The sequence below is a fragment of the Ruminococcus sp. HUN007 genome, from assembly GCF_000712055.1.
GTDB lineage: Bacteria > Bacillota > Clostridia > Oscillospirales > Ruminococcaceae > HUN007.
Genome location: NZ_JOOA01000001.1, coordinates 346029 through 403699 on the forward strand (window position 1 = coordinate 346029; position 57671 = coordinate 403699).

53 protein-coding genes (2 of these 53 cut by a window edge) are annotated in these 57671 nt (G+C 39.5%); 13 read left to right on the forward strand and 40 right to left on the reverse strand.

Features of this window, described 5'->3' with window-relative positions:
- The 10 genes from CC97_RS21485 to CC97_RS01560 form a co-directional block, all read right to left on the reverse strand.
- Nucleotides 1–377: the start of a GNAT family N-acetyltransferase gene (locus CC97_RS21485; RefSeq protein WP_347493443.1), read on the reverse strand. Its footprint begins 730 nt before the window's first position; 377 of the gene's 1107 nt are visible here — the first part of the coding sequence; it begins with the start codon at nucleotides 375–377; the stop codon falls past the left edge of the window.
- Between the two features lie 137 nt (nucleotides 378–514).
- Nucleotides 515–769, reverse strand: a complete 255-nt coding sequence (locus CC97_RS20765) for a hypothetical protein (protein ID WP_242848091.1) — start codon at nucleotides 767–769, stop codon at nucleotides 515–517.
- 121 nt (nucleotides 770–890) lie between these two features.
- Nucleotides 891–2084: a DUF4173 domain-containing protein gene (locus CC97_RS01520; protein WP_044973420.1), complete on the reverse strand. Its 1194-nt coding sequence runs from the start codon at nucleotides 2082–2084 to the stop codon at nucleotides 891–893.
- A 450-nt stretch (nucleotides 2085–2534) separates the two neighbouring features.
- Nucleotides 2535–6035, reverse strand: a complete 3501-nt coding sequence (locus CC97_RS18415; RefSeq protein WP_049962606.1) for a dockerin type I domain-containing protein — start codon at nucleotides 6033–6035, stop codon at nucleotides 2535–2537.
- Nucleotides 6036–6089: 54 nt separating this feature from the next.
- The gene (locus CC97_RS01530; RefSeq protein ID WP_242848092.1) at nucleotides 6090–7001 is read right to left on the reverse strand and encodes a calcium/sodium antiporter; all 912 of its coding nucleotides are present in this window, start codon (nucleotides 6999–7001) and stop codon (nucleotides 6090–6092) included.
- Nucleotides 7002–7242: 241 nt separating this feature from the next.
- Nucleotides 7243–7599 (reverse strand): hypothetical protein, encoded by a 357-nt coding sequence (locus CC97_RS01535; protein ID WP_044973421.1) that lies wholly within the window; start codon nucleotides 7597–7599, stop codon nucleotides 7243–7245.
- A gap of 262 nt (nucleotides 7600–7861) precedes the next feature.
- The gene (locus CC97_RS01540) at nucleotides 7862–8821 is read right to left on the reverse strand and encodes a hypothetical protein (protein WP_044973422.1); all 960 of its coding nucleotides are present in this window, start codon (nucleotides 8819–8821) and stop codon (nucleotides 7862–7864) included.
- The gene (locus CC97_RS18425; protein ID WP_049962609.1) at nucleotides 8818–9270 is read right to left on the reverse strand and encodes a helix-turn-helix domain-containing protein; all 453 of its coding nucleotides are present in this window, start codon (nucleotides 9268–9270) and stop codon (nucleotides 8818–8820) included. Before CC97_RS18425 ends, CC97_RS01540 begins: the two co-directional genes overlap by 4 nt.
- Nucleotides 9271–9413: 143 nt before the next feature.
- Nucleotides 9414–11723, reverse strand: a complete 2310-nt coding sequence (locus CC97_RS01555; RefSeq protein WP_044973423.1) for a leucine-rich repeat protein — start codon at nucleotides 11721–11723, stop codon at nucleotides 9414–9416.
- A 248-nt stretch (nucleotides 11724–11971) separates the two neighbouring features.
- Nucleotides 11972–13192 carry an ATP-binding protein gene (locus CC97_RS01560; RefSeq protein WP_044973424.1) on the reverse strand — a complete coding sequence of 407 codons (1221 nt, stop codon included), beginning with the start codon at nucleotides 13190–13192 and terminating at the stop codon, nucleotides 11972–11974.
- A gap of 397 nt (nucleotides 13193–13589) precedes the next feature.
- Here CC97_RS01560 and CC97_RS18430 point away from each other — a divergent pair, with 397 nt between their 5' ends.
- Nucleotides 13590–14297, forward strand: a complete 708-nt coding sequence (locus CC97_RS18430) for a LytTR family DNA-binding domain-containing protein (RefSeq protein WP_049962610.1) — start codon at nucleotides 13590–13592, stop codon at nucleotides 14295–14297.
- Nucleotides 14298–14461: 164 nt separating this feature from the next.
- Here the strand turns inward: CC97_RS18430 and CC97_RS01570 are convergent, their stop codons facing one another.
- A complete protein-coding gene (locus CC97_RS01570; protein WP_044973425.1) occupies nucleotides 14462–15145 on the reverse strand; it encodes a DNA alkylation repair protein in 684 nt (227 codons plus the stop codon).
- A 130-nt stretch (nucleotides 15146–15275) separates the two neighbouring features.
- Between CC97_RS01570 and CC97_RS01575 the strand changes: the two genes are divergently transcribed.
- Genes CC97_RS01575 through CC97_RS01615 form a run of 9 tightly spaced genes read left to right on the forward strand, consistent with a single transcriptional unit; the run spans nucleotide 15276 to nucleotide 25925 of the window.
- Nucleotides 15276–16841, forward strand: a complete 1566-nt coding sequence (locus tag CC97_RS01575) for an AMP-binding protein (RefSeq protein ID WP_044973426.1) — start codon at nucleotides 15276–15278, stop codon at nucleotides 16839–16841.
- Nucleotides 16834–17064 (forward strand): phosphopantetheine-binding protein, encoded by a 231-nt coding sequence (locus CC97_RS01580; protein WP_044973427.1) that lies wholly within the window; start codon nucleotides 16834–16836, stop codon nucleotides 17062–17064. Before CC97_RS01575 ends, CC97_RS01580 begins: the two co-directional genes overlap by 8 nt.
- Nucleotides 17061–18152 carry a GNAT family N-acetyltransferase gene (locus tag CC97_RS01585; protein WP_044973428.1) on the forward strand — a complete coding sequence of 364 codons (1092 nt, stop codon included), beginning with the start codon at nucleotides 17061–17063 and terminating at the stop codon, nucleotides 18150–18152. The genes CC97_RS01580 and CC97_RS01585 overlap by 4 nt, the downstream gene beginning before the upstream one ends.
- The gene (locus tag CC97_RS01590; RefSeq protein WP_197021801.1) at nucleotides 18130–19158 is read left to right on the forward strand and encodes a GNAT family N-acetyltransferase; all 1029 of its coding nucleotides are present in this window, start codon (nucleotides 18130–18132) and stop codon (nucleotides 19156–19158) included. The genes CC97_RS01585 and CC97_RS01590 overlap by 23 nt, the downstream gene beginning before the upstream one ends.
- A gap of 50 nt (nucleotides 19159–19208) precedes the next feature.
- The gene (locus CC97_RS01595) at nucleotides 19209–20573 is read left to right on the forward strand and encodes a radical SAM protein (protein ID WP_044973430.1); all 1365 of its coding nucleotides are present in this window, start codon (nucleotides 19209–19211) and stop codon (nucleotides 20571–20573) included.
- Nucleotides 20573–21907, forward strand: coding sequence for a radical SAM protein (locus CC97_RS01600; RefSeq protein ID WP_044973431.1), 1335 nt, complete (start codon nucleotides 20573–20575; stop codon nucleotides 21905–21907). The genes CC97_RS01595 and CC97_RS01600 overlap by 1 nt, the downstream gene beginning before the upstream one ends.
- A gap of 1 nt (nucleotide 21908) precedes the next feature.
- Nucleotides 21909–23231, forward strand: coding sequence for a B12-binding domain-containing radical SAM protein (locus CC97_RS01605; protein WP_044973432.1), 1323 nt, complete (start codon nucleotides 21909–21911; stop codon nucleotides 23229–23231).
- 4 nt (nucleotides 23232–23235) lie between these two features.
- Nucleotides 23236–24588, forward strand: a complete 1353-nt coding sequence (locus CC97_RS01610) for a B12-binding domain-containing radical SAM protein (RefSeq protein WP_044973433.1) — start codon at nucleotides 23236–23238, stop codon at nucleotides 24586–24588.
- 17 nt (nucleotides 24589–24605) lie between these two features.
- Nucleotides 24606–25925 (forward strand): radical SAM protein, encoded by a 1320-nt coding sequence (locus CC97_RS01615; RefSeq protein ID WP_044973434.1) that lies wholly within the window; start codon nucleotides 24606–24608, stop codon nucleotides 25923–25925.
- Between the two features lie 82 nt (nucleotides 25926–26007).
- Here the strand turns inward: CC97_RS01615 and CC97_RS01620 are convergent, their stop codons facing one another.
- From CC97_RS01620 to CC97_RS01630, 3 genes are all read right to left on the reverse strand, one after another.
- Nucleotides 26008–27834 (reverse strand): leucine-rich repeat protein, encoded by a 1827-nt coding sequence (locus CC97_RS01620; RefSeq protein WP_049962611.1) that lies wholly within the window; start codon nucleotides 27832–27834, stop codon nucleotides 26008–26010.
- Nucleotides 27835–28041: 207 nt separating this feature from the next.
- Nucleotides 28042–29646 (reverse strand): hypothetical protein, encoded by a 1605-nt coding sequence (locus CC97_RS01625; protein WP_044973435.1) that lies wholly within the window; start codon nucleotides 29644–29646, stop codon nucleotides 28042–28044.
- 12 nt (nucleotides 29647–29658) lie between these two features.
- Nucleotides 29659–30225: a sigma-70 family RNA polymerase sigma factor gene (locus CC97_RS01630; RefSeq protein WP_044973436.1), complete on the reverse strand. Its 567-nt coding sequence runs from the start codon at nucleotides 30223–30225 to the stop codon at nucleotides 29659–29661.
- A gap of 351 nt (nucleotides 30226–30576) precedes the next feature.
- On the opposite strand from CC97_RS01630, the gene CC97_RS01635 reads away from it, so the two are divergent.
- Nucleotides 30577–31155: a hypothetical protein gene (locus CC97_RS01635; RefSeq protein WP_156036734.1), complete on the forward strand. Its 579-nt coding sequence runs from the start codon at nucleotides 30577–30579 to the stop codon at nucleotides 31153–31155.
- Nucleotides 31156–31395: 240 nt separating this feature from the next.
- Here CC97_RS01635 and CC97_RS01640 read toward each other — a convergent pair whose 3' ends face one another.
- The 11 genes from CC97_RS01640 to CC97_RS01685 all read right to left on the reverse strand — a co-directional run bounded on the left by CC97_RS01640 (nucleotide 31396) and on the right by CC97_RS01685 (nucleotide 38148).
- A complete protein-coding gene (locus tag CC97_RS01640) occupies nucleotides 31396–32568 on the reverse strand; it encodes a hypothetical protein (RefSeq protein ID WP_044973438.1) in 1173 nt (390 codons plus the stop codon).
- A gap of 15 nt (nucleotides 32569–32583) precedes the next feature.
- Nucleotides 32584–33135 carry a sigma-70 family RNA polymerase sigma factor gene (locus CC97_RS01645; RefSeq protein ID WP_044973439.1) on the reverse strand — a complete coding sequence of 184 codons (552 nt, stop codon included), beginning with the start codon at nucleotides 33133–33135 and terminating at the stop codon, nucleotides 32584–32586.
- Between the two features lie 289 nt (nucleotides 33136–33424).
- Nucleotides 33425–33832, reverse strand: coding sequence for a hypothetical protein (locus CC97_RS01650; protein WP_044973440.1), 408 nt, complete (start codon nucleotides 33830–33832; stop codon nucleotides 33425–33427).
- On the reverse strand, nucleotides 33825–34454 hold the full coding sequence (locus tag CC97_RS01655) for a hypothetical protein (protein ID WP_044973441.1): 630 nt from the start codon (nucleotides 34452–34454) through the stop codon (nucleotides 33825–33827). The genes CC97_RS01650 and CC97_RS01655 overlap by 8 nt, the downstream gene beginning before the upstream one ends.
- 146 nt (nucleotides 34455–34600) lie before the next feature.
- On the reverse strand, nucleotides 34601–34942 hold the full coding sequence (locus tag CC97_RS01660; protein WP_044973442.1) for a hypothetical protein: 342 nt from the start codon (nucleotides 34940–34942) through the stop codon (nucleotides 34601–34603).
- Nucleotides 34943–34960: 18 nt separating this feature from the next.
- Complete coding sequence (locus tag CC97_RS01665) at nucleotides 34961–35383, reverse strand: hypothetical protein (RefSeq protein ID WP_044973443.1); 423 nt, start codon at nucleotides 35381–35383, stop codon at nucleotides 34961–34963.
- Nucleotides 35376–35504 (reverse strand): hypothetical protein, encoded by a 129-nt coding sequence (locus CC97_RS21245; protein ID WP_278245305.1) that lies wholly within the window; start codon nucleotides 35502–35504, stop codon nucleotides 35376–35378. Before CC97_RS21245 ends, CC97_RS01665 begins: the two co-directional genes overlap by 8 nt.
- 37 nt (nucleotides 35505–35541) lie before the next feature.
- The gene (locus CC97_RS01670; RefSeq protein WP_044973444.1) at nucleotides 35542–36114 is read right to left on the reverse strand and encodes a hypothetical protein; all 573 of its coding nucleotides are present in this window, start codon (nucleotides 36112–36114) and stop codon (nucleotides 35542–35544) included.
- Nucleotides 36115–36336: 222 nt separating this feature from the next.
- Nucleotides 36337–36768, reverse strand: coding sequence for a helix-turn-helix domain-containing protein (locus CC97_RS01675; RefSeq protein ID WP_044973445.1), 432 nt, complete (start codon nucleotides 36766–36768; stop codon nucleotides 36337–36339).
- Between the two features lie 13 nt (nucleotides 36769–36781).
- Nucleotides 36782–37432 (reverse strand): ABC-2 transporter permease, encoded by a 651-nt coding sequence (locus CC97_RS01680; RefSeq protein WP_044973446.1) that lies wholly within the window; start codon nucleotides 37430–37432, stop codon nucleotides 36782–36784.
- A complete protein-coding gene (locus CC97_RS01685) occupies nucleotides 37429–38148 on the reverse strand; it encodes an ABC transporter ATP-binding protein (RefSeq protein ID WP_044973447.1) in 720 nt (239 codons plus the stop codon). Before CC97_RS01685 ends, CC97_RS01680 begins: the two co-directional genes overlap by 4 nt.
- Nucleotides 38149–38824: 676 nt before the next feature.
- Between CC97_RS01685 and CC97_RS01690 the strand changes: the two genes are divergently transcribed.
- Complete coding sequence (locus CC97_RS01690; protein WP_044973448.1) at nucleotides 38825–39202, forward strand: hypothetical protein; 378 nt, start codon at nucleotides 38825–38827, stop codon at nucleotides 39200–39202.
- A 58-nt stretch (nucleotides 39203–39260) separates the two neighbouring features.
- Nucleotides 39261–40160 (forward strand): hypothetical protein, encoded by a 900-nt coding sequence (locus CC97_RS01695; protein ID WP_044973449.1) that lies wholly within the window; start codon nucleotides 39261–39263, stop codon nucleotides 40158–40160.
- Between the two features lie 349 nt (nucleotides 40161–40509).
- Here CC97_RS01695 and CC97_RS01705 read toward each other — a convergent pair whose 3' ends face one another.
- The 15 genes from CC97_RS01705 to CC97_RS01775 form a co-directional block, all read right to left on the reverse strand.
- Complete coding sequence (locus CC97_RS01705) at nucleotides 40510–40950, reverse strand: hypothetical protein (RefSeq protein ID WP_044973451.1); 441 nt, start codon at nucleotides 40948–40950, stop codon at nucleotides 40510–40512.
- A gap of 213 nt (nucleotides 40951–41163) precedes the next feature.
- Entirely contained in the window at nucleotides 41164–42384 is a 1221-nt protein-coding gene (locus CC97_RS01710) for a hypothetical protein (protein ID WP_044973452.1), read from the reverse strand.
- A 699-nt stretch (nucleotides 42385–43083) separates the two neighbouring features.
- Nucleotides 43084–43338 carry a hypothetical protein gene (locus CC97_RS01720; protein WP_044973454.1) on the reverse strand — a complete coding sequence of 85 codons (255 nt, stop codon included), beginning with the start codon at nucleotides 43336–43338 and terminating at the stop codon, nucleotides 43084–43086.
- 53 nt (nucleotides 43339–43391) lie between these two features.
- On the reverse strand, nucleotides 43392–43667 hold the full coding sequence (locus tag CC97_RS01725) for a hypothetical protein (protein ID WP_044973455.1): 276 nt from the start codon (nucleotides 43665–43667) through the stop codon (nucleotides 43392–43394).
- A 51-nt stretch (nucleotides 43668–43718) separates the two neighbouring features.
- Nucleotides 43719–45566 (reverse strand): AAA domain-containing protein, encoded by a 1848-nt coding sequence (locus CC97_RS01730; RefSeq protein ID WP_049962612.1) that lies wholly within the window; start codon nucleotides 45564–45566, stop codon nucleotides 43719–43721.
- Nucleotides 45567–45618: 52 nt separating this feature from the next.
- Nucleotides 45619–48321, reverse strand: coding sequence for a DUF4011 domain-containing protein (locus tag CC97_RS01735; RefSeq protein WP_044973456.1), 2703 nt, complete (start codon nucleotides 48319–48321; stop codon nucleotides 45619–45621).
- 265 nt (nucleotides 48322–48586) lie between these two features.
- Nucleotides 48587–49912 (reverse strand): type I restriction enzyme endonuclease domain-containing protein, encoded by a 1326-nt coding sequence (locus CC97_RS20770; RefSeq protein ID WP_242848093.1) that lies wholly within the window; start codon nucleotides 49910–49912, stop codon nucleotides 48587–48589.
- 64 nt (nucleotides 49913–49976) lie between these two features.
- Nucleotides 49977–51728, reverse strand: a complete 1752-nt coding sequence (locus CC97_RS20775) for an HsdR family type I site-specific deoxyribonuclease (protein ID WP_242848094.1) — start codon at nucleotides 51726–51728, stop codon at nucleotides 49977–49979.
- A 17-nt stretch (nucleotides 51729–51745) separates the two neighbouring features.
- Entirely contained in the window at nucleotides 51746–52366 is a 621-nt protein-coding gene (locus CC97_RS20780; RefSeq protein WP_347493461.1) for a hypothetical protein, read from the reverse strand.
- Nucleotides 52338–52643: a hypothetical protein gene (locus tag CC97_RS20785; protein ID WP_242848095.1), complete on the reverse strand. Its 306-nt coding sequence runs from the start codon at nucleotides 52641–52643 to the stop codon at nucleotides 52338–52340. The genes CC97_RS20780 and CC97_RS20785 overlap by 29 nt, the downstream gene beginning before the upstream one ends.
- Before the next feature lie 682 nt (nucleotides 52644–53325).
- Nucleotides 53326–53850, reverse strand: a complete 525-nt coding sequence (locus CC97_RS01755) for a restriction endonuclease subunit S (RefSeq protein WP_044973458.1) — start codon at nucleotides 53848–53850, stop codon at nucleotides 53326–53328.
- 9 nt (nucleotides 53851–53859) lie between these two features.
- A complete protein-coding gene (gene xerA, locus CC97_RS01760; RefSeq protein ID WP_044973459.1) occupies nucleotides 53860–54852 on the reverse strand; it encodes a site-specific tyrosine recombinase/integron integrase in 993 nt (330 codons plus the stop codon).
- A gap of 73 nt (nucleotides 54853–54925) precedes the next feature.
- On the reverse strand, nucleotides 54926–56092 hold the full coding sequence (locus tag CC97_RS19425) for a restriction endonuclease subunit S (RefSeq protein WP_081849939.1): 1167 nt from the start codon (nucleotides 56090–56092) through the stop codon (nucleotides 54926–54928).
- Nucleotides 56076–57644, reverse strand: a complete 1569-nt coding sequence (locus tag CC97_RS01770; RefSeq protein ID WP_044973460.1) for a class I SAM-dependent DNA methyltransferase — start codon at nucleotides 57642–57644, stop codon at nucleotides 56076–56078. Before CC97_RS01770 ends, CC97_RS19425 begins: the two co-directional genes overlap by 17 nt.
- Before the next feature lie 11 nt (nucleotides 57645–57655).
- On the reverse strand, nucleotides 57656–57671 hold the end of the coding sequence (locus CC97_RS01775; protein ID WP_044973461.1) for a DUF262 domain-containing protein. The gene runs 1727 nt beyond the window's last position; the window shows 16 of its 1743 coding nt (coding positions 1728–1743); its start codon lies off the right edge, out of view; its stop codon occupies nucleotides 57656–57658.

The following is a 57671-nucleotide window of genomic DNA, read 5'->3' on the forward strand; positions in this document are numbered from 1 at the left end:
TCAAAGTCATTTTCAAATCCGCTCTTTATGGTCGCATCGATACAGTAATCCGTCATGAGTCCGACTGCCATGACTTTTTTAACATGCTTTACCTGCAGATATCTTAAAAGCCCTGTCGTTCTGTAAAAAGCACTGTTTACGTTCTTGTCAAACACCTTTTCACTGAGTTTCGGTGAAAACTCCTTAAATATTTCAAAATCATCGTCACCTACTGAAAAGCCGGTACCGGGGCCGTCATCATGACGGACAAAAATAACTTCCACGTTATTTTTACGTGCTTCACTGATCAGAGTACCTGTGTTTTTCTTAAACTCATCAAAAGCGTACAGTCTGTCATCTGTGATACCATTCTGAATATCAACTACCAGTAAAACCATTTGTTTCTCCTCCTGTTTCAGTCCTTGTGTAGTCAGGAAAAACACTTCTGTGTATTCCATTTGTTTACATTATACCACAAAGTGCATTATCACGCAAGCAAAACAGAAGGACAGACCGTAATTGTTATCGGAAAATATCAGCGCTTTTCAAGATTATGGCGTATGATCAGGGATGATATATTCATTTTATCATAGATATCGAATCCTGCTTTTGAACTCAGTATCCAGTCAAAATTACCGTTGTCACTGTAAATATAATAATCGTCTTCTTTAGTCCATCCGCGTTCATTTTGAATTATTTCCGTGATCATATCTCTGTATTCCGGAGAAGAGATCTCAGCTGCTGAATCAGCTGACAGACCTGCCATTTCTTCAATATCACTGTATTTCATCGAATCGCTCATATAAGTCATATTATACTTAACGATAAGTGAATCAAACCGGCCGAAACATAAAAACGCAAACATTACTGTAAAAGCCGCTGCTGTCAGTTTTACAAAACGGAATCCGGAATTAAACTGTTTTATTATAACGAGAACAAAAAACAAGTGCTGTCAGTATCATAAACCAGCTCGTTTCAAGACGCAGTCTGGTAAGGCCGTATACGTTCATATACATCACCATTTTGCTCAGGGCAGCTGCAGTTATAAGAAGCGTGAACACAGAGATTATTATGGTGTATACCTTAAGTCCTGTGCTTTTGTTCTTTCCTGAATTCTTTGCTGTGAAATTCATCAGAAAGATAACACCGGCATTTATAAGTTCAATGGTAAACAGTTCAAAAAATCCTTTGCGGGCGTATTCCGAATAGCTGTATTCAGCAGGCAATGTACCTGAAAATGCTGAAAGGAAGTAAGAAGCCTGTGAAATAAAGAAAATTATATACAGAATACATATTGGAGTTACAGTGCTGTAAACTATAATGTTATTCATTCCGCGGAAATTGCAGCAAACCGCCTCACACCGGTCTTCATCAGCTTTCAGGAAGAAATCACTGTGCGTATGTGAATAAAAAAGTCCGAAAAGATACATAGCGCCGAAAAGAGTAAATATGCTCTCTGCAATAAGCTGAGTATAATCGCCGCTGGTCAGCCTGTCCGCTATAGAGCCAAGTATCCGTTCAACCCCGTCGTCAGCTGACATCAGCAGAGATCCGGTAACTATGGTAAGAGGTGTCGCAAGAATCAGTCCTGCTGTAACATAGAGGATGTTTTTAAATTTGTTTTTACTGCTGCTGAAACTTGCCGGAAAAATCTTTCCCAGACAGCTGAACGGATTGTTCAGCGTACCCTGTTTTATATCAAACAGTGCGTAGTCACGAAACAGTTCTGTCTGTCCTGTCGTGCAGTGCACAAGATAAGATCCGCCGATCATAAGAAATACAATATCAAGTCCCCTGGCCGTCGGATCCGCCGTCAGTGAAAATACTAAGCTGAAAGCGTACAGAACACCTGTCCAGATCTTGTGTCCTGTCTGAAAAGTACATCCGTTCTTCTTAAGAAGATGCAGGGTAAAGCTGATCACAGCAATATAGAAAAGAGTTGTTACATACCCCGTTGTATGCCATAAAACAAAATGAGCAAACATAGCTGCCGCTATCCATACGACAAGTGCAGTCTTTCTGTCAGCCGCGCTGAAAACTGCCTTCGGTTTCAGTGAAAAGGATCCAGCCGGATCAGGTGCAGTTAAATTCATATCTTCATTCATAATCTTTCTCTCCTGTCATATTGAACGTACCGGATGATCGGTCCGGTATTCAGGAAAACAGTGACCGGTAGGCTAAGGCACAGAGTCCTGATTCTGCCCGGTTACTGAATACCTGCTTCGAAACAGCTGTTTTATGTTATCTGTATTATATCATGAAGAAAACTGCTTGTCAATATAAAATTATTGTTTTCCGATAAATTATTTTTATTTCACGGATATTAATTATTGTTTTGATATTTCAGGCAGCATTTATCTTACTGATCTTGCAACACTCAAGCAGTATCTTTCAAAGAAAATCACAAAGTTCTGATCATTAATACACCATAAACAAGCAGCATATCCGGATCACGTCCTGTGTAATCCGGATATGCTGCTCTTTTTGTATACGGAACTGTATCAGAAAAGCATGCTGATCAAAGATCAGCATGCCCTCACTTTCAGTATTAACTTTTATGCCGGTGTTTGTGTCGGCGCTGCTGCTGCAGGCTGTGCTGACGCCGGAGCCTGTGTCGGCGCTGTTGCTGCAGGCTGCGCTGACGCCGGAGCCTGTGTCGGCGCTGTTGCTGCAGGCTGCGCTGACGCCGGAGCCTGTGTCGGCGCTGTTGCTGCAGGCTGCGCTGACGCCGGAGCCTGTGTCGGCGCTGTTGCTGCAGGCTGCGCTGACGCCGGAGTCTGGGTCGGCGCTGCTGTTGCCGGGGTCTGTGCTGGTGACGGATTCAGAATAAGGCCTGCAAGGAGTACGAAGTCGTATGTGCTGAATGATCCGTCTTCGTTTACGTCACATGTATCCCTGTACTTTTCAGAACCGATGAGTACTTTTTTCAGGTAAAGCAGATCTTCGGTATTTATCTTTCCGTCTGCATTAACATCACCTTTAAGCTTCGAAAGATCGATCTCTTCCTTTTCCTTCGGAGCAAGAAGTCCTGTCATTATTTTCAGATCGTCATAATTAAGTTCACTGTCATAACGTGTGACATTGGCATTCTTTTTTCCCTGTTCAGACGGAACATAGTCTGATATATTCGCAATGTACCTGTGTAACATTAATGCATCAAGTATATCAAATTTATTATCACAGTTAAAATCTCCGTACACCGGAACAAAATCCGAAGGAACATGTTCTTTCGCAGGAAGTGTGGTTTTACCGGCCAGAAAATCTTCAAGTACATGCAGATTATCACTGCCTCTATCATCGGATTTTCCCCAGAATACATCGATATTCTCAAGGCCCTGTTTTGACGGATGATAATCTGATACGCCGTAAATATACTTAAAGTACATTGAAAGATCGGTAATATCAACTTTATTGTCGCAGTTAAAGTCGCCTGAAAGGTGTTCATTATCGACCGTTGTAAGCTCGTCCGAATTCAGTTTGTTCTTTCCTGCAAAGAATTCTGCAAGCATCTGAAGGTCATCAATGTCGACCTCTGTCGAATCTTTCTTATATACATTAGCATTTGCAAGTCCCTGCTTTGAAGGCTGGTAATCTGATGTTTTTGTTATGTATTTGTAAAGCATTGAAAGATCGGCTATATTTACTGCATTGTCGCAGTTAAAGTCACCGGCAAGGTGTTCTGAATCCACCGTTGTCAGCTTGTCCGAATTCAGTTCATTTCTTTTTCCAAGGAATTCTGCAAGCACCTGAAGGTCATCAATGTCGACCTCTGTCGAATCTTTCTTATATACATTAGCATTTGCAAGTCCCTGCTTTGAAGGCTGGTAATCTGATGTTTTTGTTATGTATTTGTAAAGCATTGAAAGATCGGCTATATTTACTGCATTGTCGCAGTTAAAATCGCCCGCAAGGTGTTCTGAATCCACCGTTGCCAGCTTGTCTGAATTCAGTTCATTCTTTGCGGCAAAGAATTCTGCAAGCACCTGAAGATCATTAATGTCGACCTCCGTTGTATCTTTCTTATAAACATTAGCATTTGCAAGTCCCTGCTTTGAAGGCTGGTAATCTGATGTTTTTGTTATGTATTTGTAAAGCATTGAAAGATCAGCTATATTTACTGCATTGTCGCAGTTAAAGTCGCCCGCAAGGTGTTCTGAATCCACTGTTGTCAGCTTGTCTGCCGGAAGAGCAGTTTTTCCGCCTGCACACTCAGCAATAGCTGCTACGTCGTTCAGATCCAGTTCTGTTGATTCAGGTTTAAATACATTTGCATTTTTAAGTGCCTGTCCGGACGGCTTATAGTCAGTTGCTCCGTTAATATAGCTGTTGAGCAGTACTGCATCTGCCACACTGACGACATTATCACAGTTGAAATCGCCGGCTGTAACTGCATCTTCGAGTACGGAAGCATATGAAACCTGCACTTTTTCTCTGGTCCATAAATCTCTGAGGCCGGCCAGATTCTCTATTATTACCTGCAGATCATCATAATTCAGTTCGCTTCCCAGATAAAATGCATCCGCATTTATAATACCTTCCGGCGTAAGAGGATTCGCCTCTTTGTCTTTAAAATACTTATTCAGTGCGTCGACGTCATCAAAATCCACATCTCCGTCGCAGTCTGCATCTCCGTATATCGGCGCCGGTTTACTGTTATCTATCTCTCTGGTCCATAAAGGCCTGAATCCGGCAAGGTTTTCAACTATTACCTGACAGTCCTCTTTTGTCAGTTCATTTCCCGGATAAAATGCATCTGCATTTATAATTCCTTCCGGTGTAAGCGGATTTGCCTCTTTGTCTTTAAAATATGCGAGCAGTGCACTTACGTCATCGAAATCCACATCTCCGTCACAGTCTGCATCTCCGTATATTACTGCCGGTTTAGTGTTATCTATGTCTCTGGTCCATAATTTTCTGAGATCAGCAAGGCTTTCTACTATAGCCTGCCCGTCTTCATATGTCAGTTCTATTCCCGGATAAAATGCATCTGCATTTATGATTCCTTCCCGTGTAAGCGGATTTGCCTCTTTGTCTTTAAAATATGCAAGCAGTGCGCTTACGTCATCAAAATCCACATCTCCGTCACAATCGGCATCTCCGTATATTACTGCCGGCTGACTGTTATCTTTATCTCTGGTCCATAAATCTCTGAATCCGGCAAGATTTTCAACTATTACCTGGCAGTCATCGTACGTAAGTTCTATTCCCGGATAAAATGCATCTGCGTTTACTAATCCTTCCGGTGTAAGAGGCGGAGGTAAATATCTTTCAAATATATTACGCAGTAATTGTTCAGCCTCATCATCCGTCAGTTCATCTTCCGGAAATGCTTTCCTGACACGTTCCGGATCTTCCTTTGTAAACGTAAAATTTATTTCGCCACTCAGATGACTAAGCAATGCATCAACATCCGAAAAATCGACATCTCCGTCGCAGTCGGCATCTCCGTATATTACTGCAGGTTTGCCGTTATCTATTTCTCTGGTCCATAAATCACGAAATCCGCCCAGATGTTCCGCTACAGCCTGTGCATCCTCGTATGTCAGTTCTATTCCCGGATAAAATACATCTGCATTTATAATTCCTTCCCGTGTAAGCGGATTTGCTTTGCTGTCTTTAAGATACTTTACTATCGCTTCAACATCATCATTATCAACATCTCCGTCGCAGTCAGCATCTCCGTATATTACTGCCGGTGCACTTTTAACTATTTCTCTGGTCCATAATTCGCGGCATCCGGCAAGATTTTCAATTATTGCCTGAACATCATCATAGTTCAGATCTATTCCCGGATAATAAACATCTGCGTTTTTTAATCCCTGTTCCGAAGCCTTTACTGATTCAGGATCAGAAAGATATTTCGTCAGTTCACTGACATCAGTGATATCTACAGTACCGTCGCAGTTGAAATCACCGTAAAGAGAAGCTTCGACAGCTTTTACAGTACTGTCATTAACTGCGCCGTACCATCCTGCTGACAGGGAACCTCCTGCCAGGCACAGTGCTGAAATTCCGGCAGCTGTACGTCTGGAAGCTTTTTTTAAATCTGAACTCATACTCATAACCTCCGTTATTTACTGTTCATTATTTCATATCGTCCGGTATTATCATCAGAAAGCAAACTCACGGGCAATGGCAAATGCCATATATCCGATGTACAGCACTGTAAGCGCTCCGCCTTCCGCTCTTGTTATCTTTTTGCCTGTTATGCAGAAGATATAGGCAATGAAACTTATTGCAGCGAGAATACCGCAGTCTGTAAGAGTCTGAACTACATCTGTATGTCCTACCGTGATCGGCGAAATAGCACCTGATATTCCGAGAATACAGAGAATATTGAATATATTCGAACCGATAACGTTACCCATTGCCATATCATTTTCGCCGCGTCTTGCCGCTGTAACAGATGTAACAAGCTCAGGGAGCGAAGTTCCGACAGCGCAGATGGTCAGACCGATAAGTGCATCGCTCATTCCTGCAGCTGCTCCTATTGCGGAGGCACTGTTTACAACAAGATTACCGCCGAAAACAATTGCTGCTGATCCGCCGACTATGGAAAGAGCACATTTCCACCAGACAAACTCTGTTTTTTCCTCCTTCTTTTCGTCCTGATCCTTCATGGCACTTCTTACTGTCCATATCATATAGCCGATAAGCAAGAGAATAAGAATAAATGCTTCCGGTCTGGTAAGTGTTCCTGAACCGGAACCAAAAAGAAGCATAAGGCAGAAAATTACAGTTGATGCCAGAGTGACCGGATAGTCACGGAACAGAAGTTCCTTCGTAACTACCGACGGAATAATAAGTGAGCATATGCCAAGCACTACAAGCAGATTGAACAAATTCGAACCGACAACATTGCTTATCGCCATGGAATTGGCGCCTTTAAGCGCAGCTGAAATACTTATGGCAAGTTCCGGGGCACTTGTACCGATGGAAACTATCGTAAGACCGACAATAAGCGACGGAATACCAAATTTCCGAGCAAGCGATGAAGCTCCGCTGACAAAAAAAATCCGCACCTTTGATAAGCAGTATAAAACCTGCAATAAGAAGAACTATCTGTAAAATAACAGTCATCTGTAAACTCCCTCTTTTTTCAAAAATATAATCACAAATAACAGTATAACCTATTCCGGTAAAAAAAGCAAGAATTTTTCTGCCTTAACACACTTATCTCAGGAGACTCTGATCAAAGGCATCCCGAAGGATGCCATCAGATCTTTATCCCCTTTTTTCAACGTAACTGCCTGCAGATGATATTCAATTCAAAGGCTTATACTCGACCCATTCCCCGTCAACAATTGTTTCATATTTTCCCCATTCAGGATTACCGGTTTCACGCCCTTTTACACGAACCGGAATAAAAGCATCGTGCTGACAGTACGGCAGTGGATCATCAATGTCTATCCAGCCTCTCTCATCTATTTCATCATCCCAGTCTTCATATACATCTTCTATATCGTCATAGTATTGATCAAATGAACATTGGATAGCATCAACGCTGCAATACTGAAAGAGAAATACACCATCTCTTTTAGTTTGATAAAGCATTATCTTGTAAATATAATCTTTTTTATTACACTTAAAAGGATTCTTCAGATAAGCATATTTTCTCACGATAATCCCTCCGATTTTGCAAGATGTATTTATCAAATCATATCATAAATAACGCAATTATTCAACCATTTCACATCAAATCATCGATGATTTTACCGAAAAATTCAGTTATACAACTATCCGATTTCAAAAATTGTTGCTGCCTTCGGCAGCATTATAGATAGCATTTTTCATCACAAGTGATGAAAAATACCTTTTCAAGAAGACGCAAATAACCTTCCGTCAGACGAAACCTCTGATGACGGAAGGTTATATTTTTTTATTAATTAAGCACCATACTCATCCGTTCATCGAAAACGCTGTCCGGTACGAAGTAAAGCGATACTGAAAAGTTCATCTCTGACTCCGGAATATCTATAATTATTTTGGTACATTCATCGGTGATAAGTGTTTTCCAGTCGTCCGGAACTACATATCCGCCGTCAACCTTCTCGATCTGCGGATGGAACGGATAATATGTGTAGTATTCGCTTTCAAGGACGTTGCTTCCGCTCTTAATTTCACCGCCGGCATACAGCAGTCCTTCGCCTTTGATTATCGGGATAACGTAGGTACTGCCTTTTTTCACTGATACTATTCTGTCAATCGGGTAATTCACGTCTTCTACGGTTATCTCGTCACCGGCAGAAAAATCTCCGCTTAAAACTCTGTTCACTTTTATCTTATAAGCCACAGTTGACTGCTTATAATTCATTACGCCGTCCGGTTCAAATTTATCAAAAGCATAGGAATACTCGTAGTTATTCACCCACATATCGAGAATTTCACCCTCGACCACAGAAGAATCATTACGGGTGATATCTTCATGGAATACATCAATGTCAAAAGCCAGATAACTCGCCTCTGCTGTCTGTTCATATCCATCAATATCCGGCATTTCATTATTCTTAACCAGTTTGCTGTAAAGCATCGGTGCACCGGAACGTTCTTCTGTTTCAGATGTTCCCGTATCTGTTGCGGTACTCTCCGAAGATATTTCAGTCGTGATATCCGGATAAACATGAATCTCTTCAGTATGAAGATCTTTTCTGAACAGTCCAGCTTTTTCTGCTCCAAACAGCCCAGCACCGACTATAGCAAGGCACAGAGCCGATGAAACGGTACGAACTTTTCTGTTTTTCGCTTTTCTGAAATCTGCCGAAACTGCTTTGAAATTATCAGATTCTGCTATGTAATCACGGTCGATACCAGATAAAGCATCACGTAAATCATTCTTTTTCATCTGATCATCCCCTCAAGGTGTTTTCTGAATTTCTTTCGTGTACGCATAAGAACAGTCCTGACATTCCCTTCTTTTATGCCGTAGTTTTCAGCAATTACGCTGATATCCTCGAAATAGTAATACCGCCTGATAAATACGCTTCTGTCGCGGCTGTTCAGTGTTGACAGAAATTCATTCAGATCTTTAAGAAGATCCCTGCTGTCAGTGTCCGAAACAAGCTTAAACAATTCATTTATTACCGCATCTTCGACACTCATGATCTCATCCGGCGATACCGAAAATATATCAGCCATTTTCAGAATAGTATTACGATCCGGCTGGCAGATATCCCTCTCCCATTTGGATACCATCGTTCTGGTAACATACAGCCTGTCTGCAAGCTGCTCCTGCGTTAATCCTGCTTTTATCCTTAATTCTGCAATTTTCTGACCGGTCAGCATATCTGTCATCACCTCATCTCTCTGATTACATTATAACCGATGAATGCACAACAGTAAAGAAACCATTTGTGACACACAGGAATACCAATATAAAAGAACAAAGGCAGAAGTTTAATCAAAGCCTCTGCCTTTTTATAATATGTGATGAAAAATTATCTTATAGCAAATTCCGACAGTTTAACTTCTTCGTTTCCTTTCATGATACTGTGAATTCCAGTACATCCATTGAAAGCATATTTTCCTACTTCAGAAATGCCTGCCGGAAGTCTGATCTCAGAAAGACCGGAACAATTATAAAAAGCAAAATTTTCAATTACCTTCAGACTTTCGGGAAAAACAACATTCTTTATTCTGCACTTTTCAAATGCATTACCGGTAATTACAGTTACTCCGTCAGGAATAACAACTTCATCAGCATCTTTGCTTCCTTCAACAACTATGCCGTTTACAACTACTACGGGATGTTTCTTCAGCTGCTCTGTTATCCATGCATTATTTTTTAAAGCGCCGTTATATATGCTTGTGATACTCTTCGGCAGACTTATGTCTTTCAAAACTTTGCATCCGTCAAACACACTATATCCAAGATGCTCGGTACCATCCGGAATAACTATTTCTGCCAAAGCAGAACAGTATCTGAATGCATATGATTTTATGCGCTTTAAGCCGGAGTTAAGCTCTATTTTTTTCATGCCTGTATTACCTTCAAAAGCATTTTCACCTATCTCGGTAACTCCTTCAGGAATACGTACTTCCTCTATACTTGTGCAGGCGGATAAAACACGGAATTCCACGATATCAAGTTTTTCAGGGAAAATATATTCCTTCAGACTGCTGCATCCGTAGAACGCACATTTTCCAATCGTATTCAGACTTTCCGGCGTATTGATTTCGATAAGAGCCGAACAGCCACTGAAAGCATAATCACATATTTCCGTAATATTTTTTCCGAGGTGAACAGATGTTATTTTCTTAAAACGTTCTTTATCATCGGCTTTTGTTCCTCTTTTATCAGGAGAAAACGCATAGGTTCCAATAGCAGTCACAGGCTTGTTTCCTATCATATCAGGAACTGTAACTACTGTATCATCGCCCTTGTATTTACTTATGGTAATGTTTCCGCCGACAGTTTTACAGCTGAAGATCGCTTTCCAGTCTTTTTCGGTCATCTCCGCAAGACCGGTTTTCTTTTCGAAGATCTCAGTACGAATTTCCTCAAGCTGCTCATCAGAAAAATATTTATTTCTGTAATCCAGAACAAGTGCTGTTATTTCTTCGTTTCCGGATGCATATTTCAGATATTTTTCGGTCTCATCGTATTTAAATTTATCAAGTTTGTCTTTGTATTCCAGAAGCATCGGAACGACATCGAAATACTTTTTCTCAAATACAGTTGTCAGAAGTTTATTTACATTTTTCTTTTCGATAAACTGATCTGTTTTAACAAGAGAGCAAATTCTTTCTGCATCATCAGCTTTAATAAAAGTGTTGACCATTTTAGGAAATTCGCTTTTTATATATTCCTTAGCCTCACTGTTTCCTGAAATGAGAAAATAGTCAGTCAGATATCTGTATTTAAGATATTTGTCGCACTCGACAGTAAAATCATTTGTAATAAGCATGTTCAGAATGGTATCAAGATCTCTGTCAGGATCTTTCAGATCTGACAGTTCTATCTCCAGACCTTTAAAGCACACAGACTTCATGTTTTTACAGTAGAAAAACATGCTTGGCTGCAAAGTTTTAAGTCCATCCGGAAGCACCACTCTTGTAAGAAGGCTGCATCCGTTGAAAGCAACAACCCCTATTTTATTTACTTCCCCGGGAATAAACGCTTCAGAAAGATTTTTGCTGACACCATACAGAACACCATTTTCCACATCGTAATCATCTGTATTTATCTCTTCGTCACTTCCATATCTTTCTGCTGTTTTCAGATCAATATAAATTGCAGGTCTGATACCACATGCGCTGCTCATCATTGTACTGTCTGTGTAGCCGTATTTATTAACAACAGCTATATCCCTGTCATAAAATGTCGAACCTGCAGAACGGAGCCACCAGTCAACACCGCGCTTTTTATCATTCACCGAAATCAGGGTTTCAGCTTCTTTTTTTGTCAATAATGTTACTTTGTCTTTCTTAACAGTTTTTATTAAATTCTTTTCTTCTTCGCTGAAAGCGTTTTCGTAAAATTCTTCATTAAGCCATTTTCTTGCTTCACTGACTTCCCACTTTCTGTCTTTGCCTTTTGAAAAAGATGCGTAATCAACCAGATGATAAGAAAGAGCAAAAATGTGATCATCGGTCTTTTCAATAATTCTCCACACAAGTTTTCCCGGATCCGGCAAACCTATCAGAAAATTCACAGTTGAATTAATATGGTACTTTCCGAACCAAAACATGTCTCCCACATTAAGTGTGACTACATCACGAAATTTTAAATGTCTGATTTTTCTCATAATTTACAATCCCCTTATAAGAAATAATTATTGCCATGCACATCCGCTAAATACATTAGTTCCGTGCATATCGGCTAATAGCAAAATAGATTTTTTTATAGTAAATATGCCTCCAGTTATTTCATCATAATATGCACATCTTAAACTGATTTCCGAATGTGCACATTTCATCGAAAAATAGATTTATCGTTTAAAAATATTATAGCACTGAATGAATATTCCTAAAGCACGTAATCTTCGTCATAAGATCATTCATAAAGTATCACCGAAACAGTGAATACACTGCCATCCGGTCTGAAGGAGCAGGTGCCGTCATATTTTTTTGAAATGATCTCTACAGAGCCGGTTCCGATGCCTTCGCCGACGTGCTTGGTGGATTTGAAAAGCCCGTTTTCGGTTCTTGTCGGCGCTGTGACAAAGCTGTTTTTTATGATGACCGAAAGGCTGTGTTTTCCCTGACTCGTTGTTTTATATGTGGAAGTCAGGTCGATAAATCTGCCGTCTTCGACCTCCGTACATGCATCAGCTGCATTTTCAAGAAGATTTCCGAACAATACGGCAAGGTCTTTCCTGTCGGCAAAAATATCTTCCGGAATATCGGCTTTCACGGAAAATGCGATATTGTTTTTATACGCCCTTTCAGAATAAAACGCCAGCACGATATTTACAGTTTCATTCTCGCAGAAGACCAGCGGCTGATCAAGGCAATTCTCCTCAGTGTATGTATCTATAAGTTCGTCAAGTGCGGAAATATCTCCGCTTTGGCGTATCTGTCTGAGCAGTGCTGTGTGGTGACGCAGATCGTGCCTTGTACGGCGCATATTTTCAAGGCGTTCATTCAGACTGTCATACTGCAGTCTTTGTATGGAAAGAACATGATTTTCCGTAAGCAGTGCAGTGTTCCTTTTGTAGAGTTCAGCAGTCTGGATGATAATACGGTAAATGATCACCGTACCAACGTCAATAATAAGCAGATACAGATTATTGATCAGGCTCATAAAGCTCTCAAACCCCTGAAGATGTGAAGCATAGAAAAACTGTGCCTCTATTAAATAAAAGACTGCAGGAACTATCCAGAGATACCGCCAGAGATAATTTCCGATATTTTCGTGATCTGCCGTATCATTTTCTGCTGCGTCATGTGAACAGATATTCCGGAATACAAACAGATAAATAAGCGGCAGCTCGACTAACAGTATCAGCATCATAAAAAGAGGATAGGTAAAGTGATACTGAAGTTTCGCACATTCCGGGAAAAACAGGTTTTCGAGAAACTTTCCGCAGTAAACTGAAAAATCCCCGAGATTACTTAAAACAAGAACGGTAAAAATCAGCTTTCCGATATGTTCTTTCAGCGCAATGAAAATAAACAGGATATAGAAAACAGCTATTATCATATCACATAACGAACTGTATGATTCAGATACCATATAAAACTGTATCTCGCGGAGAATCGTCTGAACAACCAAAATGATTCCGGAAAATGCAAATGTGACTTTTTTCCCGAAACGCCAGTGCCCTCTGAAAGTATACAATACCAGCGGGATGAACGGAAACGAAGTTACTAATGACCACAGAACAGTTTCCCATATATGATACGGATATTGATTCACAGTAATATGCAATCCCCTTTGTATTTTGATTTAAGCCGGCATACAGCCAGCAAACATAGTTTGCAGATATGCAAAGTAACATTAATATTTTATCATAGAAATCAAGCTTCGGCAAGTGGAAATTCATGCATTAAACAGAATAATTCGTGCATGGAATTTTCACAGTAAAAAAAATATGGTATAATTAAAAGGAAACGCATAAAAGGTTTTTGCGGTTACTACAATAGTAAAGATACAAAAAGGAGTTTCCCTTATGCTTATAGCGATATGCGATGACAGCAAAAAAGATGCCGAAATGATAAAATTTTCGCTTATGGACATTACCGATGAAATTGAAATCTTTTGGTTCAGTACAGGAGCCGAACTTATAGACAGCATAAAAAGCGGCACATTTTACACTCTGATCTTTCAGGACGTTTATCTTGAAAATGAGATTGGTGTGGATATAGCAAAAACCGTGAAGGAACTGTCTCCGGACACACAGATCATTTTTGTCACGACAAGTCTTGATCACGCAATAGACGCTTTCAGAGTACAGGCAATCGACTATCTTGTGAAGCCATGCTCTGAAGCAGAAGTAGTAAAGGCGTTCAGCCGCGTGACCATGCGGATAAACAAACCTTCATCCTCATCCGTTGTGCTGAATTCAGGAAAAAATATTCGTATATTCTATCCGGAAAATGTCATCAAAATTGAAAGTGACCGCCATTATACCAATATATACTGTAAGAACAAAAAAACAGAACGTTTACTCATCAAGTTTTCAAGAGTGGCGGAGTCGTTTGATAAGAATTTTATAGAAATACGCAGAGGACTTCTTGTCAATCCGGAATTTATCGAGCGAATCACCGGAGCAACGGTTATACTCTCTGACGGAAGCACGTATATACTGCCAAAAGCGAAAAAGGACAGTGTAATAACACAGTACACTGATTATGTTACTAATCAGTCTGGTATATAAGGAAACAATGATTAAATCGGAAATCCGGTGAAGCAGGATTTCCGGAGATGGGATTTGCGTGGCTTCGCCCCCGGACCCCGATGCTGATTATGAATAAATCAGCGTTTCCGCAGATAATACAACGGCCGCCTCATTCGGGACGGCCGCTGCTTTTTATATTGGAATCAGTATTTAAGCGCCTTCAGATAAGCTTTCTGTTCCGGTGTTATTCTTAAGCTTTCGACACTCTTCTGTATCGCTTTGTTATGTGTCCATTTATCCAGCTTTTTTTCTTCGATATATGGAAGAACAGAATCATACTGTTTGGCAAGAGCTGTTGCAAAGTACCAGGCGATCATCATGTTGATGTAGTATTCATCCGACCGGATCTCTGAAACCATTTCCGGATATCCGGTGTCAAAATCCTCATCGAGGAAATGCTCCATCAGCATGCCGACTGCAAACCTTACGGTAAAGGTGTCCTTCGATTTTATCCATTTCTTTATCTGCCTGAAAAGCTCCGGACGATGCTTTTTAAAAACTTTCGGTGACATCTGGTCACAGGTAGCCCAGTTATCCACATACGGCAGAAAGCGACAGAGTTCTTCCATGCATTTATCATAATCCTTCATACCCGAAATAATAAATGCATGAAGCTGGTTTTCATCGAAATACCTGTGCGGAAGTCCGGCAAGAAATTCGCCGACGTCCTCCCTTTTAAGCAGTTCCTTTGCATACTTCCGGAGTTCAGGAGTCCTTACGCCGATCATGTCATCGGCAGTTTTAGGCGGGATCAGTTTGCTCTGAAATTCCCTGTATTTTATATCCTGCATTTTAAACAGGTTTTCTGTAATTTCATCTCTTATCATACTCATACCTCATTTCATAAGTCATATTATTTTCTGCACAGAAAAGATAGACTTATTTTTAATATTATTATATAATAGAATAACAGGAAAAGCAAATGATTTCTTTCACGAAACCACGGAGGATACTTTATTGGACTATCCATATCTTGATACAGTCATTTATGACAGCTTTTATGAAATGCTGAAAGGACGGTACGAAACAAGTTCTGACAATGTCGCCGTCCGCTTTATGTCAGGCAGCAGAATTACTGATATAACCTACCGGGAGCTTACCGGACACGTCGCTTCGCTGTACAGCTGGTTCCGTGAAAATGGTTATTCAGGCAAACACATAGCGATCATCTCCGAAAACCGCTATGAATACATTGTTATTTATCTTGCTGCAGTTCTTGACAATGTCATTATACCGCTCGACCGTGAACTCGACTCCGGAACACTTTTAAAATGCCTTGACGACTTTGATGCAGATCTTGTCTTCTGTACTGACAAAACAGCAGATAAAATACATGATACATCCGTAACAAAAGTAAATACCGACACTGAACTGCGTTCAGTTCTGGAAAAAGAATCTTCTGTTACGGAATTTTTTAAAAGTGCCTCAGGCACTGACAAGGACAGGTTTGCAGTGCTTGCCTCAACTTCCGGAACAGACGGAAACATAAAAGGTGTCATGCTCAGTCAGTATAACGTTATTGTAAACGTCCGCGGCACACTTGAAAACAACGTCCTGGGAAATCCGACACTGGCGTTTCTTCCGATGAACCACACATACGGATTCAACCCGTGTATGCTCGCAACTCTCTATAACGGGACAACACTCTGTCTGTGCACTCAGCTTAAGTACCTTATGCGTGACATAAAAACCTTCGACCCTTTCTTCTTCGGGGCTGTTCCTATGGTCATAGAAGGAATGTACGACGGTATTATGCGTGAGATAAAACGCCGCGGAAAGGAAAAAGCTTTTGCCCGCATGGTCGCAGTAAGCAGATTCCTTCTGAAATTTAAAATAGACTTAAGGCATATTTTCTTCGGTAACTTCATTAACAAACGGCTGCGGCTTGTCGTAAACGGCGGTGCCGCACTTAACAGCGATCTGGTTGACAAATTCGGAGATCTGGGAATTACCATACTCAACGGTTACGGACTCACCGAGTGCTCCCCTACCATCGCCGTCAGCAGAACCGGAAACAACGTAACCGGAAGTGCCGGAACTATAATGAAAAACATAGATGTAAAAATCGCAGATGACGGTGAAATACTTGTAAAAGGACCGAACGTTATGCTCGGATACTACAAAAACAAAGAAGCGACTGATGCCTGTATGCATGACGGGTATTTTGCCACAGGCGATATCGGCTATACCGAAGGCAGAGTAATTTTCGTAACGGGGCGCAAAAAAAATCTCATTATAACTGAAAACGGAAAAAATGTTCCGCCTGAATATCTTGAAGCAAAACTCGCAAAGCTGCCGTACGTTGCAGAATCACTTGTGATCCCGTCACGTTCCGGAAAAACGACAGTTCTCAAAGCCCTTATCGTCTTAAAGGAAAATGAGGACGGAAAGACGCTTTCTGAAGACATAAAACGTATAAACTCTGAGCTTCCTGATTACATGCATATAGACGAACATGAAATAATGAAAACAGGATTTGAAAAAAACAGCTCAAAAAAGATAAGGAGAAACCTGTATGTTTGATGAAATAAAAAAACTGCTCTCAAAAGAGTACGGAATAAATGATCTGTCACCGGAAATGAACTTCAAGACAGATCTCGGACTGAATTCCTTCGACCTTATGAACCTTCTGTGTATTGCCGAAGAGGAATTCGGGATCGAGATTGAAGAAGAAGAATACCGTCATCTGAATACAGTCGGAGAAATGAGTGCTCTTCTTGAAAAACTGACAGGACAGAAAAGATGACGGAAGTTATCAGAGCAGACAGCAGAGCTCTTCAGAAAAAGCTTCTTGACTTCAGGAAAAAGCTGTATTCCGGTCAGGGTATTTATGTTGACAACAACTACTATATGCTTAAGGAGATCTTCTCGGGGAAACTGAATTTCATCAAAAACATGTCCGTCTGTCCCCTCATGGTAACTGAAAACGGGAAGATAATCTGCTGCGGGATCACAGCTTATACAAAGGAGCTTCCGGAATACATACAGCTCTGTTTTTTCGAATCTCTGCCTGACAGAGCTGACGCAGCAGAAATGCTTGTCCGTGAAACTGAGAAAATCGGAAAGGAACACGGATGCAGCAAGGTCGTCATCGGTCTTTACGGCCATGTCAACTACGGACTCGGCCTTCTTGATTCCCATTTTGAAAAGAAGAATTCCTTCTCATCCCCGGGCAATCCCGCTTACTACAACGACTACTTCCGCAGTCTTGGCTGCAGCGAGACCAGACTCAGTTCATACTTCACTTCAAAGCTCGATGACCGCCTTAAACGTTTCGACCGACTCATCGCAAAACTCGAACGTTCATACGAATTCCGCTGTTTCGACAAAAGCAGGTTCACTGAATATGCAAAGATCTATACCGATCTTAACAACTCATGCTTTACGGAACACCGCTACTATTATAAACGCTGCTATGAAGATGACTGCGAAATGCTGAAAACTCTTTTCCTGTTCATGAAGGAGGATTCTCTTGTTTTCGCTTATCACAACGGCAAACCGGTCGGTTTTATCATGTGGTATCCCGACTGGAACGAACTTGCCGCCCCGGGAGAAGCATTCGGAACGAAACATTTTTTCCTTAACCTTCTTAAAGGAAAGAGCATCAGAACAGGCAAGGTAATGGAATACGGAGTACTTAAGGAATACCGGTCTTCCGGACTTCCGATGGCACTTATAAAACACGTTTACGACTCAATGAAAAAACAGGGATGCGTACAGATGGAAACTTCCTGGATACTCGATGAAAACACGGACTCAAACAGTTTCTGCAAAGCACTCTGTGATGAAACGTATAAAAAATATGTTGTATATGAAAAAGACATTGTACAATGACCTGAAAGCAAGCATAAGCGAATCACCGGAAGAAATATTCGGCATAATAGAAAAAAGCCCTGCTGTCAGAAAAGAATATCCTGATTCCCGGCTTCCGTGGCCTTTCACGCTGGAAATGCTTACTCTTCTCAGAACAGCCAATCCTCTGCCGCAGAAATATTATTTTCTGGAATGCGGTGAAAAATATGCTTTCTTCACCATGTATCTTAACCGCATGGATCTTTTCACGTTCGGAAAAGCTAAATTTTTCATGAACATCCAGACGATAGCATTTCCCTGTTCACTCAGCACAGGCGGATACATAACAAACGACATTACAATGATGCTTGAATACATAAAGAACATACGCGGATGCAAGCTGGTGCTCAATATTCCCGGGCAGGTTAAAGTCAGAGGCATGGCACACGGCGAAACTCTTCCGTCGTGTGTGCTGACAATACCGGAAAATATCAAAAGTACTGACGACTATCTTGCTTCCATGAGGAGCGCATACAGAAGGCGTATAAATCTGGCACTGAAAAGATGCAGTGATATAACTGTAAAACTGATCCATGACGGAAGCACAGATGTTCATCCGCTCTATCTTCAGACATTTGAACGTTCTGAATACAAACTCGAATGTCTTGAAAAAGAATTCTTTGACCGTGTGCAGGGCGACAGGATCCTGTTTTTACGAAACGGAAAACCGGCGGGATTCGTTCTTCTGAAAAAGAACGGCAGTGAGCTGGTATTCATGCTCTGCGGCATGGACTACCATTATGATACAGCCGATCTCTACTTCCTTATGCTCTTCAAGATCGTGGAATACGCAATACAGAACGGGTGCCGTACCGTTGATTTCGGTCAGACTTCGGAAACAACAAAGCTGAGGTTCGGCGCCCTGCTTAACAGACGCTATTTCTGCGCTCATCACACCAATATTTTTCTCAATCTTTTTGCCATGGCAGGAAAACGCATTCTCGAATACAGATACAGCTTTCCTGATCACAAGGTTTTCAGCAAATAACTTCCGCACGGTCAGTTTTTCTGAACGACGGAGAAATCAATGAGGTAATTATGAAAGTACTGCTTTTCAGGCCAAGACCGGACAAGGAAACGATCGGACTTCAGAACGTCATGATATGTGAGCCGCTTGAACTCGAATACATATCTGCAAACATTGAAGCTGCCGGACACGAATGCCGGATCATTGACATGATAATAGAAAAGAAAAGTGTCCGGTACTTCGTGGAGGAATTTCATCCTGACGTTGTGGGTATAACCGGATATATCTCGCATGTTAATATAATGAAATCGTACGCCCGCGAAGTCAAACTCTGCAACAGCCGTATCAAAACGATAATCGGCGGTGTTCACGCAGAAGTAAACCCGCAGGATTTTGAATCAGAATACGTTGACTTCATCATACGTGCAAACGGTATACGTACATTTACCGAAATACTTGACAGTCTCGAAGGAAAGACCCCGGCCGGTGATATAGACTGCATTTATCACAGGGACAAACCGGCTCCGGAAAAGGAAACTACATTCCCCTACCTCTATCCGGACAGAAACAAGGTCAGTAAATACCGCAGACATTACTACTACATGTTTCACCGCAACTGCAGTCTTATCAAGACTTCATTCGGATGTCCGTACAACTGTAAATTCTGTTTCTGCCGTCAGATCATGGACGACAAATATTTTGCACGGTCTCTTGACGATATAGTAAATGAACTGTCTCAGATAAAGGAAACCGAGATATACATCGTTGACGATGACTTTCTCGTGGGACGTGAACGTATACTTCAGTTCTGCGATATGCTCGAAAAAAACGGCATAGAGAAAAAATATCTCATCTACGGAAGAGCTGACTTTATTGCAGCCAACGAAGATGTGATCAGTCGCTTCAAGCAGGTCGGTCTGCGCGCAGTCATCGTCGGACTCGAATCATGCGACTCACGTCAGCTCGATGACTACAACAAGCGCACCAATGTTAATATAAACGAAAAAGCTGTAAGCATACTGTCAAAGTACGGTGTTGAATGCTATGGCACCTTCATTCTCGGACTGGACTGGACAAAGGAAGACTTTAATGCACTTTACCGCTGGATAAAAAAACTCGGCCTTGTGTTTGTAAATCTGCAGCCGCTGACACCTCTGCGCGGCACGGAACTCTATGAAAAATACCGTCCGCGCTTTATTGTCCGGGAAGATGAATACGAAAAATGGGATCTTGCGCATCTTGTTGTAAAACCTGATAAGATCTCCGTACGACGCTATTACTGGTACACCATGGTGCTCTACTATAAAATCACTGCAAATCCTGTAAGCGCATGGTATATGATAAAGAAGTATGGACTTCACGACACGCTCAAACTTACCTGGGGCGCAGCAAAAGTGAACACTCAGTACTGGAAAAAACTGATTGGAGGCAGATGATGAAAAAGGCAGAAAAAAAGCTTAAAGTCCTTCTTATAAGGCCGAAATATTCTTCCATAGTTGCAAATCTTGAACCGCTCGGGCTCGAATACCTCGCAGGACTTGCGAATGAACTTAACATAGAATGCCGCATTCATGATGAATTCCAGTATCCGTGGACTTTCCGCTTTGAAAGGATGTGCCGGATCATTGAGGAAGGCGGATATAATTTCATCGGATTCAATTCAAATGCAAACACAGTGGATTATATAAAACTCCGCGCGTATCAGCTCAAGCAGAGATTTCCAGGCATTTTTATCATGGTAGGCGGTCCGGAAGCAGAACTTAACTACCGTGATTTCTGTACAAAGTATACTGATCTCGTTTACCACGACAACGGACTTGCCACACTTAAAAATATCTGGACTGAAGGGCTTACCAAAGAAGTTTTTTCCCGTCAGACCGGCATATGCTACCGCGGTGACAAAGGCTGGATCGTAAAGAAAAAAGGGGCTCCGGTGAACGGATTCATCGTAAAACCTGACAGAACTGCATTCTACAAGGGACTTAAAAAGAACTTCATCTTCATGAAAGGAAAGTACGCGCTCAGCAAAGCTTCCTTCTCATGTCCGTTCCGCTGCAGCTTCTGCTACTGCACAAAAATGAACAGCGGAAAGTACACTGAACGAAACATCATGGAAGTTGTCGATGAAATTCAGGAAATCAGGCACGACAGGATCTGGTTTGTAGACGACACCTTCTTCTTCGATGCAGACCGTGTTACAGCTTTCTGCCGCGAGGTTATCAGGCGCGGAATAAAAAAGAACTTTATGGCATATTCACGTGCCGACTTCCTTGCTGAACATCCGGAGGTCCTTCCCCTCGCCTACCGGGCTGGATTCCGTGATATTCTCGTCGGTCTTGAAGCTATTACAGACGACCAGCTCACTGACTACAACAAGCAGACTACCAGAGAAGAAAACATCGCAGCCATACGCAATCTTCATAAAAACCACATTGCGTGCAACGGACTTTTCGTTATCAGCCATACTGCAACACGCAAAGATTTCAGCAATCTTCTGAAGTTTATAAAGGAGAACAATCTTCTGTGGGTAGTTTTCGGGATTTTCACTCCGTACAAAGGTACTGACGCATATGATGAGTACAGGGATCAGCTCATAAACTTCAGGTCATGGAGGCTTGACGGAACCCATATAACCATAAAACCCGAGAACATGTCATCCGTCGAATTCATGCTCCGCTACTATGCGCTCCACCTCATCACCTACCCTAAGATCATGACACGTACACTCACCGGTACCGGTTATGATACAATGAAGAAAGGCTGGTTCTGATATGGAAAGATATTTATTTGTCCGTGTCCACTATGACACCCGTGTAGCCAGTCTTGAGCCTCTCGGTCTCGAATATCTCATGGCATGTGTCAAAGCTGAAGGAAGAGAATGCTGGATACATGACGAGGGCATCGAGGGTCCGTTCGGACGTTTCCGCCGTCTTCTTGAAAAGATAGACCGTCATAAAATTACATTCGTCGGTTTTTCCGTTATTTCCAATACTGCATGGTACGTACTCGACCTTATAGCAAAGCTGCGTGCCGCCCGCCCGAAGGTAAAGATCATGGTCGGAGGTCCCGAAGTTATAATCAACTACCGTGATTTCATGAAAAAAGGTATAGACTTTCTCTCATACGACAACGGTCTTGATTCCTTCCGCAAAGCTGTACGCGGTGATTTCAGGCCTGAGGTTATGAAAAAATGCACCGGTCACGCATTTCGTCTGAACGGAAAATGGGTGGCTAATCCGAAAGGTGAACCGGTAAACAGCTATGGAATTTTCCCGGACAGAAGCCATTTCTATGACAACCAGGACAAGTTCCGCGTTCTTGCCAAGGGATGTTTTTCAGTAATGAAAACTTCTTTCTCATGTCCGCAGCAGTGTAAATTCTGCATTTCCCGTCAGTTCAACAGCTGCACATACAGGGAACGTGAGGACGGAGAGATCATTGAAGAGATAATGAGTATAAAAAACGATAAAATATTCATTATAGACGATGATTTTCTTGTAAACCGTGAACGTGTCATCCGGATATGCAGAAAGCTTCTGGAACTCGGATGCAAAAAGACGTTTATGATATTTGCAAGAGCTGACAGTATAGTTCGCTGCCGCGATATCATGCCGCTTATCTACAAAGCCGGCTTCCGTGACATGCTTGTCGGACTGGAAGCTGTCGAGGATACTACTCTCGAAAAATACAACAAGAATTCAAGCGTTCATCTCAACAGACAGGCGATCAGTATCCTGCGCAGGCACAATATGGTCTGTGTCGGACTCTTCGTTATAAACTACGATTTTTCACATAAGGATTTCATGGCGATAAACAGGTTCATACGCGATGAAAAACTTATCTGGGTGCTGTTCAGCATTCTCATTCCTTTCAAAGGAACTGCAATGTACGAGGAAAACAAGGACAGACTGTACAAGTACAAATACAAACGCACCGGCGGAACGAGCATTTTAATAAAGCCTTCAAAACTGCCGATGCTCCTTTTCAAAATGGAATTTGATTTTCTCTACTACGTAAACTATCCGCGTATCTACTGGGCCGGTATCACTGACCTGTTCAACAGGAAATACCGCAACGGCTCTGAAGAAAAATAGTGCCATGAAAATACTTCTTATCAAACCTGAGACTGTCGGGATTTTCAGTTTCACCAATCTGGTTGATCACGAACCTCTTGAAATGGAATATCTCTTCACCGCTTTCAGAAACAGCGGTCATGAAGCTGTTATCTGGGACAGACGATACGACATCACATCGCTCAGAAAGAAACTGAAAATAGAGAGACCCGATGTTGTATGCATAACCGGATACATCACCCAGCAGAAACTCATGATACGTTTCTGCAGTGAAATAAAGAAATACGACCCGCATATTAAAGTGATACTCGGCGGCTCCAATGTGGAAATCAATTACGAAAACTACTTCGGATCGGAAGCCGATTATCTATATCATCTCAGCGGACTTGACAATCTTGTAAAGCTTTTAAATTGCATTGAGGAAAAAGGCTCACCGGATGATATTCCCGGAATATGTTTCCGAAAGGCCGGCTCATGGACAGTAAATCCCAAAGTGAAGGAGAGCCCTGAATCCCTTCCCGTTCCGGACAGAAGCTTTTTCTACAGCAACCGGAAACATTTCCGTTACCTCTGCTTCAGACCTCTTGCACTTGTCAAGAACTCCTTCAGCTGCCCGATGAAATGCAGTTTCTGTTTCTGTACCAATCGTAACGGCGGACACTACGCATGCAGAAGCGCCGAAAGCCTTGTAAACGAAATCGCATCACTTGACGTCCCGAACGTACACATTACCGATGACAACTTTCTCGTAAGCCGTGAATACCTCACGGAATTTATCCGTCTCATAAAGGAAAAAAATATTCATAAAAAATATCTCATCTACGGCAGAGCAGACTTTATAGCAAAGAACGCTGACATCATGAAGGAACTTGCCGGTATCGGTCTTGCTCTTGTCATGGTAGGCCTTGAATCAGCTGATGACGGAGAACTCGAATCCTACAACAAGCACACAACTGCAGATGAAAACCTTGAATGCATACGTATACTCAGTGAAAACAATATCCTTTGTGCGGGACTTTTCATCGTTCATCAGGGTATGAAAAAAGCAGATTTCGACCGGCTTTATAAATGGATAGCCGAGAAGGATATTATTCCGACTGTTTCAGTATTCACTCCGATGCAGGGATCAGCTGTCTACAAACAATACGAAGGAAAACTCATTACAGACGACGTCACAAAACAGGATCTGTTCCACTGCCTTCTGAAACCCGAACACATGAGTACTGCGGCTTTCACATTCCAGTACTACAGGCTGTCACTGAAGCTTGCGTGGAAGAACAGAAACTCACCGCTTTACAGTGAAAATAATTATTTTCAAAGCACACTGTTTATTTTAAAGGTACTTCTGATCAGGCTGAAACGCCTGTTCAGTTTCTGATAAAACAAGGGGGAAAAATGAAAAAGAAAATATTGCTCATACAGCCTACACCATACGATCAGTACGGCAACCTTGTAAAAAAGAAAAGGCTCTACTTTGTCGGTCTGGCCCTCCCTCTTCTTGCCGCACTCACTCCTGATGATTTTGAAGTGGAACTGTGCTATGAAACCATCGAAAATGTTCCGTTCGACACCGATGCTGAACTCATCGGCATCAGCAGCATGGGTCATGCCGTTATGAGAACGATCGACATCGCAAAAAAATTCCGTGAACTCGGAAAGACCGTCATCCTCGGCGGATATATGGTATCCCTCATGCCGGAGGAAGCTCAGAAATACTGTGATGCGGTTATGATAGGTGATGCCGAGGAAACCTGGGGCGAAATGATAAATGATTATCTGAACGGTACGCTGAAAAAAACATACCGGAAGAAACTCACCGAACTGGTAACGCCTCTTCCGCGGTATGAACTCCTGTTAAACAAAAAAATAGGAAACTTTCTCCCCGTTCAGGCCGGAAGAGGCTGCCCGAAGACATGCAGTTTCTGCTCCATCTACTGTCTCTACCACGGTCAGTATCTCAAAAGAAGCATTCCTGACGTGATCAGGGATATAAAACGGGTAAAGGAACTTGGTTTCAGACAGTTTCTCCTTCTCGATGACAACCTCTTTTCAAACCGCGACTACGCGCTGGAGCTCTGTAATGAAATAAGGAAACTGAAAATGAAATGGATGACGCAGTGTTCCATCGACATCGCTGAAGACGAAGAACTGCTTAATGCTGTTCATGACAGCGGATGCTACGTACTGAGTTTCGGACTTGAAAGCATAAGCCGTGAAAGTCTTGTCGGCATGCAGAAAGCATGGGCACATCCGGACAGATACAGCCGCCAGCTTGAAACAATACGAAAGCACGGCATTGACATTTCAACGGAAATGGTGGTAGGTGCGGAAGGCGACACACTCGAATCGATAAAAGCAACTGCCGGATTTGTTGAACGGAACCATATAACCGTTCCGCGCTTCTACATTTTAACGCCGATTCCGGGAACGCAGTATTACGATGAAATGAAAAAGCAGGACCGCATATATAACACTGATATGTACTCGTACAATTCATGTGAAGCGGTACACTACCCGAAAAACATGACCCCGGAACAGCTTACAAAAGCCTACTGGGATCTGTACAACGAAGTCTACTCCTACAGGTGCATACTGAAGCGGACGATATTTACAAGAAATTTCCTCATCCGTCCGTTTACATCCATGTTCTATTTCGGAGTGAATGTTTTCTACCGTAATCACATCAAACACGGGATCGTTCCGAATATTATTTAACACACAAAAGGCACCCTCCGGGTGCCTTTATAATCTGTATACTAATGAATCTATTTGATACAAACGAATATACCAGACTGGATCAAAACTTCTCTATCTTCTTTGCAATAAATTGTCTGAGTCCTGCAAGGTCTGCAAGATCTACGTTTCCGTTGCTGTCAACGTCGGCTGCCTTACGCGCTGCTGCTGTTAATTCGTTCTTGTCAAGAAGATGGACAGAAAGAATTGAAAGGTCTGTTACATCGATTTTTCCGTCGCTGTTCAGGTCGCCGGGGATGGGGTTGCTGAGAGCAACAAATCCGCGCCCGTTGTTCTTCGCATAATCCTGGGTGGTACTGCCCTCGTATCCGTGAAAAACTCCAATGAAAAAATCGCCCTGGGAAGCGAACGTATTTTTTCCCTCAGCTATTTGGCACTCCGGGTTCAGGATCGTAACGGAGGACAGTTTCTGACACTTCTCGAAAGCACCTTCCTGGATCATTATCACACTTTCCGGAATCGTCACTGATTTCAGACTCGTGCAGCCTGAAAAAGCACCCTTGCAAATACCTATCAATGTGTCCGGTAAGTTCACGGAAGCCAGACTTGTACAGTCTTCAAAAACAAAGTCACTGATGGCGGTTTCGCCTTTCGGAATATTCACTGTCTGCAGACTAGTGCAGTGCGCAAACGCACCTTTATCGATCGCTGACACAGAATCCGGAATGAACACAGAGGTCAGATTTCCGCATTCACAGAAAGCAAATTCCTCGATTCTCCACACACTATCCGGAATTTTAACAGATGTCACACCCATACAGCCATAGAAAGAATACTGGTTAATATGCGTCACAGTTGACGGAACAGTAAATGCGCCTTTTTTGCCTCCAGGATAGAATTCCAGTTCTTTTTTATCTTTTGTATAGACAACACCGTCAATGCTGGTATATTCCGCATTCTTTGCAGAAACATTAATTGCTGTAAGACCAGGACATTGAGCAAACGCCCAGTTTCCGATCAAATACACGTTAGCTGGAATGTTCACAGATGTCAGGCTGGAACATTTTTTGAAAGCCGAACCTCCTATCCATTTTACACTATCCGGAATTTTTATAGATTTCAGGTTCGTACATTCCGTGAATGCGCGGTCCGCTATGAATTCTAAATTGTCCGGAAGCGTCACGGATTTTAGATTTGAGCAGCAACCGAAACACTGAGTTTCAATCCCTTTTACACTGTTCGGTATGCTCACAGAAGTCAGGGATTTACAAGAATCGAAAGCAAATTCTCCAATGCTTGTCACACCCTCGGGGATTGTCAGCGAAGTCAGACCAATACAGCCACAGAAAGCCCATTCTCCAATGCTTGTCACACCCTCAGGGATCGTCAGCGAAGTCAGACCACCACAGCCAGAGAAAGTCCATTCTCCAATGCTTGTCACACCCTCAGGGATCGTCAGCGAAGTCAGACCACCACAGCCACGGAAAGCCTCGTTATTGATGACAGTCACTTTGGAGGGAATCTTGAAATTGGTCATTTTGCAGCAGTCAGCAAATGCACGATATCCGATACTCATAACACTGTCCGGAAGTGTCACAGTTACTGCATCCTGGCAGCTTTCAAATGCACTGTCCCCGATATGAGTCACCTTACCCTGAACGATAATCTTCTTAATGTACGGATAATAGTCACCTAAAAAGGGAGTCGGGTTATCTTTGTCATAGTCATACATTTTTCCTGATCCGCTGATGGTCAGTGTCCCGTTTGTGTCGAGTACCCATGTTATATTATCTCCGCAGGTTCCTGACTTTTCTGTGACACGCACCCAACCCTCTCGCGTGTCAAGTGCATATGCGGTGATCGCCGCAGGTCCGCACAGGAATGCCGTGAACATACATAGTCCCGTCAGGACTGAGATTATTCTTTTCATTTTTCTTTCCTCATTTCGTACTTTTCTTTACAACTGTATTCCAAAGTTATTATTCATCTATGAAATCATAACATTTATTATTATGTAAGTCAAGGATGAATATTGTTATTCTTGACTTTGTTGAATGTATAAAAAAATACCGGTCACCTTGCATGACCGGTACTATAACACATTTAATTATGTAAACTCTGATTCACTCGCAGATCCTTAACGTGGAGTCAGACGAAATGCGTATGTAAGCGGATATTCGCCGGGACGATCAATGAGTCCGGCCGGAAGATAAATAAGTCCCAGAAAATGTGTATCATCAACAGGTATGATCTCAATATTCCTTATAGATCCTTCGTAATACTTTGTCTTAAGGCAGTCAATTATTGTGCTGTTATTAACGAAATCAGAATCAAAGTCGAAAATCACTTCCTGTTCGCCGTTGTCACGTATGCCTATAAATTCGCTGCCTGTGCTGACGAAGAGCCGGTACTGACCGCAGCCTTTCACGACTCTGAACTCAGGTCCCGTGATACTGTAGCTTTTTAACTGCCAGCCGTCAGCGGTAGAATAGAGTGTCTGTCCGAGGCTGCCGGATGCAATGTCAAATTCAAAGACAGAAGCATTATAAATATAGGCGCAGTCAGGAACAAGGTTCACATTTTCCCGAAGCATCAAAAGCTTGTCATCACGGTCAAAGCAAAAGTATTTATCGATATTTTTCTCACTGCCAGTTTCTAAAACAACAGAGACCTCTGCTGTTTCTTTACTGATCCTGAAAACCTGGTTATCAGAATGCGTCATCAGATACAGCATTTCCCCCATACTTACAAAACTTTCAGCATAGGAATATCTAAGGCTGGTGTTCTGAAGGCCGTCCAAAGGCAGACTGGAAATAAGAGTTCCGTCTCCGGCATAGTGACAGAGAAGATAGTGATCCTCTCTGCTGTTATCCCAGATCTCATACTCGTCATAATTAAGATATGATCGTCCGCCTTCAGGTTCAGGTCCGTCGTGACTTTCCCTGTTGACAATCGCCCAGACACCGTCATTATCAAATGCATAGCATTGATAACGAAGAACATCGTAATCTCCGTGATCAGGCGGCGTAAGTACAAATGCTTCTGATGTCTGCATATCTTCGCTGATGTGCAGATATGCCAGCTGATGATTCTGATTATAGCCAATGCAGCCGAATCCGTCTGCGGTACGTCCTGCTTTTATATAGTTATAAAAATCACCAGGCAGATTTATCCGGTCACAGCGAATACCTTCCGGCTGAGGCGCTGAAGAAGTTTCAGGAGTTTCAGGAGCCGCAGGCGCTGCAGAAGTTTCAGCTGTGCTTGTTGTTACAGAAGATTCAGAAGCAGTTCCTGTCGCAAACGACGAACCGATAACGGTTTCCTTTACTATTACCGGGCTTACAGAAGTCTGTTTTGTCACTGATGACTGACTTGCTGCAGGTTCTGTTACTGAAGTCTGGCTTGATGCAGGTTCTGATTCTGTTACCGTGCTTACAACCGGATTCGTATCATTAAGTTTCTGGTGCAGATAGTTTCCTCCGCCTATGCTGCCGGCAATAACAGCAACTGCGGCTGCCATGCCTGCGAATATGATCCATCCCAGACGATTCTTTTTTTCTACAACGGGAACACTGCAGCTGGTATCAGCCTCATCTTTATTTGTTACATTCATTTTGTTCTCTATCATATTAAACATTCTTTCTCTGGCCGAATCTGACAGGGACGGGTACTCTTTCGCAATTCTGTCTGCCGTTTCAGGATCAATGTCGAATTCATCGAACTTTTCATCTTTCATATTCATACTTATCCCTCCTTAGTAATTTATGCCGGCTTCAGAAAGCATCTTTTTAAGCTTTTCTCTTGCTCTGATACTTCGTTTCTGTACTGCAGCCGCAGTCATTGAGAGCACTCTTCCTATTTCAGATACCGTCATATTGTAGTAGTACTGTTTTACAATAATCGACGTGTCAGGTTCGCCTAATTCTTTTATCTTATTAAATATGATGGAATTACGCTCTGACATCTCGACAGATTCGGCTACGTTCTCTCCGGACGATAATTCGATAATGCCTTCATCGTCAGAAGATATCGTTTTATTTGCTTTTGCACTGAGCTTTCTGTACATATCTATCGATCTGCATCTGGCTATCACTCCGATAAATCCTTTCAGATCACCTTCGCGTTCACCAAGATCATCTTTCTTTCTGAACACCTCTGTAAAAACGTCACTCACACATTCTTCTATATCTTCCGTAGTTCCACAGTTTCTGAGTTTAGTCGCTGCTATGATATACACATAATTGCAGTATTCATCAAAAACTGCTTTCATGCACTCTTCCGGAGATTTTTTCATGTGTTCAACGAACTCCTGATCTGTCATACGCATTCCTCCTCCATATTCAGTTTCAGCGATCGCTTTCATTATATATACTCGTACATACAATTCAAATAAGGACAAGATTCCGAAAAAAATTTAAAATCAGTCTCTCTTAAACTGAAAACCGCCTGCGAACTGACCGCAGACGGCTTAACGGTATTCAGGGTTTCTGCTTATAACTAAGCAGAAAATAACACACAAACCATTGACGTAAAATAATATTTATTGTATAATTTTTCTATAAGGATAATACTCCAGAACAATCGAAAGATCATGACACAAAACTACAGAGACTGTGAGAAAGGGATAAATAATATGTTTCAATGTCCAATATGCAACAAGCAGCTAGAAGATATGGATGTTCCAGAATTTTATTGTAAATACTGCGGAAATAAAATAGTAAGAGATGTTTTACCGCCAAATGCCCGAAACCGGGGAATCATTAGTTTAAGCAAGGATCCTGCACAAAATATACCGCAAGTTGTTCAGGCATCAAATAACGCAATCAGCACTTCATCTTCTCAGTCTGACACTATTGTTCCGTATATTAATCAAACTAACACCATAAAGAACAGTATTTCTTTACCTGGTTTTTTAACAGTGAGTACAAGTTTCATAATATTAGGAACCTTAATAGATCATTTAAATGGAGTCGTAAGTCCGGCACTCATTTCTTTGGGAGCAATAGGTTTGTTTTCAAGCATTTTTATAGCTATGAAACATGCATCTGATAAAGAAGAACTAAAATTACAGATGACTGTTGATCAAATACTGATCGACATCAAAAATCATGATTACCTGTCCGCCAAGCTTAAGGCTGATACTCTCCATTATAGTGGCAGCTGGTCATTCAAAATCGCCAGGAAATGGAACAAAACAAGAGAATTAATAATGAACCACATTAGTGAATCAGAGCAAAAAAACAATGATTAATGACAATCGCCGCATCTCAGTTTGAACGTTAATTCAAAGAGAAGCGGCGTTTTCTCATATGTTATCTTCACGCCAATACTTTTTTCCAGATTATATATCTTATCATACAGGCAATGCCGACTATTGTCAAGGTCTGTTTATAAGTCTGTTAAAAAAGTCCTGAATACAGCAAAACCAGCATATCTTACCCACGTAAATACGCGGTTTCAGATATGCCGGTTTCTTTGTACATACTATGGTTTAATTGAGGAAATCAAGGTCGGATTCATCTACAGGTTCAAACGGCGGAAGTCCTTTGCCTTCTTCGTCAAATACGCACTTGAAACAGTTATCAAGTGCAGACTGTCTGAATTCATCCTTTGAAACCGGAGACTCTGCATTTTCTCCGTAGCCTATATCGGTTATTTTGAATATGTAGCGTCCGTTATCGTAATCTGTATGTTTAATGTCGCTCTTCATCCATACACCTGTTTCGGTATCGATGGTAACAGTATATTCACAGGTGACGAGATCGTTTTGTTCTCCAAGCTCCGGATGATATTCAATGTTTACAGGGATTACTGATACTCCGCTTATTACCGCACATTTTCTGCCGAGGTATTCTTCTGTACCGGTAATTTCCCAGTTATCAAAGTTTTCAAACAGCCTTTTTCCGAGCTCTGTTCTGATGCTGAATTCATAATCCAGTGAATCGGTATCTTTGACGGATAACATTTTTCTTTTGTTGAATATATCACCATCATCGAAAATATCATGTGCACCGATTCCTGCGTCTTTTCCATTACATATATATGTTATCCCGTCATCCTTACTTATGACGCTTCCGTCAGCTCTGAAATAAGTACTGCTGTCTGTTCCCGACGCCACTTTCTGAGTACTGTCAATATTTATTTTTCCGATGTTTTCATCGTAACAGCCGGTTTCATATTCCGTTCTCATATTATAAGAATATGACAGCCTGTCAAAATTCTCCGGACTGCAGTCTGCGATCTTTGAGAACAACTGTTCCTTCGTCACTTCAACCTGAGCATCTTCCTGTACGGCATCCGTTTCACCTGCTGCACCGTCAGATTCAGTTACGGAAGCATTCATATCTTCTGGTATTTCAGCAAGCGGCACTGTACCGATGTTGTTTTTAAGTGCGGTCATTCCTCCGCCGATCACTCCGCATACAAGACAAATACTCAGCACAGCAGCCGGAACCATCTTCCACAGACTACGGCGCGTATATTTTTCTGCATCTCTTACTTCACATGCAACCATATTATCGTCACTGTCCATGCGTTCAATTACTTTTTTGTACATTTCATCCTTATGATTCTGTTCTGCCTGAGGATATTCTGAAGTCAGTCTTTCAAGAGTCATTTCATCAGCATTTCTTAACATATTAATTATTCTCCTTTTGTCTTTCATACTTATGCACTCCTATCAACAAAAATCTGCGAGAATATTTTTAAGTTTTTTCATTGCACGGCTTGTTCTTGCACGTACCGCAATCGGTGAAAGCCCCACTATCTTTCCAATCTCTGACGACTTTCTGTCGTAGAAGTATTTCTGTATTATGATTATGGAGTCCGGTTCGCCGAGCGCCTTTACCGCATTTATCAGTGCCTCGGAAACATTCCTGTTTTCAGCCGTATGCTCTACATTCGTGCCGGAAACGATCTCACCGAAATCATCACTGTCAATGGATACAGTATTAAAGGATTTTCTGTTTGATTTTCTCATCATATTTATTGAATTCCTTTTGGCAACCGTTCCTATGTAAGCTTTCAGCGAGCCACCGTTTTCAGGATCGTAGTTCAGCATAACATCTGCAAATGTATCGATGACACATTCTTCTATATCACTCATGGATACAGTTCCGCGAAGAATGCGTAATGTGACAGCATAAACATAATTGTAATACTGATCAAATACAGCACGATGGCCTTCATCAGGTGAATGCTTCAGCATGTCATTAAGTTCGCTTTCGGTCATACCTTACTCCTGTCATAATTTTTTCTGAGACTGTACAGTGTGATGTATGTCACACCGACATTCGTAAAACAGATCTGCTTTCATTATATACATACAATCCATGTGCTGATAGTGTGACACGATTTTCAAAATATTTTTTCATCATACCCTCTGAACGCACAATTCTGAAAGATACGCAAAGGCAATGGCCGCCTCACCAGGCGGCCATTGTTATTATATTTTTTCATCACGAGTGATGAAAAACACCTTTTATAATTGCTGCGCAGCAGCAACCTTTTCACCTGCCGTACTAATAAGTTGACAGCATTTCGTCTATCTCGTCGGCAGTGAAGCGGTATTTATCCATCTGGTTCTTTATCTCTTCCATTTTGTCACGGCATGCTTCTGCCCTCTTTTCGTCGCCTTTTTCTTCATAAACGCCGAGCATGAATGCCTGCTTTGCGTATTCTGCGGTAAGCTTGCTTTCTTCAAAACCTTCGGGTACCTCTAAAAACTGTGCGTCATATATAAAATAGGTGTCTTCAACCTCACCGTATGCGCGGTGACTTACCTCATAATCAAACATCCTCATGACGTTTTTCTCTTCTTTATTTGCATTTTTAACGATCTCATCCTTTATCATAAAGATCATAAAAATAACGCCCAGAGCAGCAGCTGCTATTAATATGTTGAAGACCATCTTCAGCATTTTATTCATCTTCAGATACCTCCCCAAGTATTATATCTTCCATGACCACGGCTTTTTTTGTCTCCGAATATCCAAGAAATTCATCCACTTCTTTATCTGTCATTTTCAGATATCTTTTAAGCATTGTACGAATGTCTGTGTTCATATCTTTAATGTATGCCGCTGATTCTTCGTTTTTTTCGTGTTCAGAATTGTATGCATATACATCCATAAAAGAGTCAATGGATGTGCAGAGGTGAGAAATGTCCAGTTCAGATGAATCCCAGTAATCAGGATCGTCAGAACGTAAAAGAACCTTCTCCCAGTATTTAACGCAGTCATAGTAGTTTTCAGCTACATAATCCAGCCTCTTATATTCAATATAAGGCTCTGAATCGAATGGAATGCTGTGATATCGTACAAAGGCTTCAAATGAAATATAATCTCCTTCTTCAAGATAACCTTTCATCTGTGCGCTGTATTTCTTACTATTCCGCAGGGAATCTCTTCTTCTGTCTTCATCTGTTTCTCCTTCGCCTGCAGCACTGATAAGCCCCCCGACAAAAGCAAGTATTACTATAATAACAACAAGTATCGCAAAAATACCGCCCCTTTTACCTAAACCCTCTGTCTTTTCAGCTGATTTAAGCACATCTTTCTGAGTTCCTTTAAAGCGCTTGTCAAATTTTTTTTATGTTTTCATTATGCTTCTTCGCAAGAGGATTGGTATGTCCGCAGACGGGACATTTTAAGACCTCTATTCCAATCGTCTTTCCGCAGTTAGGACATTTCATTTATCTACTCTCCCCTGATCAGATCCTGTTTTCTGCTGTTTAAATCGTCTGTATCATGCCTGCTGCCCGATTTCGGAATGATCATAGCTGCAATACTCAAAAGGGCAGCTATAAGGATCACAATGAGTGAGGCGGCAAGGATCTTCTTAAAAGTTTTCCCTATGTCACGGTCCGCATCTTTCGTATGCTTTGCCAGATCATTCCTTACATTCTCAAGCTTACCCATATATTCTTCTTCAGCCGCAGGCTCATACGCTGTGCCGCAGTACGGACATCTTACAAGAGAAGCGTCGTATTCGGCACCACAGGACTCACAGTTTACAATTTTACCATTCATCTCTTCCAATGTATTTCCTCCCGCGTCTTACCTTGAAGCTGCTTTTTCAACTGTATTATCTATTTTTTCAAATACATTTTCATATTCAGGCAGCAGATTCTTTATCTCTTCGCACTGTTTCCTGTAATCCTCTGCCGTTGAACCTCTTCCGCTTTCTGCATAGATCTTTTCCCAGAACATAAGATCTGCATAAGAACCGACCATATAGAATTCCTTCAAGGGCTCATCTATTTGTTCCCAAAGCCGCGATCTTCCGGACATCTTGGCGGCTGCTCCATAGTCTTCCCTTTCGATGTATTTCAGGATATAATCACTCGTGCCTTTTTTCTGAAAGATCTCTGATTTCGATAAATTTGACACAGTCGTTACAAGCAGTGAAACAAAAGCTATCCCCAGTATGATATCAGCAATAAGCACAGCATATTCAGCTGCTATTCTTAACTTATTCACCTAAGATGACCTCCTCAATAAATAATTTCTGTTCATTTTCAGATAAAGCAAGATAATCTTCAAGACCTTTATCATCAAGTCCGAAGTAAACCTTCACAGCGGCATTCATTTGATTTTTCATATCCTCCGCATATTCTCTGTACTTATATCCTTCAAGATCATCTTCCGCATAACCATAACTGGAATAGAAAAAAACTGATATTATTTCCGCAGCTTTTTATATCTGACTCCTTGTCCCACGTATATCCTTCACCGTACATAACAAGTTGTTCAATACTGCTCATAGCATATATGTACTCACTTGACAGTTGCTTAAGGAGCTTATATTCTTCATATTCCGGATCGGTCTCATAAATATTATGACGCTCGAAAAAATTATAAAAAGCGACATAATTCCCGGCTTCCAGATAGCCATTAAGGATACCCTTAAATTCATCTGCTTTTCTGAGAGTCTCTGAATGGGCAATATCTCTGTCCATAAACTCAGTTTTTTCTGCCGCGAACGTCATACCAATCACACCTATGACAAGAAATACCAGAATAATACTTGCGGTTATCAAAGGTTTGTTACTGTTATATTTTCTTTCAGCTTCCTCTACGGTTTCTCTGCTCTTTTTCTTATAAGACTTATACTTCGCCCTGTGGCCTGCGCTTTCAATATTTTTACTTCCGCAGTAAGGGCAGACTTCGTCCATCAGCCCTACCTCAGCGCCGCAGTTCATACATTTCATTTGTTATTACCCGCTTTCTTTTTTCTTATGCAGATGTACCAGTCCGGTTCTCTTCTGTACAGCCTCATCGGTTCTCGACAGATAAGCGTTCAGATTTTCTTATATCCGTATTGTCCGATACCCTATTGATTATACCATAATATCAATTTGAGTACAACAGTGAAAAAAAACGGGTGACTCAGTAAGAGACACCCGTTAATATTCACTATTATGTTCAGATGATCAGTGTTCTTTCGATAACTCCTTCATAAACTCCTGCATTTTGTTTTCAAAAAATTCCGCAGGAAAAAGAGCTATTCCTACCTCGTCTGTAGCAACGATAAGACGGTCGCCGCCTTTCAGACCGAATTTGTCGCGTGCCGGCTTTGGGATAACGATCTGACCACGGTCTCCTAATGTGACGGTGCCCCACAGATTCTTTCCCCGCGGTGCCGGCGGTAATGTACCGATACCATTTAACGACTCGGTCTTCATCAGACCGTCTATTGTAACACCGTAAACCTCAGCAAGCTGTGACGCCTTTTCAATATCCGGCACAGTCGCTCCGCTTTCCCATTTGGCATAGGCCTGACGGGAAATACCTATCTTTTCTGCGATCTGTTCCTGTGAGTATCCGTTCATTTTTCTGAGCATGATCAGATTATCCTTTAGCATTAAGCACACCTCATTATAAATCTATTTTTTCAAATGTTCTGCATGATTTTTTATATGATAAAAACGTAAGCATTGTAAACATAACAGCACCGCCGCAAAGAAGTGCTGCCTGAAGACCAATATGATCAAAGCCGAAGGCATTTACGTCTGCACATCCCGGAATATGATGAAGAGCCTCAGCGACTCCTATCGTCAGAAATGCCACGATAATATATGTCACGAACGGTGAAAACTTATAGGCTGTTTTAAAAAATCCGCCTATGAACACCATGTTAAACAAACCGAAGATCACAAGAGCCATTCCAAGGAAAAACGGATTTGCGTTCATCAGGGCGTTCTTATGATAAACCTCCGAACTGGAAAGAACAGTCATACGGATAAGCGTAAACACCGTCATCAGAAGAAATCCTGCAAGTTCAATCATTACCGAAAACATGAATTTTCCTTTTACCACATCGCTCTTGGCAACCGGTAGCAGTGCGGAATAAACGATGTCATTTGCCTCACGGGCACTCTGAAAGCTCTGGAAAATACCGAGTGTGATGAAGAACGCTCCGCAGAGTACCGGATATCCCGGAATCAGTGTCATTACAGCTGCTGCGAGAAAGATATACGATAAAACTGATGCGCTTAAACACATCTCTTTTCTTAACATTGCATTCATGATCTCATCTCCCTTTCCAGTCTTAAGAATATTTCTTCCAGTGTTTCGTCTTCTTTGCCAAAGTCCTTAATGAAATCGGTTTTTGCACATTCAGCTTTGATCTCGCCGTGGCTGATATATACGATGTTGTCAGCGCATCTTTCAAGATCAGATGTGATGTGTGTCGAGAACAGAATTGTCACGCCGTTTTCCTTCAGCGTCGTAAACAGTTCCATAAGCTCGTCGCGTGAAAACGGATCAAGGCCACTTGTCGGTTCATCAAGGATCAGCACTTCAGCACCGTGTGACAGAGCGATAAGCAGGTTGCACTTCACCTTCATGCCCTCGGAAAGTTCCATCGGCTTCTTGTTTTCATCCAGTGCGAAAAGCTGCATATATTTACGGCAGGCTTCTTCGTCCCAATTTTTATAGAATCGCTTTGTGGTATCGATTATCTGACGAATAGTCCTTCTCGGATACCAGCTTACAGTACCCGTCGAGTAACCGATACGCTGCTTTATCTCAGTTTCATTTCCGGAAAGCGGCTTTCCGAAATAGCATATCTCACCGCTGTCAGTATGAACAAGATTCAGCATCGATTTGATGACAGTAGTTTTTCCTGCACCGTTACGGCCTATAAATCCGGTTATCTTTCCGCTTTCAAGTGAGAAAGATACGTTATTCAGCTTAAAAGCCGGATAGGTCTTGCACACATTCTTCAGTTCCGCAATTTTCATAGAATCCTCTCCTTTGTATGATAAGTGCGAACAATGTGACTTATCTGATTTCTATGAATATTGTAACATACAGTTGCGTCCATTTCAACCAACTGGAGTGTACAGAGTTCGTTAATTTAAGTTGCGTTATGCGGACTTATCATCCTTGTCGCTTGCTGCCTCACAATTACCTTCGGTTTAAGCTGTCGCAAATTTTGCGACAACTGAATTTCATTCAAGCTCACCTTCATTAAAATCGTCCGGAACTATGGGATTTGTAATCATTCGATATTATTCATATATGAAATCATAACATTTATTATTGTGTACGTCAAGGATGGATATTGTTATTCTTGACTTTGTTAATAGACAGATGTATAATTAGCGTATAGATTTTTCTGAATATCCGTTTCCCGTTGTACTGATTTTGACACACCGGATTGTGATATAATCATATCAAGATAAAAATCTTAAACAACGGAGGAACGGGAAAAGCGATCCTTGATATTGATGATGCCGATGAAGACTTTTATAAGGGCGTTACCGAGGCATTAAGTGTTTACAACAGTATCGAACTGAATCCGGGAATCACTACCTGCAAGCTTTCAGCAGAACTTAAACTTCCGGAAAAGATAATCGGAAGATATATCCGTATCATTCAGGCTGCACATGTGCTTATCAGTTATAAGAACTGCGGATGGAAAAGTTACGGTTTTGTCTGATTTCATATTACTTAACTGCCACGGTTCAAATCATATTTTATTTTTTAGGAGGAATTACCATAGAAAATTACTACGTTATTTTCAGATATCAAGTTATCTGCGGACCAGTAAGACGTGAAGATGCAATTGAATTAGCCAAAAAAATGAGAGCTGATTCATTGGAACGCAGGCTTAGGAATACAGGGATTAATCCACACAATTGTACTGCAGAACAGAAAGATTTATTGAAAGCTATTATCGCTTCTAATAAAACCGATTTTAAGGTTTTGCAGGAAAAACAGTGTGTTGAAGAGTACCCTGATTCATATGAATACTTCATTGTACGAGACATATTTGCACGTGCAAAAAAATGAATAACTGTGGGTGGAAAAGCTTCGGTTTTATTTGCTGACATTTGGGAGGGATTATATTATGGGTAAAAAAATGAGCAAGAAAGAATTTGATCATATCATCAAAGACCTTATTGGCAATGACAAGCTTTTCGGATATAAGGCTAAATCCGAAAAGCCATACCCTATGTATTATTCAAAAGATGTTTTTGATCAGTTCGTAAAAGATATGATAAAAAACTATCCAGATGCACATAAAAAATATAATGAAGGCGCAGAAGGAGAACTTAAAGCAAAGCGATATCCACCTAAGATGGCCTCTGTTGCATCATCATCTCGTTTCTGCTATCTGGCTTTACGTAATGGAATAGATATTACAATAGGCAGCGAACGCATAAAAGGTAATCCTGAATTTGAAAAAGTATGCCCGATATTTTCAAAATACAAGACCCATGCGCCACATCTCGATGCATACATTATAGATAGTAACTGTTACTTTGAAGTCAAATGTCATGAGATCTTTGACTCTCATAAAGTTGTGATGAAAGATGATTACCGGGAGCCGATAAAAGATGAATTTGGTCTTGATCCTGTGATAACTCCTAATACAAAATCTGGAACCTTTGAAATTCCACTCAAAAAATTTGGAATAGACAATAAGGATACAACAAGATTCGATATCAAGCAGCTGATATGCCATCTTCTCGGAATTGCTAAGAAAAAGGGTACAAACAAAAAACTCGTTTATCTCTTCTTCAGACCTGATACTGATAAATTAGAAATGAGTTCTACTATCAATGAAAACGAACTGGAAAAAGTTTTTAATGAATTACAGGAAGAGATAAAATACATTTTCGACAGTGATCCAATAAAGAACTTCTGCTCTCCAAAAAATCACGATATAAAACTTATGGCTATAGCTGAAAAAAGTTCGGTTATGGAACCTTTGACTAATAATAATCTTATAATTTTCAGCAAGTAAGCGTAACAGAGTCCGTCTCCTTTGAACGGACTCTGTTTCATATAAAAAATAAAAGAGCTCCTGAATTGTTCAGGAACTCTATATAAGTAAAATGAATTAAAGCTTGTTCTTACGAATAAGCCACATGATTTCTGGATTATCTATCCAACAGCGATCAGAATTATTTGTCGAGCAATAATTTGGATTGTCAATTTTTTGTGCTTTTTACGTGTTTGTATTATTTTCTTGAGTTTATGAATATTTTCAAGAAATCCTACAAATACTAATAGCACAACGACAATGCCCGCCAATATAACTAGTAGCCAAACATTAAACGACATAAAAAACACCGTTTAAAAATCAGTATGGTTTATATAACGACTTCAGCCCCATCAGTAAGTCCTTTATTTCCAGTAGGACCCGTTAAAGGTTTTAGGTTATTAGTAACGCCAGCTGCACCATCGCCGCCAGCGGTTCCTTCTATAAACCCTTGAGCTTTGGCAAGATCCATTATAGTCTCAATACCTTCTTCAACACCGCCTCCACCCGTAGCTTTTGAACCACGTCCGATGTTGGCCAGCTGAGCAAGCGTCTTAGCCATACCTGTAAGTTCAGCGATTGCGGTACCTGTTGAGGCGGTTGGATTAGCAAGACCGTCCTTTATTTTTTGATAAGTGATAACTACAATCTGAGTTACGTCAGTTTCCTTATTAGGGACTACACTTTTGCTGCTGTCTGTGCTGAGTTCGTTTTGCGACATTTCCTCAGCGTTTAAGTTTTCGTTCTGGTTCTGCTTATCTTGATTTTTCATTTAAGTTTCCTCCGGTTAAATATTTCTCTTAAAATATATATTTATTATAACCAAAATGGATTTTAATAAATATCAAGAGATTATAATGAAAAAAGCCACAGCAATTTCTGCTGTAGCTTAATTATAGCATAATTAGATTTACGAAAAATAAAACCTATAAAAATTCAAAAAATAAAAAGGTTTTATAGAAACCGAATAATTAGATATGATTTATTATTTATTTACTTTGGAACTCTCTCTTTTTTTATATGTTTTCGGAGGCCTTGAAGTAGTAAACCTAGACAACTCATATCCAATGGCTTCATCTACTTCAATCTTGATTTTTTTATATTTTTGGTCTATTGACTTACAATATTCTACGTATTTCTCCATGATTGACGAATCAGGTTTTTTTTCATTGGTAAACAAATCATTTGTATTGTGAATGCTTACCAGTTGTTCTCTCATTCGTTTTAAATTACGAATATTATCATCAATAATACCAATTACAGTTTCAATATTTTCATTGAAAAAGCATCTTGCTTTTTCAGGAGAATAATTTTTTAGTATTTCGTTTGCTTTATTGTAATCACCTACTTCTATTTTTTTGTCAATTGGTAACCATTTAGAAGCTTCTTCTTTAATTATTTCTGCGGAATTCAACTGGGAATTTAAAATATTCATATCTATTGGCTGGAGTTGCATTTGTAAATAAATACTCCTTTGTTCATCTGTCGAAAGTTTGAAAACTTCATCAAATCTATAAATGTTTCCGCAATATTCAATTTGATCACAACTTTTATGAGCCTCTTTGTATTTTTGAATTACGTCTTTCATTTGAATACTTTTATTATTATCTACTGCACGCAATCCATTATTTATACATTGAATCAAAAATCTTTCAAATCCTTTTGTTGCTAGTATATGCTCTTTTTTATTTGGCAGTTTAGGTAAATCAGGTCCTTTATTATTTGAATATTTATTCACAAAAGCTTGAAAGTTATTAATATCAATTTGATCTGTATAATTATTTATGATTTTACCTACACTAGCATCCTCAGGTATAGTTCCAACTATTATTCGAGTTAATTGTGTTGTGAAGGGCTCTATCCACAAACTTAATTCAAGTATATTTAAATATTCTTCAGAACAATAAAAATAATTTTTGAAATATGAACCTATATTTAAATCTATGTACTTTAATATGCGACTATATGTATCAGAAATGTTTTTGGCACTCATTTTTGGCACGCTATACATCCATTCGTCGTATTTGTTTAATATTGCTAATGGTTCAGCGTATTCAGCAGGGAACGAATAATGATTATCTTTTTTTAATTTTATACCATACTTCTTACTAATCTTATTGAGCCTATTGTATACATTGTTTGATGAAATCTCCGCTAAATTTTGGAATTCGGTTATAGTATAGTCTATCGTCCTTTCCTTTTCCAATTTTTATACACTCCTTTGAAAAAATCTTTTTTATGTCCCACCATATACTACATATACATTCAACTATTTTACTAGAAAACTAAGCAACAGAATAGATATCTACCCGTTGAGGTTCAAAACTGAGCTGTTTTTTCAATTTCGCTGCAGGCGCAACCATTTACTAGGTACGCCTGCGGCGTGCTATTTTATAACAAAAAATCGCACTTAACTGAGCTAACAATATACAGCTTTATCAAGACTATTAAAGCCAATGATTTCTTAAATTCACAGAATTTTTTCATCTCTTGTATATGCCGGAATATAAACCGCAACGACACGGACTTGGAACCGCACCTTGCCGGACCTAGAACCGCACTTTGCCGGGCGAAAACCGCACCGGTTTCAGATCAAGGACAATCCATTCTTCACGCTCTGCATAAGTGAGCTTTTATGCCGCAAAAGCCGCTTGACAGTGAGTATGAGTGTGGTAGGCTGGTGGCCAGGCAGCAGCCCTCGTGGCTGCCTGCCTGTGCTGCCGGACTACCGCCGCTCATAGAGGCTTGCTGTCAAGTGGACTGTGGAATAAATGCGAACGGACTGGACGAACACCACGAAGAGTACCTAATAAAGTAGTACGGTGCGGTTCTTCTCCGGCAGCGTGCGGTCGATACTCCGTGCAGGTGCGGTTCTGGTGCCGGCATATACATCTCTAAAGCAACATTATTTTATTGCAATAGTTGTATCAACAGCATCAAGTTTATCACATATATCAGATACGGTATTATATATTCCTACTCCTTGAATGTTATCTAACTTCTCATATATATCGGCAATAGAGTTATACACCCCAGTACCTTTAATATCATCCAATGAAGATTCTATATTATCCAGTTTCATATTCATCATAGAAACTTCACTATTCAAATTCTCAATAACATCTGTCAGTCTTTCAATCGCTGTAACTAATTCTTCCATATCACTAACTCCTTAATTATAAAAAAAACTTCACTAACTTATGTAATTCCTTATCAAAACTCTGGAGGCTCATGTTTGAAGATTAAACAGAACGGTAATCTTAGTAACCACCAAAGAAGCCTAAATATAAATTTCACAATTATCCACAAAAGCTTTAACAACAACCAAAGCAATAAAAGCACTAGAATTAAAGGAATGTGGATAATTATCATCATTAGCAAAGCTAAGCATCCTTCACCTAATGATTCATCAAATGAATCACTAACGCGATCTTTAGCGTTCTCAAATAATTCGCCTACGGGATTCCCGTCTTCATCGAATAATTGCATTTTAACCCCTCCTCAATAATCGAAAATCACCCATTTATCTCCTTTAGTCAATTATGCAGATTCGATATATCCATTCATTACAGTCTCAATAGCATTAAGCAATCTCTTCTTTTCTGCAATAGGATCTTTAATCCAATCAGTTGACCATACTCTATAAAACTTCCATCCCATTCCTTCAAGTACTGTTTGTCTGAGACGATCTCTTTCACGCGCTGTTCTTGCTGAATGATATGATGCACCGTCACATTCTATTCCTATTACGAAACGGCCAAAATCATTTTTGTCTCTGATTGCAAGATCAATTCGATAGCCTGAACAGCCAACCTGAGTAGCCACTTTATAGCCTTGCGAAACAAGATAATCATATACCGATTCTTCAAATGGAGAATCAAAAGTAATAATGTTACTCGAAGTATTTTCTCCCAGAATAACACGTTCTCCATTAATTGCATAATCGATGTACTGTTTTAAAAGTTTTGGGCCTTGACCACTTACACTTTCTTCTTTTATATCAGTAGGAAGTATCGAACCAACAAGTTTTAAATTGTATCTGGCTCTTGTTATTGCAACGTTAAGTCTTCTTTCTCCACCGTTTTTACTTAACGGTCCGAAATTCATCAGGAATTTACCAGCTTCATCATATCCATAACCAATACTAAAAATAATCGTATCTCTTTCATCACCCTGTACTGTTTCAAGGTTACGAACAAATATTGGTTCTTCATTTGTAGATGCGAAGAAAGGTTCAAATTCAGGAAACTGCTTTCTTTTTTCTATTATTGCTTCTTCAATAATACTTTGCTGACCTTCGCTAAATGCAATAATTCCTATACTGCGTTGTGGATTCACCTTAAAATGTTCAAAAACTAAATCGGCAACTTTTTGAGCTTCAATAGTATTACCACGTTTGCTGCCTCTTTCATATATACCATTAGAGACATGAACATATTCTACACCATCATTATTTTTACCTTCATAACACGAAGGAAATGTAATAAGGTTACTACCATAAATTTTATGGTTTGAAAAAGCTATAAGCTTTTCATTTTTGCTTCGATAATGCCACAATAATGTATGGGTATATAATCCAGACGCTTCATCAAGAAGAGATTCATACGCACCAGTATCATCCTCTTCTTCCTCATCATATTCGTCATCATCTGAAACAGAAGATGAAAAGAAGTTAGTAGGTGGCAGCTGTTTACTGTCTCCGGCAATAATAGCCTGCTTAGCGCGGAAAATTGAACAAATAGCATCCTCAGTTCTTACCTGTGATGCCTCGTCAAATATTACTGTATCAAAAGTGAATGACGATCCTCTGAAATACGTGCTGACAGATAAAGGTGACATTAAAATACATGGCTTAATAGCTGGCAAAAGCGTTGGAAGTGCTGAAACAAGTTTTCTTAAAGGCATCAGCTTTCTTTGTTTAGCAAGTTCTCGCTTCAGGATCATTGATTCCTTTCCATTAGCATTATTAGATGAAAGATCAGGCAGCCTTGAAATAAGAGCTATTTTCAAAAACAGTTTTGACAGTTCTATTTGTTCATTATCAAGTTTTCTGAATTCCTCGATTCTATCATTCTGCTTTCTGCCTCTAAAATCATTTATTACATCGTACTTGGATATTACTTCATCAAGCCATGAACGATAAAAGCATTTTTTGTAAATTGGTACTATTTCATTTGATGAAAGATTATTACGTTTTGCTTTATCAAGGAAATCGTCTGCACCTATTTCTTTAACTTTCCTAACAGCATTATTATAATCAATGTACTGTTCAAGTTTATACATGTTATTCTTGCACGAGATTACCGTATCTTCAAGTTCAAAAATGTCTGCGTTGTTATGCTTTTCCTGATACTTTCCTTCAAATAAATCCGTAAAGTTTTTACGCAAATTATTGTTTTCTTCAAGCCATTCTTTTAACTGGATTAACAGACTACTTATATCATCTCCTGATATATCTTTTTTTACACAGAACAGGAACTTTACCTTCAGAAAAATGATAAGTATCTATGTACTGCTTGTATTTTGAAATCCAATGAACTTTAGATGTTAATTCGTCAAAATCAGATGACTCATTAATGGTGATTCCAAGCAATTCTGAAAGGCTTAATAACTTACTTGTATTATCAGCAACAATTGAATCATGATTATTTTTTTCGTTTTCTTTATCTTTTTCAATTGCGTATATATACGAGTTTTTATAATCATTTATTATTACTCTTGATGATTCTTTAGCAAGTCGTAAATTCTGTAATGCTGTATTCTCATTATTCAGCTGATCACCATTAGCGTTACGTTGCACATCAATGTTTTTCAATTCGTTTTTCTGAACTTCTATTTTTTTGCTGAGAGATTGTACATTCGCAATTTCAGAAAGATCTTCAAGAACACGTTTATAGGATATGCTCTTTTTACCTTTAAGATAATCTGCTATAAGTTTTTTATCTTTCCTATACGCAGAATTCATTATCCTAAAACCTGATACATATTCATTTGAAAACTTCTTGATATATAAATCCGTATCTAATTCCAAAACACTTTCATTGTACTTTTGATTTAACAGAGTAAATGCCGTATTATACTCTTTTTCCGAATCAGCAAGTCTTTGGTTATGCGTATTTACCTGTTCTTCAATAACACGACTCTTCTCTTTTAATTCTTCAATTGATTTTTCAGTCTGAATTTCTTTCTTTGAATCAGAAATAAACTTCTTTACTTCCGAAGTAAAGAAAAAAGCAGCATCCGTAATTTTATTTGTAGTATTCTGATAATCTGTATTACAGCTTATTTTCGAATATGCTTGTTCATATTCTTCAAATAAGTGTTCTACTTCATCAATGGTTAATGATGAAACAGATGTAAATAACTTATTTACAGATCTAATAAGCGCGTCTATCAACTCAAGATAATTGCTTATAAATGTGCTGGATTTCGATTTTTGTTCGCAAGAATCCTTGCATCCTCTTATTAGTTCTACAGCATGACAGTGATCAATTTTCAGCCAGTTAATAGGAGCGTCATCATATTTTAATAAGTGATCTAACAGTTCAAGCATTCTAGAACATTCATAGTGATTACGTTTATAATCCTTTGCCGCGGTTATAGAATCGAATTTTTCGAAAATCAATTTTCCTTTTTCCAGGTTTTCAACTAACTTATCAGAATCAACAGAAAACTGTTGCCTAAATGCATTTGTTACACTTGTTCGATTGCATCCAAGCCAAGGATTATCTTCATGATATCCACCCTGATCTATAGTTTTAGCCAGATCTTGTATGATAATAACGTTTTTGTTTAATTCTTCAGAAGAAAATGAACTAGCGTTTTTTTGTATAAAATCAATATCCTTATACTCCTCAAGCTTAGATAGCTCACCGTTAACCTTGAATATTGATTTCCCAAGCGGTTCAATTGAAGTATGAAGCGTTTTAACATATTCATTTAAATAAGCTCGCGTATTCTTTAGGTTATCAAGATGTTCATACGCTTCATTCTTAACCGTTTCTTTTGATGATGCTAATGCTATTGATGCAGATAGCTGATCCATTATTTCTTTTCTTTTGGCATTAGGATCATGGAGCGACAAGCAGAAATCGCTGAGTCCAGCAGATGAAAGACGTTTATATACGACTTCAAGAGCAGCTAATTTTTCCGATACAAACAGAACCTTTTTTCCTTGTGCCAGCAATTCTGCTATTATATTAGTGATAGTCTGACTTTTACCTGTTCCGGGAGGTCCCTGAAGTACAAAACTAACTCCTTTTTTAGCAAGCAAAATCGCATCTTGCTGACTGGAATCAGCATCAACAACTGAATAAACAGACTTTGGTTCAACAGAATCATGATTAAAGTTCATGATCTCTGAATTATCAATAGTTTCTACACGCTCTACATCACCATTTAACGCATTGACTATGTCATTATTTTTAATTATATCTTCGTTCTCTTCAATGTCATGATACATAGCCATTTTTAGGAAAGAAAACATCGTAATGTTTACTTCCATTTCTATTCTCCAGTTGAAAGAATTACAGATTTCCTGAACTGCATTAAAATATGCCTCAAATCCTTTTTCTTCTTCGAACACAGGCATAGTAATTCCAAAATCATTCAGAAATTTTTTCTCAAGCGCATTATTTGAAACTATTTCATCATCTAAACGTGAAATAATGATTGGCTCATTTAAAGCTTCCTGATTGATTCTTATAGGTATCAGTAACAATGGAGATCTTAATTCATTATTTCCGCCAACATTATCTTTCCAGTATATAAACCCAACAGCCAAATACAGTGCATTCAAACCTTTGTTTTCAATGAACTCTCTCGTTTTAGCCATTAAACTACGGAGAGTTTTACATGCATTTGATACAGTTTGATTGGTTTTAATTCCGTTATCAAATTCATAAACTGGTTCATAATCTTCATCATCAGTTCTTTCTGGTTCATTAACAAATGGCACCTTTAAACAACCATCTGGTTCAGAAAACTTTTCCCAGATCTCGCTTACACAAGGTTCTTCTATAGCTATTATACTTCTTGAAACACGTTGACTTGATTTAGGAAGATTACAACTTATAAGTTTATTTCTTTTCCCTAGATCTAAAAGCTTTTTCTTCCAATAATCTATTTTTTTATCAATAGTCATAATATTTTACCCCACTAAAACATTTGTAATATGACACAACCATTTAAAACTACTTAATAAATGCTTATGTACCATATTTTCAAATACCCATATATCAAAAAAGATTATTATAATACAATTGTAACTCAATACAAATCATATTTCAATAAGATTGTTCACTTTTCGCATAATCTTACAAACAGCAAAAGAACGCTTTGTGCATTGCATACATCGACTAATAATTCAAGTGGTTTCGCAATAAAATTCCATCAGAAATCGCCTTTTATCATTCAGCATACTTCTTAAAATTCTCCGCCTGTTCAAGAACTTCCTTGTAAACGTCATCTATTGTAACCGGCGGATATCCAAACTCGTCAAGCAGAAGAATCAAATCCACCTGTAAATTTGCCTTGATATCTTCACGAGTTGACCAGTCAGTATATTTAGCTTTATCATCAACAATGGTTTTTATGCGTTTAGAAAGCTCGACCATTTTATCTTCCGGATACTCGAATTCATATTTTTTTGCAACAGAAAAAAGAATATCATAGAACGCTTTTTCTTCATAATCAATTCCCATTTCTTTAAATGAATTCTTTTCGTTTTTAAGTGAAGACAAAAGCTGTGAAAGCTGTTCTGCAACTTCATCAAGAACTTCATTTGCATATGCTTCATCTTTTCGACGATTGTTATACTCGTTTATGATATGATTCATACGATCAGTAAATTCAAGACTCTTGATCTTGTTCACTTTTCTGAATTCATCAATAGCCTGAGAAAGCAATCTCTGAAGAATCTTTATCTTGGTATTCGGCAACTGTATTGCATTGATCTTATCAATGTATTCATCACTGAATATGTCTACTGCTATATGCTTTCCGCTTTCAAACAGTTCTTCTATTCCGTCTGACTGAATAGCACCTTCAAGCATATTTCGAACGTTTGCATTCATCTGCGAAATATCAGGTGCATCACCCTGAGTAAGCTTAAACAAAATAGAACGTACCGCACAATAGAAATGAATGTAATCCTTGTCTTCGTCGGTAAACTTATCACTTGAACTGCAAAGATTAAAAGCTTGCTTCATACGTTTAACTGCAGCCATAAATCTTGTTTCAAATTCTTCTGAAAGCTGAACATATTCAACTGCTCTGTTAAGGCATTCGAGCTGTTCATTAGGCGTTCCTTCAAAAAACTTTTTACTGTTGAAATTACAGAACATCTGTCCGAGCACTTCAAGCTGATCCTTAACGATTATAATCGACTGTTCTATTCCTTCAAATTCTTCCGCTTCGAAGTTGGTGTATTTTTTCAGCGCAGTATTCATGTTTTTCTTAATACCGATATAGTCAACGATCAAGCCTTTGTCTTTTCCTTCACAAACTCTGTTTACTCTGGAAATCGTCTGAATAAGAGTATGCTGCTGAATCGGTTTGTCTATGTAAATCGTATCAAGTTCAGGTACATCAAAGCCTGTAAGCCACATATCAACTACAATAGCTATCTTGAAGTTTGATTTCGGGTTTTTAAACTGACGGTCAAATTCCTTTCTGTCCTCTTTTGATCCAAGCATATCATAAAGCTCTTTTTCATCGTCTTTATTACGTGTCATGACAAGCTTTATAAATTCAATCGGCTTTAAATCCTCTTTCTCTTTATCAGACAGATTTTCAGCATCAGGTGAAAGTTTTTTTCTCAGTCCATTCAGGCCTGAGCTTGCTGATTATGGTGAGTAAAGTGTAAGCAATGTATCTGTTAGAACATACAAACATAGCTTTTCCCGCAACAGATGCACCCTCGGCAACACGAGTTTCATAATGCTTTATAAAATCCTCAGCCACAGCCTGCAGTCTGTTAGGATCACCGATTATAGCATCCATATTGGCTACAGCTTTTTTGCTTTCTTCAATCTGATGCTCATTGGCACCCTCGGTTTCACATAAACGATAATACTCCTCTATTCTGCGAACGCGTTCCTGATCAAGCGTTACTCTTGCCGCTCTTCCGTCATAAACAAGATTAACAGTGATTCCGTCACGAACAGACTCAGTCATTGTATATGAATCAACCACTCCACCGAATACTTCAATAGTCTTATCAACCGGTGTACCAGTAAATCCGACATAAGTGGCATTTGGCAATGAATCATGAAGATACTTGGCAAAGCCATAAGTCTTTTCTACGCCTGAATCTGTTATACGTACTTTCTGATCAAGATTGATCTGACTACGGTGTGCTTCATCAGAAATACATATTACATTTGTTCTGTCAGTAAGTATTTCAAGATCTTCAGTGAATTTCTGAATAGTGGTTATATATACTCCGCCGCTTTCTCTGCCCTGAAGCTCTGCACGTAGGTTCTCTCGTGATTCTATACTCTTGACAGTATTATCGCCTATATACTGTTTTGAATTAATGAACTGCTTTGAAAGCTGATCATCAAGGTCGGTTCGGTCTGTAATAATTATTATTGTCGGACTTTCAAAGAAAGAACTTTTCATAATCATTCTGGTAAGAAAAAGCATTGTATAACTTTTTCCGCAGCCAGTAGCCCCGAAATAAGTTCCACCTTTACCGTCTCCGTTAGGACGCATATGTGCTTTTATATTTTCGTACAGTTTGGTAGCAGCAAAGAACTGAGGATAACGGCAAACAAGTTTCAGGTCTTTATCTGAATTATCAGGGAAATAAATAAAGTCTTTTATAACACTTAAAAGCCTGTCTTTTCTGAACAATCCTTTTACCATTGTCATTAAAGAATTAATACCATCCAGTTCTTTATCTTCTGAATTGACCTTTCGCCATGAATAGAAGAAATCATAAAGGCTGAAGAATGAACCATATTTATTATTGGCACCATCACTGATCACAACAAACGCATTGTATTTGAATAGTTCCGGAATATCACGCTTATAACGGACGGTAAGCTGTTTATACGCGTCCATGATCGTAGTATTTTCTTTAACCGCACTTTTGAATTCAAATACCACAACAGGAATTCCGTTAATAAAGATAATTGCATCTGGAATACGGGTTTGATTATTCATGCCTTCAATTTCAAACTGATTAACGATCTTAAAATTATTATTCTCTGGTGTTTCGTAATCAATAAGATTGATGAACAGATCCTTTTGTGACCTGTCTTCACGGTTGAGAATAAAACCATCACAAATGAGCTTATAAACCGCCTTATTTGCTTCGTAGATCGTACCCGAAATGCTGCGAAGGTTCATAATGATACCGTTGATTTCATTATCGGTAATACCATCAGCAGAATAACGTTCAAAAAGATACTTCTTAAGATCATCAGCAAGCAGAACATCAGAAATATCACGGTTAATACTTTCACCGTTTATGTAGGTGTATCCTTCGTCCTTGAATAGTTCCATTATAGACATTTCTAAAGCATGTTCGTTGAAGTTTGACATTTAATCACCCCATTACATCAAAACCGAATAATTAAATCTGCGAGCAAATTCGCAGTCAATCCTCCTCCGGCAGTGATAAGAAAATCCTTTAATCCTACTAAAGCAGATTTTACAATATCCGGCTTTTTATTAGAATCGATTTTGTCGCGTATTTCTGATAAAAGTTCTAACGCCGTTTCAGCATTCTCTTCTGATAATTTATCATCTTTGTGAATGCTTTCTTCAATTTTATCTAATTCCTTCTTAAATTCTTCGTATGAAACAGTTATCTTATTATTATTTCCGGAAATAATCTGACTATGCTCAGCAGAACCATTTACAACATTGGTATTTCCGTAATAATTGTTTATTGTCTGTGGTATAGACTTTGCCTGTTCTTTTTCCTTTTCATTAAACGACATATTTTCTCCTATAATTCCTTCTTTTTCGAGTTTAAGAGTCCATTCAAGTAATGTATTTTTCACTTTTTCAATAACATCAGCAACCGACGCTCGCGAAACATGATAAGTAAAGTTTGTAGGCAAATCTATGTCGGAAGCCTTGTTGAAGAACTCTATTTCAGCTCCAGTACAATTGATTGTTAAACCATCTTTATTGTTTTCAATGAGATTATATATTTCTGATATCGACTGAACAATAGTTTTTTTTACTCAATTCTTTTTCTAATTCCGAATGTTTGATTATTATAGGTATCCAACCTCGATAAGGATTATATCCTTTTAAAACTACGCGTACATTACGATAATCCGGACAGTCTTTCTGAGACGGATAACCATTAAGTTCATTAACTATCCAGTTATCAAATTCATTAAGTTCCAATTTGGAAGCAATAAGATGTGCCTTACGAAGAACATTTACAACATCACAATTTTTAGAAATAATCTCTTGTTGTAAATCTAAAACTACACTTCCCATAATCGTTATCTCCTCTCTTTGATTAATCCAAACGTTAGTAAATGATAATTTAGCTGAAACTGAACAAGTAATTTTAAAGAAAACGACCTCAACAGAAGATACTTCATTAATATCTCTCGGAGACATAATTGAATTTATCGATGGCGATAGAGGAAAAAACTATCCGACCTATGATGAATTTGCAAAAGAAGGATATTGTTTATTCTTAAACGCTTCAAATGTCACTGGTATTGGATTCGATTTTAGTGACTGTATGTTTATAACAAAAGAAAAAGATGAACTAATGAACAAAGGACATTTGGAAAGGTTCGATATTGTGCTAACATCTCGTGGAACTCTTGGAAATGTAGCGTTCTACAATAACTATATTCCTTATGAGAATGTAAGAATAAACTCTGGAATGCTTATAATACGTAGTAAATCTGATAAAATCAAATCTTATTACCTATATGCACTACTAAAAAGCTCTTATATGAAGTCAGCTATAGAACAATATCGCTCAGGATCAGCACAGCCGCAATTGCCGATTAAAGACTTGCAGAAAATATCATTTAATATGCCAAACTCTAGAAGTGCTCTTGAGAAACTCAATGCAGATTTTAGACGAATTGAAAATACTATATCACAGAATAGCAACGAGATATCTAATCTTAAAGCTCTACAATCCGTCTTTCTCTCAGAATTAAGCCGCTAAATTATCATTTAACCGCTGTTTCAAAGCGATTCTATCTGAAATCGTCTTATACGCTTTTACGATTTTTCTCTGTTTCACAATATTAGGAACAGGAAGTTTTACGTCACACATCTGCTCCCAATCAAACACCTCTCTTACGCTACCATGAGATTTGAATCGTGCGAGCCTATCAAACTCAGGACGCATAAACCATAGCATAAGATATTCCGGTAACAGCAATTCCGTATCTACAACTTCAAAAACCGTATAAATATTGCTGACAATACCAATGTCATAATCCTCTAAAAGGGCGATTCCGATTTTATCTCCTCGTCTTGAAGTATCAGGAATGTAAGTGAACTGTCGCTTTTTCACAATCTTATATTTGGTAAAATCCGTTCCAACCGTATTTGCAATAGAAGGAATAAATTTTTTCTGAACAGATACACCTAAAAGGTTTGTTTCCTGTCCGTCAGTATTCCTTATATCAACAGGACGGATATAATCACCCAACTGACGATAACCGTCTTTCATAATATCACCTCAACCTATATATTTACGATGAGCAATCTTTACATTGCTCTGATTTACCATAGCATAATGCATAGTAGTTTCTATTTTCTGATGACCAAGAAGCCGCTGTACCTGTTCTATCGGCATTCCTTTGTCAATGGCTCTTGTCGCAAGTGTTCTGCGGAACTTATGCGGATGAACCTTGCTTATCTCAGCTTGTTTCCCAAGAGCACGAACAATACGCTGTATCGCTCCGATAGTCAGCCTAGTATGTGGAACGTTTTTTGATACAAACAGTGCCAGATCATTATCGGTACGCTGTTCAAGGTATTCCTGCAAATGCAGCTTTGTCCTTGCATCGAAGTAAACTTCGCGCTCTTTATTGCCCTTGCCGAGAACAATACATGAGCGTTCAGTAAAATCAATATCAGCCTTATTAAGCTTAACAAGCTCACCGACACGGACTCCGGTAGAAGTCAGCATTTCAATTATAGCCAGGTCACGAAGATTATCGCAGGTGTCACGCAGAACTTCCAAGTTTTCATCGGTCAGCGTATCTTTTACAACTTTTGCAGTCTTGACTTTATGTATTCTGCGTACAGGACTCTTTATAATATAATCCTCATCCTCCAGCCATGAAAAGAAGCTTGACAGTATACGACGGACATTATCAACCGTCACCTTACTGGCATTATTCTGCTGCTGGTATTCCGCAAGATACAGCCGAAGATCATCGGTCGTGATCTCTTTTATCCATTTGCTTGTAGCGGATAATAACCTCTCTATCGTTGTCTGATAGTATTTCAGAGTGCTTTCAGAACAGCCCTCAACACGCTTTGCTGAGATAAACATTTCAAGAAAATGGCTGTTCTCCTGCTTGTTCTTTTCAATGGTATCTGTGCTTTCTGTAATATCCACGCTTTTCAGCCTTGTTTCAAGCACAGAACGCAGCTCATCCAACTGTCTGCTGTCGAGAAGTCCTGCAACATCATGTAATATCTCCCGTATTATCGTTTCTTTCATTCTTGCTTGCTCCAATCTATGCCATATTTCTATAATTATAGCATAGATCGGTGCTAAATGATAATTTAGAAGCTTAATCGGATAATTTTGCAAGCAAAAGGTTCTGCAAATCGTACAACCTCTGTATTTCAATTGTATTTGCTTCAATTTGAGTATTGAAAACTTCCATATCCATCTGAAATTTATCCATAATCCCTGCTGGAGGAACAAGTATTTTCATTGATTGGATATTATACATGGGCAACTTTGCTTGAACCGCCCCAACAGTCAATAATTCAATTTCTTTTATTTGCTTTTTGTAGCACAGTGTATAATACAAGTAGTCTGGCGTGATAGTATGTACATCAGTAAGTTTTACACAATTTTCTGTAAGATTTGCTTTATCAAGAGAATGATGCACTTTACCAAGTAATCCTATTGTACCGACAATGGAGATAACTATATCATTCGTATCAACAGTATATCTGGAGATTGCTGAGTGCGTATATTCATCAATATATTGGAACTGATTGGTCAAACATATATATCGGCTATTACCAACATCACGTACACGAATATAAGGATGCTCTGTTGGTGTATCAAGCAGTTCGCAGTCAGTCGGAAGACGTTTTCCACCTTTAATTGTGCAAAGGCTGTCCAGATTCACAATACTGTACCCGGCAGGTAAATCGTCGTAGCTGTAGAAAGAGGCAAATCGCTCTTGAAAAATCGCCTGTGCTGTTGCTTCTAAATTATCATTTAACCGCTGTTTCAAAGCGATTCTATCTGAAATCGTCTTATATGCTTTTACGATTTTTCTCTGTTTTTCAATATTAAGAACCGGGAGTTCAACTGCACACATTTCATCCCAATCAAAGATTTCTCTTACACTTCCATGAGAACGGTATCTTGCATATCTATCGAACTCAGGACGGCTAAACCAAAGCATAAGATATTCCGGATCAAGTTCTTCTTTACGTGTCACTTCGAAAACTGTATATGAACTTGATATTATGCAGTCTTCTCCTTTGAGCAAAGCAATAGATATTTTCTCACCATTTCTTGACGTAACAGGACCATATGCGAATTGTCCTTGTTTCACAATTTTATAATTCGAAAAATCTGTACCAACTGTATTTGCTATTGAAGGAATAAAACATTTTCCAATACTTACTCCAAGAAGATTAGAAATTTTCAAATCCTTATTTCTTATATCAACTGGTCTAATATAATCGCCAAGAAGTTTATAACTCGATTCCATACCCCAACTCCCTAAACACTTCAAGCAGATCAGCCTTTGATTTTTCTTCTTCGACAAGCAATTCTTTAAGTTCAGACTGCAAACTCTTCATCTTTGTATCAAAGTCAATATTCTCATCACGGTTCACAAATTCGATGTAACGGCTTGGAACAAGGGTAAACCCTTTTTCAGCAACCTCATCATAAGAAGCACTGTAACAAAATTCAGGGATATTCTGATATGTTTCTTCATATCCTTTCTGCTGCCATGCATGATAAGTCGCCGTAACCTTTGCTCGGTCTTCCTCTGTCAGTTCAATGTATTTTTTCTCAAACGGACTACCCATCTGGCGTAGATCCATAAACAGAATTTCACGTTCACGGTCACGATAATGAACAGTCTCGCCGTTCTTTTCAACGTCACAGGCTTTTTTATTTTTGTTAAGCACCCACAAAGTAACGCTTATATCTGTAGTATAGAAAAGGTTTCTCGGAAGAATAATGATAGTTTCAACAAGATTGTTCTCAATAAGCTGCTGTCTGATTTTCAGCTCTGTACCATCATCAGATAAAGCACCGTTAGCAAGAAGGAAACCTGCAACACCATTCTGAGATAACTTCGATACTATGTTCAATATCCAGCCATAGTTTGCATTGCTTGTCGGCGGAACTTCATAACCGTTCCAGCGCGGATCATCAATAAGTTCTGTATCTGCTCTCCATTCTTTCTGATTGAAAGGCGGATTCGCCATAATATAATCAGCTTTCAAATCTTTGTGCTGGTCGTTAGTAAATGTATTCGCAGCCATTTCACCAAGGTTAGCTGATATTCCTCTGATAGCAAGATTCATCTTGGCAAGCTTGAAAGTTGTATTGGTATATTCCTGTCCGTAGATAGACACTTTCTTTTTATTACCGCTATGTGCTTCAACGAACTTGATTGACTGAACAAACATACCACCTGAACCACAGCACGGGTCGTAAAGTATTCCGTCATACGGTTCAATAAGTTCTGCAATAAGATTAACGATACATTTAGGGGTATAGAATTCTCCCTTGCCTTTACCTTCTGCAAGAGCAAACTTTCCAAGGAAATATTCATATACTCGTCCGATGATATCATTCTCTTCATCGTCAGTATTGATTTTATTTACCTCGTCAAGCAGTGAGGCAAGTTTGGTTGTATCAATATGCAGACGTGAATAATAGTTATCCGGTAACGCACCCTTTAATGCCGGATTGTTCTTTTCTATAGTGAAAAGTGCAGTATCAATTTTTAATGCGATATCATCCTGCTTTGCCTGAGAAATAATATATGACCATCTGCTTTCTTCAGGTAAATAAAAAACATTGTCCTTGGTATAGAACGCAATGTTGTCTGCAAACTTTTCCCCATACTTTTCTATGATTGAATTTCTCTGCTTAACAAATTTATCACTTGCAAACTTCAAAAAGAAAAGACTAAGAACAACATGCTTGTACTCAGCGGGTTCAACTGAACCACGAAGCTTATCTGCTGATTTCCATAACGCCTCTTCCATGCTGACTTCTTTAACAGCTTTAGCCTTTGCCATCTTTAAACTCCTTATTTCAATAAATCA

Excerpts from the sequence above, each read along its gene's own strand:
- CC97_RS20765 (WP_242848091.1), bottom strand. The coding sequence starts at position 769 with ATGAAATACAGTGATATTGAAGAAATGGCAGGTCTGTCAGCTGATTCA.
- CC97_RS01755 (WP_044973458.1), bottom strand. The coding sequence starts at position 53,850 with ATGAAAGACGGTTATCGTCAGTTGGGTGATTATATCCGTCCTGTTGAT.
- CC97_RS01675 (WP_044973445.1), bottom strand. The coding sequence starts at position 36,768 with ATGCTAAAGGATAATCTGATCATGCTCAGAAAAATGAACGGATACTCA.
- CC97_RS01620 (WP_049962611.1), bottom strand. The coding sequence starts at position 27,834 with ATGAAAAGAATAATCTCAGTCCTGACGGGACTATGTATGTTCACGGCA.
- CC97_RS01645 (WP_044973439.1), bottom strand. The coding sequence starts at position 33,135 with ATGACCGAAAGCGAACTTAATGACATGCTGAAGCATTCACCTGATGAA.
- CC97_RS01600 (WP_044973431.1), top strand. The coding sequence starts at position 20,573 with ATGAAAAAGGCAGAAAAAAAGCTTAAAGTCCTTCTTATAAGGCCGAAA.
- xerA (WP_044973459.1), bottom strand. The coding sequence starts at position 54,852 with ATGAAAGAAACGATAATACGGGAGATATTACATGATGTTGCAGGACTT.
- CC97_RS01625 (WP_044973435.1), bottom strand. The coding sequence starts at position 29,646 with ATGAATATGAAAGATGAAAAGTTCGATGAATTCGACATTGATCCTGAA.
- CC97_RS01770 (WP_044973460.1), bottom strand. The coding sequence starts at position 57,644 with ATGGCAAAGGCTAAAGCTGTTAAAGAAGTCAGCATGGAAGAGGCGTTA.
- CC97_RS01615 (WP_044973434.1), top strand. The coding sequence starts at position 24,606 with ATGAAAAAGAAAATATTGCTCATACAGCCTACACCATACGATCAGTAC.
- CC97_RS01680 (WP_044973446.1), bottom strand. The coding sequence starts at position 37,432 with ATGAATGCAATGTTAAGAAAAGAGATGTGTTTAAGCGCATCAGTTTTA.
- CC97_RS01580 (WP_044973427.1), top strand. The coding sequence starts at position 16,834 with ATGTTTGATGAAATAAAAAAACTGCTCTCAAAAGAGTACGGAATAAAT.
- CC97_RS01720 (WP_044973454.1), bottom strand. The coding sequence starts at position 43,338 with ATGGAAGAATTAGTTACAGCGATTGAAAGACTGACAGATGTTATTGAG.
- CC97_RS20775 (WP_242848094.1), bottom strand. The coding sequence starts at position 51,728 with ATGTCAAACTTCAACGAACATGCTTTAGAAATGTCTATAATGGAACTA.
- CC97_RS01570 (WP_044973425.1), bottom strand. The coding sequence starts at position 15,145 with ATGATAAGAGATGAAATTACAGAAAACCTGTTTAAAATGCAGGATATA.
- CC97_RS01630 (WP_044973436.1), bottom strand. The coding sequence starts at position 30,225 with ATGACAGATCAGGAGTTCGTTGAACACATGAAAAAATCTCCGGAAGAG.
- CC97_RS01635 (WP_156036734.1), top strand. The coding sequence starts at position 30,577 with ATGGATGTTCCAGAATTTTATTGTAAATACTGCGGAAATAAAATAGTA.
- CC97_RS01725 (WP_044973455.1), bottom strand. The coding sequence starts at position 43,667 with ATGCAATTATTCGATGAAGACGGGAATCCCGTAGGCGAATTATTTGAG.
- CC97_RS21245 (WP_278245305.1), bottom strand. The coding sequence starts at position 35,504 with ATGAAAAATCAAATGAATGCCGCTGTGAAGGTTTACTTCGGACTTGAT.
- CC97_RS01590 (WP_197021801.1), top strand. The coding sequence starts at position 18,130 with ATGAAAAAGACATTGTACAATGACCTGAAAGCAAGCATAAGCGAATCA.
- CC97_RS18425 (WP_049962609.1), bottom strand. The coding sequence starts at position 9,270 with ATGACAGATATGCTGACCGGTCAGAAAATTGCAGAATTAAGGATAAAA.
- CC97_RS01705 (WP_044973451.1), bottom strand. The coding sequence starts at position 40,950 with ATGAAAAATCAAGATAAGCAGAACCAGAACGAAAACTTAAACGCTGAG.
- CC97_RS20785 (WP_242848095.1), bottom strand. The coding sequence starts at position 52,643 with ATGGGAAGTGTAGTTTTAGATTTACAACAAGAGATTATTTCTAAAAAT.
- CC97_RS01520 (WP_044973420.1), bottom strand. The coding sequence starts at position 2,084 with ATGAATGAAGATATGAATTTAACTGCACCTGATCCGGCTGGATCCTTT.
- CC97_RS01670 (WP_044973444.1), bottom strand. The coding sequence starts at position 36,114 with ATGAAATGTATGAACTGCGGCGCTGAGGTAGGGCTGATGGACGAAGTC.
- CC97_RS01610 (WP_044973433.1), top strand. The coding sequence starts at position 23,236 with ATGAAAATACTTCTTATCAAACCTGAGACTGTCGGGATTTTCAGTTTC.
- CC97_RS01650 (WP_044973440.1), bottom strand. The coding sequence starts at position 33,832 with ATGAATAAAATGCTGAAGATGGTCTTCAACATATTAATAGCAGCTGCT.
- CC97_RS01695 (WP_044973449.1), top strand. The coding sequence starts at position 39,261 with ATGGGTAAAAAAATGAGCAAGAAAGAATTTGATCATATCATCAAAGAC.
- CC97_RS01690 (WP_044973448.1), top strand. The coding sequence starts at position 38,825 with ATGGAAAAGTTACGGTTTTGTCTGATTTCATATTACTTAACTGCCACG.
- CC97_RS01605 (WP_044973432.1), top strand. The coding sequence starts at position 21,909 with ATGGAAAGATATTTATTTGTCCGTGTCCACTATGACACCCGTGTAGCC.
- CC97_RS01595 (WP_044973430.1), top strand. The coding sequence starts at position 19,209 with ATGAAAGTACTGCTTTTCAGGCCAAGACCGGACAAGGAAACGATCGGA.
- CC97_RS01640 (WP_044973438.1), bottom strand. The coding sequence starts at position 32,568 with ATGAAAGACAAAAGGAGAATAATTAATATGTTAAGAAATGCTGATGAA.
- CC97_RS01685 (WP_044973447.1), bottom strand. The coding sequence starts at position 38,148 with ATGAAAATTGCGGAACTGAAGAATGTGTGCAAGACCTATCCGGCTTTT.
- CC97_RS18430 (WP_049962610.1), top strand. The coding sequence starts at position 13,590 with ATGCTTATAGCGATATGCGATGACAGCAAAAAAGATGCCGAAATGATA.
- CC97_RS01540 (WP_044973422.1), bottom strand. The coding sequence starts at position 8,821 with ATGAAAAAGAATGATTTACGTGATGCTTTATCTGGTATCGACCGTGAT.
- CC97_RS01555 (WP_044973423.1), bottom strand. The coding sequence starts at position 11,723 with ATGAGAAAAATCAGACATTTAAAATTTCGTGATGTAGTCACACTTAAT.
- CC97_RS01735 (WP_044973456.1), bottom strand. The coding sequence starts at position 48,321 with ATGACTATTGATAAAAAAATAGATTATTGGAAGAAAAAGCTTTTAGAT.
- CC97_RS01585 (WP_044973428.1), top strand. The coding sequence starts at position 17,061 with ATGACGGAAGTTATCAGAGCAGACAGCAGAGCTCTTCAGAAAAAGCTT.
- CC97_RS18415 (WP_049962606.1), bottom strand. The coding sequence starts at position 6,035 with ATGAGTTCAGATTTAAAAAAAGCTTCCAGACGTACAGCTGCCGGAATT.
- CC97_RS19425 (WP_081849939.1), bottom strand. The coding sequence starts at position 56,092 with ATGGAATCGAGTTATAAACTTCTTGGCGATTATATTAGACCAGTTGAT.
- CC97_RS20770 (WP_242848093.1), bottom strand. The coding sequence starts at position 49,912 with ATGACACGTAATAAAGACGATGAAAAAGAGCTTTATGATATGCTTGGA.